52 protein-coding genes and 5 tRNA genes (1 of these 57 running past the window's edge) are annotated in these 57671 nt (G+C 52.8%); 20 read left to right on the top strand and 37 right to left on the bottom strand.

Going from position 1 to position 57671, the window contains the following annotated elements; all coding sequences use genetic code 11:
- The 9 genes from purF to pdxB all read right to left on the bottom strand — a co-directional run.
- Positions 1–1495, bottom strand: the 5' portion of a protein-coding gene (gene purF, locus ACLJRE_RS17135) for an amidophosphoribosyltransferase (protein ID WP_000334205.1). It extends 23 nt beyond the left edge of the window; only the first 1495 of its 1518 coding nucleotides appear in the window; the start codon lies at positions 1493–1495; the stop codon falls past the left edge of the window.
- Between the two features lie 37 nt (positions 1496–1532).
- Positions 1533–2021, bottom strand: a complete 489-nt coding sequence (cvpA, locus tag ACLJRE_RS17130; protein WP_000262102.1) for a colicin V production protein — start codon at positions 2019–2021, stop codon at positions 1533–1535.
- Positions 2022–2331: 310 nt separating this feature from the next.
- Entirely contained in the window at positions 2332–3006 is a 675-nt protein-coding gene (gene dedD / locus ACLJRE_RS17125) for a cell division protein DedD (protein ID WP_000157041.1), read from the bottom strand.
- Complete coding sequence (gene folC / locus ACLJRE_RS17120; RefSeq protein WP_000792285.1) at positions 2996–4264, bottom strand: bifunctional tetrahydrofolate synthase/dihydrofolate synthase; 1269 nt, start codon at positions 4262–4264, stop codon at positions 2996–2998. Before folC ends, dedD begins: the two co-directional genes overlap by 11 nt.
- Before the next feature lie 67 nt (positions 4265–4331).
- Positions 4332–5246 (bottom strand): acetyl-CoA carboxylase, carboxyltransferase subunit beta, encoded by a 915-nt coding sequence (gene accD / locus ACLJRE_RS17115; RefSeq protein ID WP_000118383.1) that lies wholly within the window; start codon positions 5244–5246, stop codon positions 4332–4334.
- A gap of 149 nt (positions 5247–5395) precedes the next feature.
- Positions 5396–6055, bottom strand: coding sequence for a DedA family protein (locus ACLJRE_RS17110; RefSeq protein ID WP_023212348.1), 660 nt, complete (start codon positions 6053–6055; stop codon positions 5396–5398).
- 48 nt (positions 6056–6103) lie between these two features.
- The gene (gene truA, locus ACLJRE_RS17105; protein WP_000016631.1) at positions 6104–6916 is read right to left on the bottom strand and encodes a tRNA pseudouridine(38-40) synthase TruA; all 813 of its coding nucleotides are present in this window, start codon (positions 6914–6916) and stop codon (positions 6104–6106) included.
- On the bottom strand, positions 6916–7929 hold the full coding sequence (locus tag ACLJRE_RS17100; protein WP_001289141.1) for an aspartate-semialdehyde dehydrogenase: 1014 nt from the start codon (positions 7927–7929) through the stop codon (positions 6916–6918). Before ACLJRE_RS17100 ends, truA begins: the two co-directional genes overlap by 1 nt.
- Positions 7930–7996: 67 nt before the next feature.
- On the bottom strand, positions 7997–9133 hold the full coding sequence (gene pdxB / locus ACLJRE_RS17095; RefSeq protein WP_023212347.1) for a 4-phosphoerythronate dehydrogenase PdxB: 1137 nt from the start codon (positions 9131–9133) through the stop codon (positions 7997–7999).
- A 103-nt stretch (positions 9134–9236) separates the two neighbouring features.
- On the opposite strand from pdxB, the gene flk reads away from it, so the two are divergent.
- Positions 9237–10238 (top strand): flagella biosynthesis regulator Flk, encoded by a 1002-nt coding sequence (gene flk / locus ACLJRE_RS17090; RefSeq protein WP_000553396.1) that lies wholly within the window; start codon positions 9237–9239, stop codon positions 10236–10238.
- Here flk and ACLJRE_RS17085 read toward each other — a convergent pair.
- Both ACLJRE_RS17085 and ACLJRE_RS17080 read right to left on the bottom strand, forming a co-directional pair.
- The gene (locus tag ACLJRE_RS17085) at positions 10235–11413 is read right to left on the bottom strand and encodes an MFS transporter (RefSeq protein WP_000127731.1); all 1179 of its coding nucleotides are present in this window, start codon (positions 11411–11413) and stop codon (positions 10235–10237) included. The genes flk and ACLJRE_RS17085 overlap by 4 nt on opposite strands.
- Before the next feature lie 179 nt (positions 11414–11592).
- Positions 11593–11967 carry a hypothetical protein gene (locus ACLJRE_RS17080; RefSeq protein ID WP_001051266.1) on the bottom strand — a complete coding sequence of 125 codons (375 nt, stop codon included), beginning with the start codon at positions 11965–11967 and terminating at the stop codon, positions 11593–11595.
- A gap of 172 nt (positions 11968–12139) precedes the next feature.
- Here ACLJRE_RS17080 and ACLJRE_RS17075 point away from each other — a divergent pair, with 172 nt between their 5' ends.
- From ACLJRE_RS17075 to ACLJRE_RS17065, 3 genes are all read left to right on the top strand, one after another.
- Positions 12140–12388, top strand: coding sequence for a transcriptional regulator (locus ACLJRE_RS17075; protein ID WP_000433429.1), 249 nt, complete (start codon positions 12140–12142; stop codon positions 12386–12388).
- 168 nt (positions 12389–12556) lie between these two features.
- Positions 12557–12925, top strand: a complete 369-nt coding sequence (locus tag ACLJRE_RS17070; protein WP_000118256.1) for an NlpC/P60 family protein — start codon at positions 12557–12559, stop codon at positions 12923–12925.
- Positions 12925–13443 (top strand): YbjP/YqhG family protein, encoded by a 519-nt coding sequence (locus ACLJRE_RS17065; RefSeq protein ID WP_023212346.1) that lies wholly within the window; start codon positions 12925–12927, stop codon positions 13441–13443. Before ACLJRE_RS17070 ends, ACLJRE_RS17065 begins: the two co-directional genes overlap by 1 nt.
- Positions 13444–13509: 66 nt before the next feature.
- Here the strand turns inward: ACLJRE_RS17065 and ACLJRE_RS17060 are convergent, their stop codons facing one another.
- Together ACLJRE_RS17060 and fabB are read right to left on the bottom strand one after the other, a co-directional pair.
- On the bottom strand, positions 13510–14166 hold the full coding sequence (locus ACLJRE_RS17060; RefSeq protein WP_001142909.1) for a CPBP family intramembrane glutamic endopeptidase: 657 nt from the start codon (positions 14164–14166) through the stop codon (positions 13510–13512).
- A gap of 97 nt (positions 14167–14263) precedes the next feature.
- Positions 14264–15478 carry a beta-ketoacyl-ACP synthase I gene (gene fabB / locus ACLJRE_RS17055; RefSeq protein ID WP_000817161.1) on the bottom strand — a complete coding sequence of 405 codons (1215 nt, stop codon included), beginning with the start codon at positions 15476–15478 and terminating at the stop codon, positions 14264–14266.
- Positions 15479–15637: 159 nt separating this feature from the next.
- Here fabB and mnmC point away from each other — a divergent pair, with 159 nt between their 5' ends.
- Entirely contained in the window at positions 15638–17638 is a 2001-nt protein-coding gene (mnmC, locus tag ACLJRE_RS17050; RefSeq protein WP_000816078.1) for a bifunctional tRNA (5-methylaminomethyl-2-thiouridine)(34)-methyltransferase MnmD/FAD-dependent 5-carboxymethylaminomethyl-2-thiouridine(34) oxidoreductase MnmC, read from the top strand.
- A gap of 51 nt (positions 17639–17689) precedes the next feature.
- Here mnmC and ACLJRE_RS17045 read toward each other — a convergent pair whose 3' ends face one another.
- The 6 genes from ACLJRE_RS17045 to prmB are packed head-to-tail and all read right to left on the bottom strand — an operon-like array spanning position 17690 to position 22236.
- Complete coding sequence (locus tag ACLJRE_RS17045) at positions 17690–17965, bottom strand: YfcL family protein (protein ID WP_000559749.1); 276 nt, start codon at positions 17963–17965, stop codon at positions 17690–17692.
- A gap of 32 nt (positions 17966–17997) precedes the next feature.
- Positions 17998–18546, bottom strand: coding sequence for an elongation factor P hydroxylase (locus ACLJRE_RS17040; protein WP_001089211.1), 549 nt, complete (start codon positions 18544–18546; stop codon positions 17998–18000).
- Positions 18546–19355 carry a sulfite exporter TauE/SafE family protein gene (locus ACLJRE_RS17035; RefSeq protein WP_000368599.1) on the bottom strand — a complete coding sequence of 270 codons (810 nt, stop codon included), beginning with the start codon at positions 19353–19355 and terminating at the stop codon, positions 18546–18548. Before ACLJRE_RS17035 ends, ACLJRE_RS17040 begins: the two co-directional genes overlap by 1 nt.
- A complete protein-coding gene (gene mepA, locus ACLJRE_RS17030) occupies positions 19355–20179 on the bottom strand; it encodes a penicillin-insensitive murein endopeptidase (RefSeq protein WP_000750429.1) in 825 nt (274 codons plus the stop codon). Before mepA ends, ACLJRE_RS17035 begins: the two co-directional genes overlap by 1 nt.
- 3 nt (positions 20180–20182) lie before the next feature.
- A complete protein-coding gene (gene aroC, locus ACLJRE_RS17025; RefSeq protein ID WP_000918457.1) occupies positions 20183–21268 on the bottom strand; it encodes a chorismate synthase in 1086 nt (361 codons plus the stop codon).
- A gap of 35 nt (positions 21269–21303) precedes the next feature.
- Complete coding sequence (gene prmB, locus ACLJRE_RS17020; protein WP_001542329.1) at positions 21304–22236, bottom strand: 50S ribosomal protein L3 N(5)-glutamine methyltransferase; 933 nt, start codon at positions 22234–22236, stop codon at positions 21304–21306.
- 165 nt (positions 22237–22401) lie between these two features.
- Here prmB and smrB point away from each other — a divergent pair, with 165 nt between their 5' ends.
- Positions 22402–22953 (top strand): endonuclease SmrB, encoded by a 552-nt coding sequence (smrB, locus tag ACLJRE_RS17015; protein ID WP_000730794.1) that lies wholly within the window; start codon positions 22402–22404, stop codon positions 22951–22953.
- A 99-nt stretch (positions 22954–23052) separates the two neighbouring features.
- Here the strand turns inward: smrB and sixA are convergent, their stop codons facing one another.
- The 4 genes from sixA to ACLJRE_RS16995 form a co-directional block, all read right to left on the bottom strand.
- Complete coding sequence (gene sixA / locus ACLJRE_RS17010; RefSeq protein WP_001195801.1) at positions 23053–23538, bottom strand: phosphohistidine phosphatase SixA; 486 nt, start codon at positions 23536–23538, stop codon at positions 23053–23055.
- 208 nt (positions 23539–23746) lie between these two features.
- A complete protein-coding gene (gene fadJ, locus ACLJRE_RS17005) occupies positions 23747–25894 on the bottom strand; it encodes a fatty acid oxidation complex subunit alpha FadJ (protein WP_023136741.1) in 2148 nt (715 codons plus the stop codon).
- On the bottom strand, positions 25894–27204 hold the full coding sequence (fadI, locus tag ACLJRE_RS17000) for an acetyl-CoA C-acyltransferase FadI (protein ID WP_023136740.1): 1311 nt from the start codon (positions 27202–27204) through the stop codon (positions 25894–25896). The genes fadJ and fadI overlap by 1 nt, the downstream gene beginning before the upstream one ends.
- A gap of 177 nt (positions 27205–27381) precedes the next feature.
- A complete protein-coding gene (locus ACLJRE_RS16995) occupies positions 27382–27666 on the bottom strand; it encodes a YfcZ/YiiS family protein (RefSeq protein ID WP_023136739.1) in 285 nt (94 codons plus the stop codon).
- Between the two features lie 370 nt (positions 27667–28036).
- On the opposite strand from ACLJRE_RS16995, the gene fadL reads away from it, so the two are divergent.
- On the top strand, positions 28037–29344 hold the full coding sequence (fadL, locus tag ACLJRE_RS16990) for a long-chain fatty acid transporter FadL (RefSeq protein WP_001518618.1): 1308 nt from the start codon (positions 28037–28039) through the stop codon (positions 29342–29344).
- 60 nt (positions 29345–29404) lie between these two features.
- Here the strand turns inward: fadL and mlaA are convergent, their stop codons facing one another.
- Complete coding sequence (gene mlaA / locus ACLJRE_RS16985; RefSeq protein ID WP_000776787.1) at positions 29405–30160, bottom strand: phospholipid-binding lipoprotein MlaA; 756 nt, start codon at positions 30158–30160, stop codon at positions 29405–29407.
- A gap of 288 nt (positions 30161–30448) precedes the next feature.
- Between mlaA and ACLJRE_RS16980 the strand changes: the two genes are divergently transcribed.
- Together ACLJRE_RS16980 and ACLJRE_RS16975 are read left to right on the top strand one after the other, a co-directional pair.
- Positions 30449–31390, top strand: coding sequence for a formate/nitrite transporter family protein (locus tag ACLJRE_RS16980; RefSeq protein ID WP_000377772.1), 942 nt, complete (start codon positions 30449–30451; stop codon positions 31388–31390).
- A 75-nt stretch (positions 31391–31465) separates the two neighbouring features.
- Positions 31466–31540: transfer RNA gene (locus ACLJRE_RS16975), tRNA-Arg, on the top strand.
- A gap of 156 nt (positions 31541–31696) precedes the next feature.
- Here ACLJRE_RS16975 and pgtE read toward each other — a convergent pair.
- The 4 genes from pgtE to pgtC all read right to left on the bottom strand — a co-directional run bounded on the left by pgtE (position 31697) and on the right by pgtC (position 37336).
- A complete protein-coding gene (gene pgtE, locus ACLJRE_RS16970; protein WP_000716003.1) occupies positions 31697–32635 on the bottom strand; it encodes an omptin family outer membrane protease PgtE in 939 nt (312 codons plus the stop codon).
- A 267-nt stretch (positions 32636–32902) separates the two neighbouring features.
- The gene (pgtA, locus tag ACLJRE_RS16965; protein ID WP_000930843.1) at positions 32903–34150 is read right to left on the bottom strand and encodes a two-component system response regulator PgtA; all 1248 of its coding nucleotides are present in this window, start codon (positions 34148–34150) and stop codon (positions 32903–32905) included.
- Entirely contained in the window at positions 34140–36146 is a 2007-nt protein-coding gene (gene pgtB / locus ACLJRE_RS16960; protein ID WP_000678493.1) for a two-component system sensor histidine kinase PgtB, read from the bottom strand. The genes pgtA and pgtB overlap by 11 nt, the downstream gene beginning before the upstream one ends.
- Positions 36143–37336, bottom strand: coding sequence for a phosphoglycerate transport regulator PgtC (gene pgtC / locus ACLJRE_RS16955; protein ID WP_000467983.1), 1194 nt, complete (start codon positions 37334–37336; stop codon positions 36143–36145). Before pgtC ends, pgtB begins: the two co-directional genes overlap by 4 nt.
- A gap of 435 nt (positions 37337–37771) precedes the next feature.
- Here pgtC and pgtP point away from each other — a divergent pair, with 435 nt between their 5' ends.
- The gene (gene pgtP / locus ACLJRE_RS16950) at positions 37772–39163 is read left to right on the top strand and encodes a phosphoglycerate transporter PgtP (protein ID WP_000955747.1); all 1392 of its coding nucleotides are present in this window, start codon (positions 37772–37774) and stop codon (positions 39161–39163) included.
- 275 nt (positions 39164–39438) lie between these two features.
- Here pgtP and ACLJRE_RS16945 read toward each other — a convergent pair whose 3' ends face one another.
- The gene (locus ACLJRE_RS16945) at positions 39439–39681 is read right to left on the bottom strand and encodes a YfdY family protein (protein WP_000639889.1); all 243 of its coding nucleotides are present in this window, start codon (positions 39679–39681) and stop codon (positions 39439–39441) included.
- 521 nt (positions 39682–40202) lie between these two features.
- Between ACLJRE_RS16945 and lpxP the strand changes: the two genes are divergently transcribed.
- Both lpxP and ypdK read left to right on the top strand, forming a co-directional pair.
- A complete protein-coding gene (gene lpxP, locus ACLJRE_RS16940) occupies positions 40203–41123 on the top strand; it encodes a kdo(2)-lipid IV(A) palmitoleoyltransferase (protein WP_000484431.1) in 921 nt (306 codons plus the stop codon).
- 402 nt (positions 41124–41525) lie between these two features.
- A complete protein-coding gene (gene ypdK / locus ACLJRE_RS16935; RefSeq protein WP_010723117.1) occupies positions 41526–41597 on the top strand; it encodes a membrane protein YpdK in 72 nt (23 codons plus the stop codon).
- 49 nt (positions 41598–41646) lie between these two features.
- On the opposite strand, the gene alaC is transcribed toward ypdK, so the two are convergent.
- Positions 41647–42885 (bottom strand): alanine transaminase, encoded by a 1239-nt coding sequence (gene alaC / locus ACLJRE_RS16930; RefSeq protein ID WP_000763118.1) that lies wholly within the window; start codon positions 42883–42885, stop codon positions 41647–41649.
- A 720-nt stretch (positions 42886–43605) separates the two neighbouring features.
- Positions 43606–44571 carry a glucokinase gene (gene glk / locus ACLJRE_RS16925; RefSeq protein WP_023212344.1) on the bottom strand — a complete coding sequence of 322 codons (966 nt, stop codon included), beginning with the start codon at positions 44569–44571 and terminating at the stop codon, positions 43606–43608.
- 203 nt (positions 44572–44774) lie between these two features.
- On the opposite strand from glk, the gene ACLJRE_RS16920 reads away from it, so the two are divergent.
- Positions 44775–46010, top strand: coding sequence for an ion channel protein (locus tag ACLJRE_RS16920; RefSeq protein ID WP_000468932.1), 1236 nt, complete (start codon positions 44775–44777; stop codon positions 46008–46010).
- A 19-nt stretch (positions 46011–46029) separates the two neighbouring features.
- Here the strand turns inward: ACLJRE_RS16920 and ACLJRE_RS16915 are convergent, their stop codons facing one another.
- A complete protein-coding gene (locus tag ACLJRE_RS16915) occupies positions 46030–47682 on the bottom strand; it encodes an alpha-keto acid decarboxylase family protein (protein ID WP_023212343.1) in 1653 nt (550 codons plus the stop codon).
- Between the two features lie 179 nt (positions 47683–47861).
- On the opposite strand from ACLJRE_RS16915, the gene mgrA reads away from it, so the two are divergent.
- On the top strand, positions 47862–48860 hold the full coding sequence (gene mgrA, locus ACLJRE_RS16910; protein ID WP_000640283.1) for an L-glyceraldehyde 3-phosphate reductase: 999 nt from the start codon (positions 47862–47864) through the stop codon (positions 48858–48860).
- A 113-nt stretch (positions 48861–48973) separates the two neighbouring features.
- On the top strand, positions 48974–49300 hold the full coding sequence (gene ypeC / locus ACLJRE_RS16905; protein ID WP_000490091.1) for a DUF2502 domain-containing protein YpeC: 327 nt from the start codon (positions 48974–48976) through the stop codon (positions 49298–49300).
- 60 nt (positions 49301–49360) lie between these two features.
- Here the strand turns inward: ypeC and ACLJRE_RS16900 are convergent, their stop codons facing one another.
- Positions 49361–50602: an Nramp family divalent metal transporter gene (locus tag ACLJRE_RS16900; protein ID WP_023212342.1), complete on the bottom strand. Its 1242-nt coding sequence runs from the start codon at positions 50600–50602 to the stop codon at positions 49361–49363.
- Between the two features lie 342 nt (positions 50603–50944).
- On the opposite strand from ACLJRE_RS16900, the gene nupC reads away from it, so the two are divergent.
- Positions 50945–52147, top strand: coding sequence for a nucleoside permease NupC (gene nupC, locus ACLJRE_RS16895; RefSeq protein WP_000376343.1), 1203 nt, complete (start codon positions 50945–50947; stop codon positions 52145–52147).
- Positions 52148–52199: 52 nt separating this feature from the next.
- On the opposite strand, the gene ACLJRE_RS16890 is transcribed toward nupC, so the two are convergent.
- The 3 genes from ACLJRE_RS16890 to ACLJRE_RS16880 all read right to left on the bottom strand — a co-directional run bounded on the left by ACLJRE_RS16890 (position 52200) and on the right by ACLJRE_RS16880 (position 54773).
- Positions 52200–54389 carry a sensor domain-containing phosphodiesterase gene (locus ACLJRE_RS16890; protein ID WP_001112936.1) on the bottom strand — a complete coding sequence of 730 codons (2190 nt, stop codon included), beginning with the start codon at positions 54387–54389 and terminating at the stop codon, positions 52200–52202.
- Between the two features lie 190 nt (positions 54390–54579).
- Positions 54580–54655: transfer RNA gene (locus ACLJRE_RS16885), tRNA-Ala, on the bottom strand.
- A 42-nt stretch (positions 54656–54697) separates the two neighbouring features.
- Positions 54698–54773, bottom strand: a tRNA-Ala gene (locus tag ACLJRE_RS16880).
- Positions 54774–54994: 221 nt separating this feature from the next.
- On the opposite strand from ACLJRE_RS16880, the gene ACLJRE_RS16875 reads away from it, so the two are divergent.
- Entirely contained in the window at positions 54995–55357 is a 363-nt protein-coding gene (locus ACLJRE_RS16875; RefSeq protein ID WP_000472034.1) for a MerR family transcriptional regulator, read from the top strand.
- A gap of 1 nt (position 55358) precedes the next feature.
- Positions 55359–55751 (top strand): MerR family transcriptional regulator, encoded by a 393-nt coding sequence (locus tag ACLJRE_RS16870; RefSeq protein ID WP_000826514.1) that lies wholly within the window; start codon positions 55359–55361, stop codon positions 55749–55751.
- A gap of 53 nt (positions 55752–55804) precedes the next feature.
- Here the strand turns inward: ACLJRE_RS16870 and gltX are convergent, their stop codons facing one another.
- Positions 55805–57220, bottom strand: a complete 1416-nt coding sequence (gene gltX, locus ACLJRE_RS16865; RefSeq protein ID WP_000695623.1) for a glutamate--tRNA ligase — start codon at positions 57218–57220, stop codon at positions 55805–55807.
- Between the two features lie 258 nt (positions 57221–57478).
- Between gltX and ACLJRE_RS16860 the strand changes: the two genes are divergently transcribed.
- Both ACLJRE_RS16860 and ACLJRE_RS16855 read left to right on the top strand, forming a co-directional pair.
- Positions 57479–57554: transfer RNA gene (locus ACLJRE_RS16860), tRNA-Val, on the top strand.
- A 45-nt stretch (positions 57555–57599) separates the two neighbouring features.
- Positions 57600–57671, top strand: a tRNA-Val gene (locus ACLJRE_RS16855).

Here is a 57671-nt window from a genome sequence, read left to right as displayed (position 1 = left end):
GGTTTTCCATTTCGTTCTGGAACAGCACCGCTTTGGCGTCGTCATTACGTAATGAATCCAGGAAGTCGAGGTATTGCTGGTCTACGTCTTTGGTGACATATACCCCGTTAAATACCGAACATTCAAACTGCTGGATATCCGGGTTTTCCGCGCGTACGGCTTCGATCAGATCGTTTAGATCCTGGAAGATAAGCCCGTCTGCGCCGATGATCTGACGAATCTCATCCACCTCGCGACCATGCGCGATCAGCTCATTGGCGGTCGGCATATCAATGCCATAGACGTTAGGGAAACGAATTTCCGGCGCGGCGGACGCCAGATAAACCTTCTTCGCGCCGGCTTCCCGGGCCATCTCGATGATCTGCTCTGATGTGGTGCCACGCACGATGGAATCATCCACCAGCAGGACGTTCTTATCGCGGAATTCCGCGCGATTAGCATTGAGCTTACGGCGCACGGATTTACGGCGTAGCTGTTGGCCCGGCATGATAAAGGTACGTCCCACGTAACGATTTTTGACAAATCCCTGGCGGTACGGCTTGCCGAGAATACGGGCAATTTCCAGTGCGATATCGCAGGAGGTTTCCGGGATAGGGATCACGACGTCGATGTCCAGATCTTCCCATTCACGAGCGATTTTTTCGCCAAGTTTGGTGCCCATATTCACACGAGCGCTGTAGACGGAGATCTTGTCGATAAAGGAGTCCGGGCGAGCAAAATAAACGTACTCAAACAGACAGGGGTTACTGACCGGGTTATCCGCGCACTGGCGCGTGAACAGTTGCCCCTTTTCGGTAATATAGATAGCTTCGCCCGGCGCGACATCGCGCAGGAATTCAAAGCCCAGCGTATCCAGCGCCACGCTTTCAGAAGCGACCATATACTCCGTACGACCATCGCCAACGTCACGCTTGCCCAGCACTAATGGGCGAATGCCGTGCGGATCGCGAAAAGCCACCATACCGTGACCGATAATCATCGCCACGCAGGCATAGGCGCCGCGAATTTGACGGTTGGTCGCGGCAATCGCGGCAAAAATATTGTCGGCTTCCAGCGGATAGTGACGGAAGTTGTCGAGCTCGCTGGCGAAAATATTGAGCAGGATTTCGGAATCGGAGGTGGTGTTGATATGACGGCGCTTTTCTTCAAACAGCTTTTTACGTAGCTCATGCGCGTTAGTCAGGTTGCCATTATGGGCCAACGTGATGCCATACGGCGAGTTAACGTAAAAAGGTTGCGCTTCCGAAGCGCTGGAGCTGCCTGCGGTAGGGTAGCGTACATGGCCAATCCCCATGTTGCCCTGCAAACGCTGCATGTGGCGAGCTTCAAAAATATCGTTCACCAGTCCGTTTGCCTTACGCAAGCGGAAGCAGTTATTCGCATCAATGGTGATGATACCGGCAGCATCCTGACCTCGATGCTGGAGCACTGTTAACGCGTCATAAATCGACTGGTTGACCGGCATAACACCGGCGATACCGACAATACCGCACATACGTCATTTTCCTCGTTAAGCCACATCTCAGAACCTGTTACGTCCTGGGCAAGAAACTCGACGAGCTTTGCAGATAGTCAAAGAACCATCTGATGATGAAGCTGAACTGCGGGATGAGCTGCGATTTGCTCCAGTCTTCGCTTTTCGACAAGCCGGTAAAGGTATCAAGGAAGAACAGAATGGCGGCGACAATCAGCGCCCCTCGCAGTGCGCCGAAACAGATCCCCAACACCCGGTCAGTTCCCGACAGGCCGGTCTTTTCTACTAGCTGACCTATCACAAAATTCACGATAGCGCCGACGATAAGCGTCGCGATAAACAGTACCGCGATAGCAATCCCATTACGAACCAGTTCGTCTTCAAAGCCCGTAAACCAGACAGACAGGTAAGTGTAGTAGTGACTGGCGACAAAGAAAGCACAACCCCACGTCACCAGCGATAACGCTTCACGAACAAAGCCGCGGATTAGGCTAACCAGACAGGAAAAAGCAATCACCGCGATAATGGCGTAATCAATCCAGACCATAGATGTCCCACGATTTTACGCCCTGTCGTCCTGTTCGGGGCGCATTCTAACAGAAAAAGAAAACGTTTGCGTAGGGATTTCCTTCCCACGCGTAAATAAAAATGGCGCTGAAAAAATATTCAACGCCATCACACTTTTTATCTCTTCGGGCACGACCAGAAGAGCTGCCATCGGCCTGATAAGCGCAGGATACCAGGTTTATTCCTTCTGCCGGATGGCGGCGTAAACGCCTTATCCAGCCTACAGAACTTCGGCTATTACCAGATGAACACCGTAGGCTTTAACGCTGCACGCTCAGGCAAAACGCGCCTTAGTTCGGGCTATATCCCATCACCACGCCGCTTAACCCGGAAATCTGCTTGAGCTCGCCAAGCGATCCTTTCATCTTATCTTTCGACGCATCCGGCCCGACGAGAATACGGGTTATTTTACCCTGTACCGGCGTTGAGGGGGAAGTATAAACCCGGAACCCGGCGGAACGAAGCTTGCCGACTATCTCGTTGACTTTATCCGCGTTTTTCAGCGCGCCCAACTGTACGACATAAGCTTTGCCGGTCGGCGCAGGTTTATCGTCGGCGGCCGGTTTCGGCGCGGGCGTCGGCGTGGAAGCGACGACAACCGGCTGTTGCGGTTTAGGCTGCGGCTTCGGTTTTTCAACCGGCTTCGGTTTAGGCGTCTCCACCGGTATCGGATCAAGCTCGACATTGTTAGACGCCATGCGCGACGGGTCCAGAGACGGCGCTGCCGCATCTCCCGCCCGCACCTCTTCAGCCGCCCCTTCCGGCGGCTGTGTCGGCAGCGCCTGCGTTGCGGCAGGCATCATATCCGGCTCATCGCGGTCGCCAGGCTTCGGTACCAGTGGAATCGCAGCAAATTCATCCTGATAATGCTTTTTCTGTCCGTCCAGCAGACCGGGAAGCACAATAACCCCCAGCGCGACTAACACAATCGTGCCGACTAAACGATTCTGAAACTTACTCGCCACCGATTCTCCCCGCGTCTATCACTTCCATAACATGTGCGACGGTGTGGAACGATCCGCACACCAGCACGGTATCTTCTGGCTGCGCCGCGTCGATAGCGGCCTGCCATGCCTGCGCGACGCTATCATAGACATTCCCTTTCCCCAGATGTTCCAGAAGTTGTTCCGCCGTCGCGCCGCGCGGCCCCTCTAACGGAGCACAATACCAGTCGTCAACCACGCTTTTCAACCAGGCTAACGTGCCGGCGATATCTTTATCATGCAGCATACCAATCACCGCAAGCACGCGCCCGCGTTTCGGCAACATTTTCAGACGACCCGTCAGGTATTCCGCCGCGTGGGGATTATGGGCGACATCAAAGATAACGCGCGGCGACTCACTCACGATTTGAAAACGTCCCGGCAAGGTAGCCTGCGCAATACCGTCGCGAATCGCCTGCTCGTCAATGTTCAACCTGCTGGCGCGCAGCGCGGCCAGAGCGGTGGCGGCATTCGGCAGGGGAACCTGCGGCAACGGCAGTCCGGCAAGCGTGCCGTCGCCATCGGTAAACGCCCACTGGGTCGCTGTCACCTCATAACGCCAGTCAACGCCGCGACGCCGCAACAGCGCGCCGGTCTCCTGCGCGACATCCGCGATGGTTGCCGGCATTTCCGGTTCGCCGACAATAGCGGTTTTTTCCGCGCGAAAAATCCCGGCCTTCTCGCGGCCGATACTTTCGCGATCCGGCCCCAGCCAGTCAGTATGGTCAAGCGCGATGCTGGTAATTACCGCTACATCGGCATCCACAATGTTCGTGGCGTCCAGGCGCCCGCCCAACCCGACCTCCAGAATCACCACGTCAAGGTTAGCCTGTTTAAACAGCCACAATGCCGACAACGTGCCATATTCAAAATAGGTCAATGAAATATCGCCGCGCGCCGCTTCTATTTCCGCAAAGGACGCGGTATGCGCGGATTCCGCTAATTCTTTCCCCTGCACGCGCACGCGCTCGGTGTAACGTACCAGATGAGGCGAACTATAGACGCCCACACGGTATCCCGCCGCGATTAACACCGACTCCAGCGTTCGACAGGTCGTACCTTTACCGTTGGTTCCCGCCACGGTAAAAACGAACGGCGCAGGCTTGAGGATGTCCAGACGCGCTGCCACCTGGCTTACGCGCTCAAGGCCTAAATCGATACTCTTGCTGTGCAGGTTTTCCAGATAAGAAAGCCACGAGGCCAGGGGCGACGCAGCTTGAGGTATAGATTTGTTTTTCATTGATTCCGCTGCTTCTTTACGGTGAAAAGCAAAAGGGCAGAGCCTGCGGCCCTGCCCTTTTCAGTTATCAGGCCTCAGACTCCTGATCCGGCGCCGGAGGCACCACCACGCCTTCACGCGGGGCGTCCGGGTTCGGCGCGGGCAGATTCATCAGCTTCGCCAGAATGCTCGCCAGCTTCAGGCGCATTTCCGGGCGGCGGACGATCATATCAATAGCGCCTTTTTCGATCAGGAACTCACTGCGCTGGAATCCCGGCGGCAGTTTTTCGCGAACGGTTTGTTCGATAACGCGCGGGCCGGCGAAGCCAATCAGGGCTTTTGGCTCGGCGATGTTGAGATCGCCCAGCATCGCAAAACTGGCGGAAACGCCGCCCATTGTCGGATCGGTCAATACCGAGATGTAGGGCAGACCACGTTCCTGCATTTTAGCCAGCGCCGCCGAGGTTTTCGCCATCTGCATCAGCGACATCAGCGCTTCTTGCATACGCGCGCCGCCGGAAGCAGAGAAACACACTAACGGACAGTTGTCTTCCAGCGCCTGTTCAACGGCACGAACGAAGCGTGCGCCAACGACAGACCCCATTGAGCCGCCCATGAACGCGAATTCAAACGCGGCGGCGACAACCGGCATACCGTGAAGCGTCCCTTTCATGACCACCAGCGCGTCTTTCTCGCCGGTTTCTTTCTGCGCGGACGCCAGTCTGTCTTTATATTTTTTGGAGTCGCGGAACTTGAGCACGTCTTTTGGCTCCAGCTCGCTACCCAACTCCACAAGGGAACCTTCATCTAACAGGCTATGCAGGCGATTGCGCGCCGACATGCGCATATGATGGTCACACTTAGGACAGACCTCAAGATTACGTTCCAGCTCAGCGCGGTATAAAACCTGACCGCAGCTATCACACTTGGTCCACACCCCTTCAGGAATGCTTGCCTTGCGGGTGGGAGTAATGTTGCTTTTAATTCGTTCAATCCAGCTCATTGGTGACCTTTCTGCCTGAACCTTAGTCAGCTTTATTATAAGGGGCGCATAATGCCATTTTTGCCCCCAACAGACCATGAATGTTGCACATTAAAACATAACAGCCCGAAACTTTGGATAAAAAAGTGGTCGAACCGCTGAGTTACTTTCTATTTTTCGGCACGCGACGCAGCGCGCTTATGCCGGACAATCTCAATGACGCCAGGTAATATCGAAACCACGATAATCCCCACAATCAGCAGCTTAAGGTTATCCTGAATCAACGGTATCGTACCGAAGAAATAACCGGCGTAGGTAAAGAGCAGCACCCACAGCAGCGCGCCGATGACGTTATAAGCGGCAAAATGCCGATAGGACATGTGCCCCATCCCTGCCACAAACGGCGCAAAGGTTCTGACGATCGGCACGAAGCGAGCGAGAATGATAGTTTTACCGCCGTGTTTTTCATAAAACTGGTGGGTTTTATCCAGATAACTGCGGCGGAAAATTTTCGAATTCGGATTACTGAACAGTTTTTCGCCGAACAGTCGACCAATCGTGTAATTTACCGCATCGCCGACAATTGCGGCGATCAGCATTAACGCCACCATGACATGCACATTGAGATCGTTGGTTTCCAGCGAAGCCAGCGCCCCGGCGACAAACAGCAGCGAGTCGCCCGGCAGGAACGGCGTGACGACCAGGCCGGTTTCACAAAACAGAATCAAAAACAAAATAGCGTACACCCAGACGCCGTACTCCGCGACCAGCTCCGCCAGATGCACATCGATGTGCAGAATAAAATCAATAATAAAGTAGATCAGGTCCATATTTGTCTTTGCCTTTCTACCCGACACGTTTCGGGTGTGCGATTCGGATTAGTCCGCAAGAAATAGCGGGCCCATTGGCGGTTTTGGAAGGTCAAACCGGTCAGGGTAATCTACCGCAACCAAATATAGCCCTTCCGCCTTCGCCGTTGCCGCCGCCAGCGTTCTGTCCCTGGCCGCTAACAGCTCTGCGATCCAGCTCTCCGGCTGGTTGTGAGCGCCTACTTCCAGCAGGCTGCCGACAATATTCCTGACCATATGATGAACAAAGGCATTCGCTTTGATATCGACCACCACATAAGGGCCGTGGCGGGTAACGTTGATGTGCATCACATTACGCCACGGCGTGCGCGACTGGCACTGCACCGCACGAAACGAGGTAAAATCATTTTCGCCAAGCAGACACTGCGCCGCGCGATGCATCCGCTCTGCATCCAGCGGCTCATAGTAATGCGTCACGCCTTTTGCTAATACCGCGGGACGCAGTCGATGATTGTAGATGATATAGCGATAACGGCGAGCCGTAGCGCTAAATCGCGCGTGAAAATCATCCGGTACAGTTTTCACCCAGCGCACGGCAATGTCACCAGGCAAATTCGCATTTACCCCCAGCGTCCATGCCGCATCTTTGCGCAATGCGGTCGTTTCGAAATGGACAACCTGCCCGGTGCCGTGAACGCCGGCATCGGTACGCCCGGCGCAGAACACGTTAATAGGTTCATTTGCCACCTGCGAGAGCGCTTTTTCCAGCTTTTCCTGCACGCTGCGCACTTCATTCTGACGCTGCCAGCCATAATACTTGCTGCCGTCGTACTCAATACCCAGCGCAATTTTATAGACCGGCGATGATTGCTGTCCGGACATCAGTACAGATACTCCTGCACCAGCTTCTCCGCAATTTTAACGGCCATCAGCGCGCCGCCGAAACGCACGTTGTCCGCCACTGACCAGAACTGAATTTGTTCCGGCATACCGTAATCATTATGCACACAGCCAATAGAAAGCTGTGGATTGCCGGAAGCGTCGCCCACCTGCGTCGGGTAATCCGTCTCTTCTGACAGTACGATATCTTCACCGCGGGAAAACGCCTCGCGCGCCTCTTCCGCCGCCAGCGGACGGAGCGCTTCAAAGCTCACCATCTGCGCATGGCCATAGAACACCGGCGACTGCACGACACTGGCGGAGATCATCACGCCATCGTCCTGCAAAATTTTACGCACTTCATCGACGATACGACGTTCCTGGCGCACGCTGCCTTCACGATCCGGCAGCAGCGGCAGCATATTGAACGCCAACTGGCGGCCAAAGAAATCATCTTCATCAATCGGTATGCCGTTAAGCAGCTTCGCACTCTGTCCGGCCAGCGCATCGACCGCTTTTTTCCCCTGTGCGGACGCTGATAACATACTGGTGACGGCGATGCGCGACAGTCCCCCCTGATCGATTAACGGCTTGAGCGCCGCGAGCAGTTGACTGGTCAGACTATCGGCGACCGCAATCACGTTACGGTTACGGTAATCCGCCAGTACATACGGGTTAACTTCCGGCACGACCAGCGGCACATCAGGCTCCAGCGCGAACAGACCGCTGGAATCTATCACCAGGCAGCCTGCATTGGTCGCGTCGTCTATCCAGGCAGCCGATGCCTCTGCGCCGGCAACGAAAAACGCCAACTGCGCCTGCGTCCAGTCAAAGTCCGCCGCATCCTGGACAATGACCGACTTGCCACCAAAACGGAGGTGCTCGCCCGCGCTTTCATGACGCGCCAACGCATAAATTTCACCGACCGGGAACTGGCGTTCAGCCAGTGTTTCAAGCAGGGCTTCGCCTACGGCGCCCGTTGCGCCCAGAATGGCAATGTTCCAGCCTTCAGACATGGTGATTTACTCCAGAAATACATAAGCGTCCCTGTCGCATTATTCGACAGGGAGCATTAAGAAGACATTAATGTGCCGGGTGATGAACAGCGTTAAAACCTAGCTTACACAGCAAGGCGGCTGCCGTTTCGTCGTCACACATCACGTATAAAGACGACCATTCACGGCGCTCAAGATAATTTTTACGCAATTTATCAAATTCACCCGGAATTCCAGCGACTTTACGCAGTGGCGCATCGTCGCGGCGCACATCATACACCAAATGCGCCAGTCTTTTCAGCGTCGGTTGATCCAGCGGGCCGTGAAGCGTAATACGACCAAACTCAGGCGCAGGCAGTAATGTCTCCAGCGCGACATGCTGCTCGCGACCGATAAACGCGCTATACGCCTCAAAGACCTGGGTGGTGCCGCGCGCTTTGCCTTCCAGCGTATAGCCGGCAATATGCGACGTGCCGATATCCACGGCTTCCAGTAGCGCGACGTTAAGATCCGGTTCGCCCTCCCACACATCAAGCACCACGCTCAGCGGCTGCTCGGCATTAAGTCGCGCCAACAACGCGGCGTTATCCACCACCGGACCGCGGCAGGCGTTAATGAGAATGGCGCCGGGTTTCAGTCGACGGATCAGCGTCTCATCGGCCAGATGCAGCGTTTTGTACGGTCCGTCTTTATAAAGCGGCGTATGGAAAGTCAGGACATCCGCTTCCTGCACCAGCTCATCCAGCGTACGAAAATCACCCTCGTCCCCGCGTGCGGCGCGTGGCGGATCGCACAGCAACGTGCGGATACCCAACGCTTCAAGCCTGGTCTGTAGCCGGCTTCCGACGTTACCCACGCCGACAATCCCTATAGTGCGATCGCGTAACGAAAAGCCGTCACGTTCGGCCAGCATCAACAGCGCGGAAAACACATACTCCACCACGGCGATAGCATTACAGCCGGGCGCGGCTGAAAAACCGATGCCCGCCTGCTTCAGCCATGCCTCATCCACATGATCGGTGCCTGCCGTAGCAGTACCAACGAAGTTAATCGGCGTGCCGCTCAGCAGCGATTCATTCACTTTCGTGACCGAACGCACCATTAACGCATCGGCATGGTTCAATTCTTCAACGGGGATCGGGCGACCCGGCACTGCCTTTACCTCACCCAGGCGGCTAAATAATTCGCGGGCGTAAGGCATATTTTCATCAACGAGAATTTTCACGACTGTCGTACCTGTTTGAGAACGAGAGTTAACCGAACAAGTGTGCCATAATCTGGCCGCCAGGCATATATTGCTCAGATTTATGGTTAAAGGATAATTAATTATGCATCCCATCTCCGGTGCCCCTGCACAGCCTCCAGGCGAAGGGCGTAATCCTCTTTCCGCTGCGAGCGAGCAGCCGCTTTCCATGCAACAGCGTACGGTACTGGAAAGGCTGATCACGCGCCTGATTTCACTGACCCAGCAGCAAAGCGCGGAAGTATGGGCCGGAATGAAACACGATCTGGGGATAAAAAATGACGCGCCGCTACTGTCGCGCCACTTCCCCGCCGCTGAACAGAATCTTACCCAGCGTCTGGGCGTAGCGCAGCAAAATCACGCCAATCGTCAGGTACTTTCACAGCTAACAGAGCTGCTTGGCGTCGGGAATAATCGTCAGGCCGTCAGCGATTTTATCCGTCAGCAATACGGTCAAACCGCGCTTAGCCAGCTTACGCCCGATCAACTCAAAAACGTACTGACGCTCCTGCAACAGGGGCAGCTTTCCATTCCGCAGCCGCAGCAACGTCCGGCAACGGATCGGCCATTATTGCCTGCTGAACATAATACGTTGAATCAGTTGGTGACGAAGCTGGCGGCCGCGACCGGCGAGTCAAACAAACTTATCTGGCAATCAATGCTGGAACTCTCCGGCGTGAAAAGCGGCGAGCTCATTCCGGCAAAGCAGTTTACCCATCTGGCGACATGGCTACAGGCGCGGCAGACGCTGTCACTACAACACGCGCCTACGCTACATACGCTGCAGGCTGCGTTAAAACAACCGCTTGAGCCAGACGAGCTCACAGCGATCAAAGAGTATGCCCAACACACTTATCAAATTCAGCCGCAAACGGTGCTGACCACCGCCCAGGTGCAGGACTTACTTAACCATATTTTCCTGCGTCGCGTAGAGCGGGAGGCGAATGAGCTGGAACCGCTCTCTATTCAACCCATCTACCGCCCGTTCGCGCCGATGATTGAAACCGTGAAAAATCTGTCTGCGCGACCAGGCCTGTTGTTTATCGCGCTAATAATTGTACTGGCGCTTTTCTGGCTGGTTTCTTAACCACGCCGGAACGATAATATCGTCACCAGGATGCCAACCACCGCGGAGATCGCTCCCGCGAGGAATACGGAAGGATAGCCGCATGACGTGGCCAGCATGCCCGCCAGCGGGCCGGTAACGCCGTAGGAGATATCCTGAAACGCGGCGTAGCCGCCGAGCGCCGTACCGCGTACCTGTGCAGGTACGCGTTTCACAACCTCCACGCCCAGCGCCGGGAAAATCAGTGAACACCCTGCCCCGGTGAGCGCCGCGCCTACCAGCGCTATCCAGGCCGTCGGCGCCAGCCACAAGAGCAGCAGTCCTGCCGTCTCAACCAGCAATGAGACAACGGCGACCTTCACGCCGCCAAAGCGGTCCGGCATCCAACCGAACAACATGCGCATCAGTACAAACGCACCGCCAAACGCGGTCAGGGTGAATCCCGCCATCGTCCAGCCATTGCTGACAAAATAAAGTGAAATAAACGTACCGATGACGGCAAAGCCCACGCCCTGCAATGCCAGGCCCAGGCCCGGTTTCCAGATAAGCCCGACCACGCTCCACAGTGAAGGTCGCTCCCCCGTATACGCAGGCACTTTACGCACGGTGCCGTTGAATGCCCAGGCCAGCAGCGGTAAAACCATCGTCGTTCCCGCCAGCGCCGCGAAGCCAAAGTGGCTATGGATCAGCAAGCCCAACGGCGCACCGGCCGCCAGCGCGCCGTAAATCGCCATTCCGTTCCACGACATCACCTTACCGGAACGCGTTGGGCCAACCAGCCCCAGTCCCCAGGTCAGGGTTCCGGTCAGCAGCTGGCTTTCGCCGAAACCGAGAATTAAGCGCCCGACAATAAGCAGCGCGAATTTTACCGGCGCGGAAACCGGCAACAGCGCGGCCAGGAGCCAGGCGGCGCCCGCCAGCCCGCAGGCAAACATCCCCTGTAACGCCGATCGTTTAGCGCCATATTGATCCGCCAGCCGTCCGGCATAGCCGCGCGTCAGTACCGTCGCAAAAAACTGAATGCCCACGGCGATCCCAACCATCGTATTGCTATAGCCCAGTTCGTGATGGACAAAAAGCGGGATGACGGGTAACGGCAGGCCGACCGTCATATAGGTCAGGAAAACCGCAAAGGCGATGCGGAACAGCGAAAAATTCGCAGACGGGGTCGTTGTTTTTTGGCTAACTGCTGTCATGCATTACTCCAGAATGCAGAGTAAGGCGGGGAAAGGCCACGCCCCCCTCTACCTGAACGTCAGGATTAAGGTGCGTTGGATAACGTTAAACGCTTACGCATTATCGGAAGGATAATGTAGAGAGTGAAGTCTGCCTGTGAGACGCGAAACTTGTCAACCTTGAAATTGCAGCCAGGGTATCAACGCGGCGGCGTGTCATCAAACAGAAAGGGAAAGACCGCTTTCATCCCTCTCACCTTAAACCGTCCGGTCACCTGCTTGCGCTGTTCTGGCGTCAGTAACCTGAACATCATCTCCCAGATATCTTCAGGCTCCGCTTCCTGTAAGGAAATGGGTTCTGGCGTCGGTTCCTCTCCGCTGTCGTCCAGATAACGATGAACATAAAGAGGGAAAACAGATATATGAAACTCCTCGGCCTTTGATTTAACACGCTTACGCCTGACACCCTCTTTCCCTTCGCTGTACTTATACAAACGTTCGCGAACCGCAGGCTCGCTTCCCGGAAACCCCGGTAAGCCAAGACATTCCTTAACCGTGAACCATTCCTTTGCCATCGGTTTCTTTCCTTTCCTCTGATGAAATAAAAATATTTCTTCTTTTGCGCGAAATTTTGCTTTCTTTCTGGCACTATTCTTAGAGTGAAAAAGAAAGTAACTTTCTTTTTCTCACGCTAATTTTCACTTTAAAAATATCGGTGCCGATAACACATCTTCTTAGGATTACAGAATGGAACCAAAAAGCCAAGACTGGCATCGTGCAGATATTAAAAGTGCACTGGAAAAAAGAGGTATTACGCTCAGAGATCTTTCTCGTCAGGCCGGTTTATCACCTGATTCACTGCGCAATGTCTTTACCCGCTCCTGGCCGAGAGCCGAACGGATTATTGCGGACGCGCTTGGCATCACGCCGCAGGAGATCTGGCCGTCGCGCTATGGCGATATGCAAATAAAAAATGATGCCAATACCGCAGAATAATAATTAATGTTGAATAAATTGGCCCTAACTTATCAATCTCAACAATTAATAAATATTTAAACTTATTCTATTGAAAATAGTAATAGCACTATTTGTCATGCTTCCCGAATTAAATACTGTTAAAGCATTACGTCATTGCTATTATGTATTTTATTAACAGGAATCATTATGAGTTGGGATAAAAGAATGGCGGTTAATTATGCCAAAACGCATGCAGGTTCTCATTCTCAAGGCCGGTGTGCGGAATTTACCCGAAAGGCAATTCAGGCGGGCGGTATCACGCTGGGGCATACATATCATGCGAAAGATTATGGCCCAATGTTAAGAAGCGCCGGATTCACCGCTATTGGTACCTATGAAATGCCGCGCGAGGGTGACGTCATCATTATTCAACCTTACGCTGGCGGAAACCCGAGTGGTCACATGGCGATATATGATGGCACAGAGTGGTATTCAGATTTTAAACAACGCGATATGTGGGCCGGCCCGGGCTACCGGGCAGCCAGGCCCTCATATACCATCTACAGGAAGAATTAATGAAAACGTTCTCCCTTGTCGCGCTTATCCTGTTGCTTTGTAGTTGCTCTGCGCCTCATCACGACAGTACGCAGGCCGTGAAGCAGTTCTATACCTCATGGATGACGACGTTCACGAACGATGTGAATCCCCCTGACGACACCACCGCCTTAATGCAACGTTACGTCGCTAAAGAGGTTATTCATCGCCTGGCGCTAATACAGTCCCTTTATGAACAGGAGATTGTGGGGGCTGATTATTTTATGTATGCGCAGGACTATGCGCCAGAGTGGATTCCACAGTTACGGGTTGGGAAGGCACACCCTTTCCTCGGCGGAGAAAAAGTGGATGTTCTGTTGGCTACAGAGTCAACGCCCATCCACCTGGAAGTTTATACCCGTTGGGAAGAGGGACGCTGGAAAATTTACCGCGTTCGGGATGCTGATAAAGGTTATGAACAGCCGATTTATGACGCAGGCGCCATCACCCAGGCTGAGGCCTGGTCAGCGAAAGTCGCGCCGGAATATAAGAGGCATTAAAAAAGGGAACCGCCATCGGTCTCTTGTTCGTACCGGAGAGGTTAAAGCGCCTATTGCATCAGGCGCTTATTCCGTCGCTGAAAACAGTAAGCCGAAAATAACCCAGGCATTATTTAAAATATGAAGTATTATCGGTATCATTAGCCCACGGCTTCTCATTCGAACAACGCATAATATCGATGAAAAAACAAACAGATAAACAAAAGTCACCGCAAAGAGATATTGTGTATGCATAAATGCAAAAGCGAGTGAGGTAATAATAATACCGGAAACTCTTGAGTACCGACCCCAACCGATACTGCTGTTTAATAAAAACCCTCTGAATATAATTTCCTCCGCCACAGGAGCCAGAAAGCACATCGCCAGCGTGTTAAGAAATTTATGAAGAAAAAATTGCCTTGATAACTCGGCCATCCAGGGTTCCGGGCCACTAAAAGCATTGTAGAGAACGGTAAGGCACACCAGGGCCAACGCCGGAAAAAAACATTCCACAAATGATAAGCGGCCCAATGATAAAAACGGATAATACTTTGAATAAATACTCCAGGCGGCAATCGCATAGACAAAAACAATACTATATATAAAAGGCGCAGCCAGACCTGCCAAATAAAGCCAGGCATAGGAAGGCGAAAATGAGGCAAAAACAAAAATGCCAAGCAAACCAAATAAAACAGCCACACAACTCAAACTATGCCTAATTTTATCTAATGTATTAGTTGGCATTTATAGAATATCCATATAATTTGTTGTTCCCTGAATGAAAAAACAGGTCGCATTAGCGACCTGTTTCATTATTGATACTACAACGTAATAGTCAGGCTTACAACTTACGCATCACCAGCGTGGCGTTGGTGCCGCCAAAACCGAAGCTGTTAGACATTACAGTAGTCAGTTCACGCTCGGTCGTTTCGGTCACGATGTTCAGGCCCGCGGCCTGCTCATCCAGCTCTTCGATGTTGATACTCGGCGCGATAAAACCGTGCTCCAGCATCAGCAGAGAGTAGATAGCTTCCTGCACGCCTGCGGCACCCAGCGAGTGGCCGGTCATCGCTTTGGTCGCGGAGATAGCCGGGCTGTTATCGCCAAACACTTCACGGATTGCACCGAGTTCTTTCACGTCGCCTACCGGAGTAGAGGTACCGTGAGAGTTCAGGTAGTCGATCGGCGTGTCTACGCCGTGCATCGCCATCTGCATGCAACGTACTGCGCCTTCACCAGACGGAGCAACCATGTCTGCGCCATCGGATGTTGCGCCGTAACCGACGATTTCCGCATAGATATGCGCGCCGCGCGCCAGAGCGTGTTCCAGCTCTTCGACAACAACCATACCGCCACCGCCTGCGATGACAAACCCATCACGGTGCGCATCATAGGTACGGGACGCTTTTTCAGGCGTATCGTTATATTTGGTGGACAATGCCCCCATCGCGTCGAACTCACAGGCCATTTCCCAGCACAGCTCTTCGCCGCCGCCAGCAAAAACGATGTCCTGTTTGCCCAGTTGGATCTGTTCAACCGCATTGCCGATACAGTGTGCGGAGGTCGCGCAAGCGGAGCTAATGGAGTAGTTCACACCATAAATTTTAAACGGCGTAGCGAGGCAGGCGGAAACGCCGGATGCCATTGCTTTCGTCACCACATACGGGCCCACGGCTTTCAGACCACGCGGGCTACGCATGGCGTCTGCGCCAAAGACCTGGAATTTCGGGGAGCCGCCGCCGGAACCTGCAATCAGGCCGACACGCGGGTTATTCTGATAGACTTCCGGCGCCAGACCGGCGTCGGCCACTGCCTGCTCCATAGACAGATAAGCATAGATGGAGGCGTCGCTCATAAAGCGCACGACTTTGCGGTCAATGAGGCCAGTGGTATCCAGTTTTACGTTGCCCCATACCTGGCTACGCATGCCGGCGTCCTTCAGCTCCTGAGAGAAAGTGATCCCTGAACGTCCTTCACGCAGAGATGCCAGGACTTCCTGCTGGTTATTACCGATGCTGGAAACGATGCCCAGGCCAGTAATCACTGCACGTTTCATTCAATACCTCTGTAATTCGCACTATTTTTAAGTTTCGATTGGCACAATAGCGTACACTTGTACGCCGAACAAGTCCGATCAGCCATTTAGTACGGAAATTTGCGCCTTCAGGCACACATCGTTAAGATCGCGATACCGCCCGTCAGACGAGTAACTTACGTGAAACAATACGCCATACAACCCGCCACACTCGAATTTAACGCTGAGGGTACACCTGTTTCCCGAGATTTTGATGATGTCTATTTTTCTAATGACAATGGACTCGAAGAGACACGCTACGTTTTTCTTGGCGGCAATCGTCTTGCGGAGCGATTTCCCGTACATTCACATCCATTATTTATAGTCGCGGAAAGCGGTTTTGGCACCGGACTCAACTTCCTGACGCTGTGGCAGGCGTTTGACAGCTTTCGTTCTGCGCACCCACAAGCGACGCTGAAAAGGCTACATTTCATCAGTTTTGAGAAATTCCCGTTAACGCGCGGCGATCTGGCGCTGGCGCACCAACACTGGCCGGAGCTCGCGCCCTGGGCAGAGCAGCTGCAGGCGCAATGGCCGCTGCCGCTCCCGGGATGCCACCGCCTATTGCTGGATCGGGGCCGGGTGACGCTGGATTTGTGGTTTGGCGATATTAATGAACTGACCGACCAACTGGACGCCACGCTGAATCAAACAGTCGACGCCTGGTTCCTCGACGGTTTTGCCCCGGCGAAAAATCCGGATATGTGGACGCCAAACCTGTTTAACGCGATGGCGCGGCTGGCGCGGCCCGGTGCAACGCTGGCGACGTTTACCTCGGCGGGTTTCGTTCGTCGGGGATTACAGGAAGCCGGTTTTACCATGCAAAAACGCAAAGGCTTCGGACGTAAACGCGAGATGCTTTGCGGAGTGATGGAACAACACCTCATGCCGACCCTTTCCGCGCCCTGGTTTTACCGCAGCGGAAGCGAAAAACGTGAAACGGCAATCATTGGCGGCGGCATCGCCAGCGCGCTGTTATCACTGGCGTTACTGCGTCGCGGCTGGCAGGTGACGCTCTATTGCGCGGACGACCAGCCCGCCCAGGGCGCCTCCGGTAATCGACAGGGCGCGCTTTATCCGCTCCTTAGCAAACATGACGCCGCCATTAATCGCTTTTTCCCGACCGCATTCACCTTTGCCCGTCGCCTGTATGATGCCCTGCCCGTCTCTTTTGATCATGACTGGTGCGGCGTGACGCAGCTCGGATGGGATGAGAAAAGCCAGCAGAAAATTGCCCAGATGCTGTCCCTGGCGCTGCCCGCCGGACTGGCCTCGGCGCTCGATGCCGAAGAGGCGGAACAGGCGGTTGGCGTGACGACACGCTGCGGAGGAATTACCTATCCGGCAGGCGGCTGGCTGTGCCCGGAACAATTAACTCGCGCAGTCATCGCACTGGCGACCGAACAGGGTTTACAAACGCGCTTTCGCCATACGCTCACGTCGCTCGTTGCGCAGGAGTCGCGCTGGCAACTGCGCTTTACGTCAGGTGAAACCGCCAGCCATGAGACCGTCGTCCTGGCGAACGGCCATCAGATTAACCGTTTTGATCAGACCCGGCCGCTACCGGTGTATGCCGTCGGGGGGCAGGTCAGTCATATTCCCACCACCCCCGCCCTCTCGGCGTTGCGTCAGGTGTTATGCTACGACGGCTATCTGACGCCGCAAAATCCGCATAATCAGCAGCACTGTATTGGCGCCAGCTATCACCGGGGCGATGAAAGCACCGTCTGGCGCGAAGAAGATCAGCGTCAGAACCGACAGCGTCTGCTTGACTGTTTTCCGGATGCGAAATGGGCCACAGAGGTTGACGTTAGCGGCAACAGCGCCCGTTGCGGCGTGCGTTGCGCCACCCGCGACCATCTGCCGATGGTGGGCAATGTCCCGGATTACCACGCCACGCTGACGCATTATGCCGATTTAGCCGATAATAAAACGTCGGCGGCGCCTGCGCCTGTGTATCCGGGTTTATTTATGCTCGGCGCGCTGGGATCGCGTGGTTTGTGCTCAGCGCCATTATGCGCAGAAATTCTGGCGGCGCAGATGAGTAACGAGCCGATTCCACTGGATGCCGGTACGCTGGCGGCGTTAAATCCGAATCGGTTATGGGTGAGAAAGTTATTGAAGGGAAAAGCGGTGAAGTAATGGGCCAGTCAATAGCGGAAGGCGGCAAGCGTCGCCTTCCGGCCCTCGGCGTTATTGTTTTGCCTTGTCGAACAAATTGTCCCACATCGCTTTGACTAACGCCTGATCGCGTGGCGACAGTTCGCCAGCGCCGATCGCTTTTTCCAGACTTTGGCTAACGTTGGCATAGACCGCCTCAACGGAGTGGTCATCACCGCTCTCCAGCTCGGCAATGGCTAACGTCAGGTGGCCACGCAGGTATCCACTGGCAAAAAGCTCATCGTCGCTGGCGTGCTCTACCATATCGTCAATTAATGCCAGAATGCGTGATTCAAACTCCGCGATCATCTTCTTTCCTCATTGTAAACGTGGCGCTGGCTTTAATTAAGCGCTTCCGGCCACGGGAACTGTTCCGCCTTAAGTTCGGGCGTGTGATAGTAATTCTGTAGCGCTTTGATGAAGCGGGCCGGACGTTCAGGAATGCCCTGCTCCAGATACGCCATTACCTGCGCATGAACCCGGCGCTGAAACGCCACGCGATCCGGCTCAATATCGCCTTCCAGATTGTCGCAACTGACGTTAAAGGGATACCCCGCCGCCACGCAAAACAACCAGTCGAAAGCCTGTGGCTTCACCTCAACGTCTTCGAATTGACTTTGGGTCTGCGCGTCGCGTCCGTCCGGGCAGTACCAGTAACCAAAGTCAACCAGTTCGCGGCGCGCCTTACCGGCGATACACCAGTGAGAAATCTCATGCAGCGCGCTGGCGTAAAACCCATGCGCAAAGACGATGCGGTGGTACGGTACCTGCGCGTCAGCAGGAAGATAGATCGGTTCGTCGTCGCCTTTAATCAGACGGGTATTAAATTCTTCGGCAAAGCAGCCGTTAAAAATCTCAATTAACTGTTCGTAATGGTGCGTACTGTTCATTAATTCATCCCCAACCAGTGGAGGATCTCCTGTCCGTGGCTATCATAAAGTAACCTGGCGCTCATCACCGCCGAGACAATAACGATCATCGGTCTGATAAGTTTTTGGCCTTTGCTCAACACCAGACGCGACCCCATTCGCGCCCCTAAAAACTGACCAACCAGCATCACGAAGCCCGTCGCCCAGATCACTTTGCCGCCGATGATAAATAACAGCAGGCCGCCAACGTTGGAGGTAGCGTTAAGCACTTTGGCATGTGCCGTGGATTTCGCCAGGTTATAGCCACATAAGGTGACAAACGCCAGAGCGTAAAACGACCCGGCGGCAGGCCCGAAAAAACCGTCGTAAAACCCGACGCATCCCCCGGCTATCAGCGCGAACGGTAATCCATACAGGCGGCGCTGGCGATCTTCCTCGCCCAGCTTCGGCATCAATAAAAAATAGAGGCCGATGAAAATCACCAGGATAGGCAAGATCTGGCGCAAAATATCCGCCTGCACGTGCTGCACCAGCAGCGCACCGCTCATCGAGCCAATGAACGTCATCAGAATATTGAGCTTTTGCTCCGCCAGGTTTACCACTTTACGGCGAATAAAATAGAGCGAAGATGAGAGGGAGCCGCCACACGCCTGTAATTTATTGGTCGCCAGCGCATTTGCCGGCGACATCCCGGCGGCCATCAGCGCAGGGATAGTGAGCAGCCCTCCGCCCCCGGCGATAGAATCAATAAATCCTGCCAGTACGGCGACAAAAAACAGTACCACCAGCAGCAGCGGGGAGACCATAAACAGATCATAAAAATTGTCCATCAGAGTACATGCTCATCCAGTAGCGCCTGGCAGGAAGGCGGCAACGGCGGCGGTGTCTTCTTCTCAGGCTTTGTGGTGCCAGGTTTTGGCGGTTCGAACCAGCTTTGCAGTTCAGCGCCGCATCCATCGCCCGGCGGGGGTAAAGGTTGATCTTCGCACTCCAGGCTGTCGGCAGGGCAGCGTAAACGCACGTGCATATGCGCGCGATGCTGGAACCAGGGGCGTACTTTACGTAGCCAGTCACGATCGCTTCCGGCATCGAGGCAAAGCTGTTGTTTAATGGCCGGATTGACGAAAATACGGGTGACGTCATTGTCTTGTGCCGCCAGTTTGATCAGACTGGCGATATCCGACGACCAGCGCGACGGCACGACATGTTTACCGTCGCGGGACACCAGATCTAACGCCTGCGGGCGCAATAGCTGCGCCTGGCTCCAGCGCGTTTTCGGCAACTGCAAGAAAATATCCACATCAAGCCCGGTCTGATGACTGGCGTGTCCGCCATTAAAGCGGCCTCCGGCAGGCATCCCCATGTCGCCTATCAGGACGGTTCCGAGCCCCCGTTGCTGCGCCTGATGACTCAACCGCTGGATAAACATGACCAGATCCGGGTGGCCGAAATAACGGCGCTGATCGGTGCGCATCACCTGATAATTATCGGACTGTACCGGCAACGTGTCGGCGCCAATGATGCATCCGTTGGCAAAGCTACCGATAGACTGGGCTGCGCCGGGGACAGGATGAGTTATTTTCTGCCACGGCGTCGCCGCCAGGCTGGCGCTACTGACAAACCATGCCAGCAGCGCAATCGCGGTTTTTTTCATTTCTTACCAGCGTGGAATCTCTGTCTTTACATCCGCATTCTGTGCCCGATGGCGCAGCAGGTGATCCATCAGCACGATCGCCAGCATGGCTTCTGCGATCGGCACTGCGCGAATCCCCACACACGGATCGTGGCGCCCTTTGGTGATCATCTCGACTTCTTCACCCATCCGGTTGATCGTACGTCCCGGCACGGTAATGCTGGAGGTAGGTTTCAGCGCCATATGCGCCACAATGTGTTGCCCGCTACTGATGCCACCGAGGATGCCGCCAGCGTGGTTGCTCTGAAAACCCTGCGCCGTGATTTCATCGCGATTCTGGCTGCCGCGCAGCGCCACCACGTTAAATCCTTCGCCGATCTCCACGCCTTTCACCGCATTGATGCTCATCAGCGCATGGGCGATGTCCGCATCCAGTCGGTCAAACACCGGTTCGCCAAGCCCTGCCGGCACGCCGCTCGCCATCACCGTCACTTTCGCGCCGATGGAGTCGCCCTCTTTTTTCAGCGCGCGCATCAGTTCGTCCAGCGCGTCAAGTTTGTCCGCATCGGGACAAAAGAACGGATTAAGCTCAACCTGACGCCAGTCTTTAATCTCCAGCGGAATGTCGCCCATCTGGGTCAGGCAGCCGCGGATTTCGATGCCGAACTTTTCCGCCAGGTATTTCTTGGCAATCGCCCCTGCCGCTACGCGCATCGCTGTTTCACGCGCGGAAGAACGTCCACCGCCACGGTAATCGCGCAGGCCGTATTTCTGCTCATAGGTGTAATCCGCGTGTCCCGGACGAAAAACATCTTTAATCGCGCTGTAGTCCTGCGAGCGCTGATCTGTGTTTTCAATCAGCAGGCCAATGCTGGTGCCGGTCGTCACGCCATCAAACACGCCGGAGAGAATTTTTACCTGATCCGGTTCGCGGCGCTGAGTAGTATAGCGCGAGGTGCCTGGGCGGCGTCTGTCGAGATCGTGCTGCAGATCGGCCTCCGTCAACGGGATGCCGGGCGGCACGCCATCGACGATACACCCAAGCGCCAGCCCGTGTGATTCGCCGAAAGTGGTTACGCGAAAGAGTTGTCCAATTGTGTTTCCTGCCATCACGGCTCCGTTATCGTTGTTGTCGTTTGCGTGTTTTAATCTTTATAAATATTGAAATGTTCACGGGCCGCGAGCAACTGCGCTTTGGTCAACATAAAGACGCCATCGCCGCCGTTGTCAAACTCCAGCCAGGTGAACGGCACATCCGGATACTGCTCCATCAGATGTACCATGCTGTTTCCGACTTCACAAATCAGAACGCCATCATCGGACAGATAATCCGGCGCATTCCCCAGGATACGGCGGGTCAATTTTAGGCCGTCAGTGCCGGACGCCAGCCCCAGCTCAGGTTCGTGGCGATATTCGTTCGGCAGATCGGACATATCTTCCGCATCGACATAAGGCGGGTTAGTGACAATCAGATCGTACTGAACTTTCGGCAGATCGCGGAACAGATCGGAACGGATTGGCGTCACGTGATGGATAAGACCGTGTTCTTCAATGTTATGCTCGGCGACAGCCAGCGCATCCGGCGAAATATCGACCGCATCAACCTCTGCGTCCGGGAAAGCATAAGCACAGGCGATGGCGATGCAGCCGCTACCGGTACACATATCCAGAATATATTTCGGCTGTTGGCTAATAAGGCCGGCGAAGTGGTTATTAATCAGCTCGCCAATGGGCGAACGCGGCACCAGCACGCGCTCATCGACATAAAATTCGTGGCCGCAGAACCAGGCTTTATTGGTCAGGTAGGCGACCGGGATACGTTCGTTAATGCGACGAATCACTCGCTCGACAATGCGGTGTTTTTCGCTGGACGTCAGCCGCGCGGTTCGCATATCTTCCGGAATATCCAGCGGCAGATAAAGAGACGGCAACACCAGTTGTACCGCTTCATCCCACGGGTTATCGGTACCGTGTCCATACCAGATATTCGCCGCGCTAAAGCGGCTTACCGCCCAGCGCAACATGTCCTGAATGGTATGCAGTTCACTTACTGCTTCATCGACGAAAATTTTATCCACGTATTCCTCCAGGGCATGCTCGCATTAAATTCGGCGGCTAGTTTGCCACGAAGACAGGGATAAATCAGCATTGACGCGGCGGGAGAATACGAAAAATCCGTTTTGACCGTTCGGATATCCTCCGGGTCGGGTAAACTAAGGCAAAAGATCAGACGAGACCCACGAATGAAAAAGAAAACATCGCTCAGCGAGGAGGACCAGGCGCTGTTCCGTCAGCTGATGGTCGGCACCCGAAAGATTAAACAGGATACTATCGTCCATCGGCCACTGCGCAAGAAAATCACGGAAGTCCCTACCCGAAGGTTAATTCAGGAACAGGCGGACGCCAGCCACTATTTTTCTGATGAGTTCCAGCCGCTGCTCAATACGGAAGGGCCGGTAAAGTATGTCCGTGAAGATGTCAGCCATTTCGAGCTAAAAAAAATGCGCCGCGGCGACTATTCGCCAGAACTGTTTCTGGATTTACACGGCTTAACGCAGCTTCAGGCCAAGCAGGAATTGGGAGCGCTAATTGCCGCCTGCCGTCGGGAACATATTTTTTGCGCCTGCGTCATGCATGGACACGGTAAACATATTCTGAAACAGCAAACGCCGTTATGGCTGGCGCAGCATCCGCATGTGATGGCCTTTCATCAGGCACCAAAAGAGTACGGCGGCGACGCCGCGCTGCTGGTGTTGATTGAAGTGGAAGAGTGGCAACCGCCCGAATTACCCTGATGCGGAATTGCCGGATGGCGGCGCAAGCGGCTTATCCAGCCTACGAACAGCCAGCGCTGTCGTAGGCCTGATAAGCGAAGCGCCATCAGGCAGCAAAGATTAAATCGCTTTCGCCATTTTCAGATTGCAGGGACTCATTTGCCAGTTGAATGTCCCCTTGCCGCTTACATCAAGCGTAACGTTGGCAATTGCGGACGTCGTGAACATCGGCGGCGTTTCGCCCGGACAAAGCTCAGATACCAGGTATCCGACCAGAGGTAAGTGAGAGATCACCAGCACCGATCCGATCTCTTCATTGGCCAGCGCCTGGAGGTAGGCGCTGACCAGACCGACATCGCCACAGGGCGTTAGCTCCGGCAGGACATCCACCTGAGCCGGCAGATTCATACAATCGCCGACCACATCTAACGTCTGTTCGGCCCGAAGAAACGGACTCACCAGAACACGTTCGATATCCACTTTTTGACCTTTCAGCCAGTTCGCCATCAGGCGAGACTCGTCACACCCACAAGGGGTCAAGGGACGAACCGAATCACTGGCGGCATCGAGGGCTGCGTCGCCGTGACGCATGATAAAAACTTGCATATTGCACCGCTTTTGTTAACCAGTTTCACCAACACGCTTACCACATGCCCCTATTGGCTGCGGCAAAAATGCGGTGGCCGGCATTGTGCCTTATCCATTCACCGAATGAAACGCTGTTTTTTACCTCAATGGCGTAAGTATAGTCAATCCTTGATTATTATTTCGCCATTAAGGAGGCATTCAGTGCGGATTCATATTCTCTTTGACCTCAATTTCCCTGGTCAGTTTCCCCATTCGTCCAGAAATGCTCCCTGCGCTCCGCCATGCGCACTAATTGTTCACAAGGCGCGTAACGAGGACCGTAAAGTGCGGCCAGGCGCTGTAATGTCGCCACCATTTCACCCGGCCCGAGAGCATCCATATAGCGGAACGGGCCACCGAGGAACGGCGGAAAACCGATACCAAACACGGCGCCAATATCGCCATCGCGCGCGCTGCGAATCACTTTTTCGTCGAAACAGCGCGCCGCTTCGTTAAGCATTAACATGACACAGCGCTCTGCCACCTGCTGCGCAGATAGTCGACTCTGCCCTTGCACGCCAATAAGCTTATAAATAGCAGGGTCAACCTGTTTTTTGCTTTTACGCCCTTTTTCGCCATAAAGATAGAAACCGCGGCCATTTTTTCTACCTTTGCGATCGTCATTCAAAATTGAAGCGACAACATTTGCAGGCGCGCTAAAACGTTCTCCATACGCCGCCTCAAGCACAGGAATAATTTTAGTGCCCGTGTCGATTCCTACCTCATCCAAAAGTTGGATTGGCCCCACCGGAAAACCAAATTTTACCAGGGCGGCGTCAATATGTTCGACACGTTCGCCTTCAGTCAGCATCCGAATCGCCTCATTGATATATGGCGCAAGAATTCGGTTAACATAAAACCCGGCTTTATCGCTGACGACTATCGGGGTTTTACCCTGTTTTTTCGCCAGCTTAACGGTCGTGGCGATGGTCTGCGCGGAAGTAGACGCGTGAGGAATGACCTCAACCAGCGGCATTTTCTCGACCGGGCTAAAAAAGTGCAATCCAATCACCTGTTCCGGTCTGGCCGCATTCGCCGCAATATCGCCAATCGGCAGGGAAGAAGTATTGGAGGCAAAAATGGTGTGAGCAGCGCAATTTTGTTCCACTTCCGCCACCATCTGTTGTTTTAACGGCAGATCTTCAAACACCGCTTCAATGACCAGATCACGATGACTGAAACCACGATAATCTGTCGAACCTGATATCAACGCCAATTGTTTATCGCGTTCGCTGGCTTTGATATGGCGGCGGCGTACTTTTGTTTCAAGCAGATCCCAGCTGTACTTCAGAGCATGATTGATCCCCTGAGTATTTATATCCTTAATTCGTACTGGCAATCCGCCTTTACAGGCCGTAACCCAGGCGATACCGCCACCCATTAACCCGCCGCCTAAGATGCCCACGCTGTTCAGCGGGCCGGGCGGCGCATCGCTACCGGGATCTTTTTTCACCTCGGTACTGGCAAAGAAAATAGCGCGCAGCGCCTGCGATTGAGGCGTCATCGCCAGCTCGCCGAAAGCGCGCGCTTCCGCGTCATAGCCGCTACTGCTGCCCTGCGCCAGTCCCGTTTCAATCACATCAATGATCCGCTCCGTCGCCGGATAATTACCCTGCGTTTTTTGCGCCGTCTTTTTACGCACCAGGCGAAATAACAGCGCGCGCCCCAGCGGCCCCGCCAGGATACGTTCCCGGACCGGTAATGTCCGTTGCGCCAGGCGTTCTTTTTTAGCCAGCTCGACAGCCGCTTCCAGTAAAATAGTTTGCGGCACCACATCATCAACCAGCCCGGCTTTAAGCGCCTGTCTGGCGCGAAGCTGTTTACCTGTCAGGATCATATCCAGCGCGGTACTGACCCCCACCAGCCGCGGAAGACGCTGCGTTCCGCCCGATCCCGGTAAAAGCCCTAACTGTACCTCCGGCAGTCCGAGAATAGTTTTAACGTCATCGGTACAGATACGTCGATGGCAGGCCAGCGCCATTTCAAGGCCGCCCCCCAGACAGGCGCCATGAATGGCGGCGATAACCGGAACAGGCAACGCCTGGATCTCCGCCATCAGTTGTTGCCCCTGACGCGCCAGCGTTTCCGCTTCCTGCGCATTTTGGCAGTGACCTATCATGTTGATATCAGCGCCAGCAATAAAGTTATCTGCTTTGGCTGAGATAAAAACAACGCCCTGCAACGCTTTATTTTCCCGGATCTGCTTCAGGATGGCGCGTACCTGCGCGGCAAACTCCGCTTTCAGGGTGTTCACCTTTTCTCCAGGGACATCAATAGCGACAACCGCGACATTATCCAGACGCACGTTAAGCATAAAAGCTGATGTGGTAGTCATTATTCCGCCTCCAGAACCATCGCCGCGCCAAGACCGCCAGCCGCGCAGGCTGTGACCAGGCCAAAACCTCCGCCCCGACGCCGTAATTCATGCAACGTTTGGGTTATCATCCGCGCGCCCGTTGCGGCAAAAGGATGCCCGTAGGCGATTGAGCCGCCAAGCACGTTGAATTTAGCGTCATCCACCTCCCCTGTCGCCTGCGCACGACCAAGCACCTCACGGGCAAATCGTTCGCTGCCCAGCAGTTGTAAGTTCGCCAGAGTCTGGGCGGCAAACGCTTCATGCATGTCAAAAAGCGTCAGATCGGCCATCGTCAACCCGGCCCGCTCCAGCGCCAGCGGCGTTGACCAGGCCGGCCCCAATAGCATGTCCTGCCAGACATCAATAGCGGTAAAGGCGTAGCTGCGCAGATAACCAAGCGGGTGCAGCCCCAGCTCTTTAGCGCGGGATTCGGTCATCAGAATAACGGCGGCAGCGCCGTCGGTCAGCGGTGTACTATTGGCGGCGGTCACGGAGCCATGTTTTCTGTCAAAAGCGGGACGCAGTTTAGCGTAGTCCGCCAGCGTGGAGGTGCCGCGAATGTTGTTGTCTTCTGCAAAGGGGTTTTTATACGGCGGCACATAGGTCGTCATCACTTCTTCCGCCAGTGTGCCCTCCGCCCATGCCTGCGCGGCGCGCTGATGTGAACGATGCGCCAGCGCGTCCTGCTGTTCACGCGTAATACCATACGTTTTCGCCATCTGTTCGGCGGTATCGCCCATGCGCAGACCGGTGGAATACTCAGCGACGGCGGGAGGAACGGGCAGCAGGTCGCGTAAGCGCAGACGAGAAAAAAGCGTCAGCCGTTGGCGGGTCGTCCGGGCTTTATTGACATCAACCAGTACCCGCGCCAGGGCTTTACTCACGCCTATTGGGAGTACCGACGACGAATCTGCGCCGCCAGCGATACCCGCGCGTATCGTGCCGGCCATCAGGCTTTCCGCCACATTCGCTACCGCCTGAAAACTGGTGGCGCAGGCGCGGCTTACGCTATAGGCATCGGTATGAACATTCATCCCCGTACCCAGCACAATTTCGCGCGCAATGTTGGGCGCTTCCGGCATTTGTACTACCTGACCAAAAACCAGTTGCTCAATGGCATCGGCTGGAATTTCACTGCGCGCCAGCAGCTCGCCTACCACCATCTTGCCGAGATCAACAGCGGGAATACCATGAAATGCAGTGGCCTGACGAGCGAAGGGGGTTCGTAACCCACTGACAATTGCAATGCGATCGCCCTGGCGGGTGACCAACGGTAAAGCCTGACGCATAGTACTCCCCTGTAAAAAAATAAATTAGTGGTCTGACCTGATCACAGTCTTAACCAATTTTTTACATTTAGCCAAGCAGAGAGAAAAGAAAGTGGGAGCTAAGGCACAGTGAAGGGAAGCGACAAAAAAAGAAAACGCCTCCGCCAGATGATGACGGAGGCGTCGTGAATGAACGGATTAACGCAGGCCGAGCTGGAAGATCAGCGTTTCTGCTTCGCAGGCGAAAACAAAATCAATATCCAGACGAACGCCTTCGGATTCCTCGGTAAAGATTGGCGTAATTTGGCAAGGTTCAGACTCCACGCTACGCGCTTTTTCGGTTAACGCCGCCAGCGTCTCTTCAGCCTCTGCGCGGGTAGCGAATACGCGGCTGTATGACGCGGTGCAATCGGAGTTGTCCATGATGGTTCCAACGTCCATACAGCAGCAAACCGGGGTTTCATCAGCACTGCATTTACTCATTGTAGATTTCCTCTGTATTTGCACCCAGGGTGCCAGATAAACGATGGGGATATTTTACGCTCCCGGCATTCGCCTCTCCAGTCGTTAATGGTGGGAAACGCGTTAAGTGACCGAAATCACACTTAAAAATGATCTAAAACAAAAATCGCGCGATCGGGTGACCGTTAAGCCCGCCGATTTTGCCAGCCAGATCTCGTTTCTAAGATCACAATTGAAAAAACTTATAAACATACTTGCAACATTCTAGCTGGTCAGACCTATACTCTCGCCACTGGTCTGATTTCTAAGTCGTACCGCAGACCCTACACTTCGCGCTCCTGTTACAGCATGTAACATAGTTTGTATAAAAATAATCAATGAGGTTATGGTCATGAGCCAGAAAACCCTGTTTACAAAGTCTGCTCTCGCAGTCGCAGTGGCAATCATCTCCACCCAGGCCTGGTCTGCAGGCTTTCAGTTAAACGAATTTTCTTCCTCTGGCCTTGGCCGGGCCTATTCGGGTGAAGGCGCAATCGCAGATGATGCAGGTAACGTTAGCCGCAACCCGGCGTTAATTACCATGTTTGACCGCCCGACGTTTTCAGCGGGCGCGGTTTATATTGATCCTGATGTTAATATTAGCGGGACATCGCCATCTCGTCGGACGTTAGATGCGGATAACATCGCGCCGACGGCCTGGGTGCCGAACGTCCATTTTGTCGCCCCGATTAACGATCAGTTTGGCTGGGGGGCTTCTATTACCTCTAACTATGGTCTGGCGACAGAGTTTAACGACACATACGCCGGCGGCTCGGTTGGCGGTACGACCGATCTTGAAACCATGAACCTGAATTTAAGCGGCGCTTATCGCTTAAATGAGGCTTGGAGCTTCGGCCTTGGCTTTGATGCGGTATACGCGCGCGCGAAAATCGAACGTTTTGCGGGCGATTTAGGCCAGTTGGTCGCGGCACAGAATCCGGCGCTGGCGCCGGTCGCGGGTCAGATTCCCAGCGACACCAAGATTGCCCACCTGAACGGTAATCAGTGGGGCTTTGGCTGGAATGCCGGTATCCTTTATGAACTGGATAAAAATAACCGCTACGCGCTGACCTACCGCTCGGAAGTCAAAATTGACTTTAAAGGCAACTACAGTAGCGATCTTCCCATCGCTATAAACCGATTTAACCTGCCTATCCCAACGGCAACCGGTGGCGCGACGCAGTCAGGCTACCTGACGCTGAATCTGCCGGAAATGTGGGAAGTGTCCGGTTATAACCGTGTGGCGCCACAGTGGGCCATCCACTATAGCCTGGCCTATACCAGCTGGAGCCAGTTCCAGGAATTGAAGGCAAAATCGACCGCTGGCGATACGCTCTTTGAGAAGCATGAAGGCTTTAAAGACGCTTACCGCATTGCGTTGGGTACCACCTATTACTACGATGACAACTGGACGTTCCGTACCGGTATCGCCTTCGATGACAGCCCGGTACCAGCGCAAAACCGTTCTATCTCTATTCCGGACCAGGACCGTTTCTGGCTGAGCGCCGGTACGACTTACGCCTTTAATAAAGATGCGTCTGTCGACGTTGGCGTCTCTTATATGCATGGTCAGAGCGTGAAAATTAATGAAGGCCCTTATCAGTTTGAATCTGAAGGGAAAGCCTGGCTGTTCGGTACTAACTTTAACTACGCGTTCTAATCTCTTTCTGAAACGGATCAAAAAGGTGAGCATTGCGCTCACCTTTTTATTTACTGCCGTTTATTCCGAGTCGATCTCTTTGAGTTCGTCCTGAATCGCCTGCGCGTTCGGGTTTTCCTGCGGCTTGAGTTTTCCGCCATTGGCGATAAAGTCATGACGCTGGAAGTACGCCTCGCGCACCATAATATAAGGATCGGAAGACTGGCGCAGCAAACCATCGGAGTCCAGCAACTGCGCGCGGGTTTCTATCCCTTCGATAGTCCATTTTCCTATGGACATTGGCCAGGTCAACCACGAAAGCACCGGATACAAGGTATCCGCCATATCCCCGCCATCTTCACGCAGCGTGAAGCTGCCGTAGAACGGAAGTTGCATATAAGGCCCATACCCCACGCCATAATGGCCCAGCGTACTGCCAAAGCGATGCGGTTCAACGCGCTGCAGCTTAGGATTCGCCATTCCCGCGACGTCAATAAAGCCGCCCATCCCTAATAAGGTGTTCAGGAAGAAACGGGTGAAATGCACCATACCCTGATAAGGATCGCCCTGCAGGAAATAGTTCACCATGATCGCCGGTTCTTCGAGGTTGCCGGTGAAATTACTTAAACCGTTACGCGCAGGCTGTGGAACATAATCACGCCAGGCGACCGCGACCGGCCGAACAACATACGGGTCCAGCACATTAAAGTTGAAGTTGTACATGGTGCGGTTAAACCCTTCAAATGGGTCTGAACGCCCCTGCTGTTCTGTACCGGAACTCGCACACCCGACCAGCAGTGTGGTTCCCAGCGCCAGCGCCGACAGGCGAAGCTTCATAGATGTCTCCCTGTGAATTATGGCTATCGCTGATTGCCATCCATGACGGAACGCTACCGTATCCGCCTGTTTAGGTGTGAGCGATTTTAACAGCACGTCAAACGATGTCTATATGCGCGATCTCATTGCTCTGAGCATAGCCTGGTAACGCAACAACGTGACGGCCCCATTCTAACGAAACAGATAAAAACGAGCGTGATCATTTTTATTTTTTCGGAGAATGCCCCGGCCTGGGTAAATGAAAAACCGCTACGCTTTATTAATATGTGTTAATCAGCAGGGATCATCATGGATAGCCTTAACGACGATAAAATTAACCGGCACAGCAGTGACCTGGAAGTTGAAAGCGAAGAAAAACAAAGCGGTAAAGAGATTGAGGTGGATGAAGATCGTCTTCCTTCCCGCGCCATGGCGATTCATGAACATATTCGCCAGGATGGTGAAAAAGAGATGGAACGCGATGCGATGGCTTTGCTCTGGTCAGCCATTGCCGCAGGACTTTCTATGGGGGCATCACTCCTGGCGAAAGGAATTTTCCACGTGCAGCTTGAAGGCGTTCCCGGCGGCTTTTTACTGGAAAATCTCGGCTATACCTTTGGTTTTATCATTGTCATCATGGCCCGCCAGCAATTATTTACTGAAAATACCGTTACTGCCGTATTGCCGGTAATGCAAAATCCCACTCTGAGTAACGTTGGCCTGCTGATGCGCTTATGGGGCGTAGTCTTATTGGGCAACCTTATTGGCACCGGGGTTGCGGCGTGGGCATTTGAATATATGCCTATATTTGATGAAGAGACCCGCGACGCCTTTGTCAAAATTGGTATGGAGGTCATGAAAAATAGCCCAACGGAGATGTTTGCCAACGCGATTATCTCTGGCTGGATCATCGCCACAATGGTATGGATGTTTCCTGCTGCAGGCGGGGCAAAAATTGTGGTCATTATTTTGATGACCTGGCTTATCGCGCTGGGCGATACCACCCATATTGTCGTCGGTTCCGTTGAAATTTTGTATTTGGTTTTCAACGGCACGCTGCCCTGGAGCGACTTTCTCTGGCCCTTCGCCCTTCCCACACTTGCCGGAAATATCTGCGGCGGCACCTTTATTTTCGCATTGATGAGCCACGCGCAGATCCGCAACGATATGAGCAATAAGCGTAAGGAAGAAGCGAGGCTACGCGGCGAGCGCCTGGAACGGGAGCGGAAAAAAGCGGAAAAACAGCGCTGAGTGGCGACGGTTTAACCAGTCAGGCGGCGCTACACTTACTCCGGCGAATAAAAAACGCTATACTGGCGGCGCGTTGTCCCCTTAGTTAAATGGATATAACGAGCCCCTCCTAAGGGCTAGTTGCAGGTTCGATTCCTGCAGGGGACACCATTGATACCCAGGACATTCTCTTCTTGCTGCATAACCTTTCGAGCGGTTCCCCTTTCATGTTGCTTTTATTGCCCCTATGCAATATCACCGGACATGCCATACGTTCAGCAAAAAGTCGTCATCGGCCGGTTATGACCGATGACATCCTGATGTGGTCTAGAAGCGGTACTGCAACCCCGCGGTAACCGTATAGTTATTATTAGCTATACCTGCGGCATCGCCACCAAAATAAGCCGTATCACCGCTGGTTTTATCTATGATTTGCGTACCGCCCTTACCTTCTTCATATTTACTGTAAGCAAACTCAGCAAAGATTTTTGCATTACTGGTAATATAATATCCGGCGTCAATAGAAGCGCCATAATATCGTGAATTTTCCGTTTTTTCACGGAAGGTAAGTTTGCGCATGTAGTGTTCGTCATTATCATGCGCATTTACCCAGTCGCTGTATTTTAACAGTACATTACACTCAAAGTCATTAATACGATAATCACCCGCCAGCCCGATATAGGGCATTTCGAAACGCTGGCTATAACCTATGCCGCGCACGCCATGAGGAAAATTACCAATATACCGACCATTATCATAAATATAAGACCCGCCTCTTGCCGTCCAGCTAAAACGGGTTTCCTGATAGCCCGCTGTTACGCCCGCCTTGTAGTTATCGCCCTGCAATAACCAACCTTTCACGTTCAAATCGTATTCATTAGCATAGTTGGCGCTGGTGTCCGGATGAATTGAACGATCGGTCCAGCCAGGCTGCTCACTGCTCATCCAGTCATGGTCAACCATATGACCCGATCCCGACGCCAAAGACGTCCAGCCGCGGGCGTCCAGCGTCATGAACGAATAGGGTTCCCATGATAAATCCCCCTGCAACGTGGCGACATTTTTTATTTTCCAGTCCAGTTGACTCAGCTTCCGCCCGGTGTCGGTATCATAAACCAGCTCCCTGGATTTACCATTTAACACCCCCACAGAAAGGGATGTCGTGACGCTCTCAGGAGAGACGTCCGGAATAAATAAGGTAGACTCCGCATAAGCCGACTCAGAAAATACGGCGATCATCATTACTGCAATAGCATGTTTTTTCATTTCTCTTGTCCTCATATTCAGATGTAATCTGGAGAGGTAATGAAGTTTTCATCTTGTCAAATCGTCGGACAAGAGTACATTTATTATGCCAGAGAAATTGACGCATTTTTACTTTATATTGAAGTTAAGAAATAGAATTCGATGCTCAGGAGAATAATAAGCAAGCTATAATCATGATGGAATGATTTACCATTACGGTGATGCGGCGTTATCTGGCTAACGACATCGTTGCTGATGTTGTCAGCCAGATTGAAAGTAACTGTAATATCAGAATTTATAATGCTCTTTACTTAAACCATATTTTTTCATGCGCAGATAAAGTTTTTTACGGGGAATTTGCAGGTACTCCGCCACTTCATTAATTCGTCCCTGATGAATATTTAATGCTTCGGTAATAATTTGTCGCTCATACTCTTCAACGCGCCGGTCAAGCGGGGTCGGCTCCTGAAGAAGCAACTGCGGGTTGACCGTTTCCGCCAGCGGCAGCACGCCAACAGCAAAAAGCTCTGCCGCATTAGCCAGTTCGCGCACATTGCTTGGCCAGGCGCGTCGCATTATTCCTTTCAGTAATTCCCCCGCTATTTCCGGCACGGGATGATTGAGTCGCAGGCAGGCTTTTCGAAGATAATGGCGAAATAACGGCTCGATATCATCCGGTCGCTGAGAAAGAGACTGGCAGGCGATTTGGGTCATGGCGAAACAGTAGTAAAGCTCGGCCGCAATCTGGTTAGCTGCCGCCTGCTCCACCAGCGAAGCGCTGCCAACGCCCACCAAACGAAAAGGCCGATGCTCCAGGCTTTGTAAACGCGCCAGATGGTGCTGCTGTTCGCGTGTCAGATATTCGGGATGACTCAACACCAGCGTACCTCCTTGCGCCTGGTCGATGAATGTCTCCAACTGCCCGGCATTCTCCGGCGTGAGTTCATAGCGTACAAACGGCCCTTTCGCGTTACGCCCCAGTTGATGGAGATAACGGGCGCCAGTCATACGTCCAGTGCCATGCTCACCGTAAAACCATACGGCAATGTCCGTTTCCGCCAGTTGTTGTAACCGTTGTCGAAACTGATTCATCCACTCGCTGCGCCCAATCAGTTCAACCTGTAACGTCTGCTGGCAATATTGCCGCCGTGCAATGACCGACCGGCGCTGGCGTAGCGCGTCTTCAATTAATATCAACAGCTTGCCCGGATCGACGGGTTTTTGCAGAAAATCCCAGGCGCCCTTTTTCACCGCATCAACCGCCATCGGTACATCGCCATGTCCGGTAATCAATAAGATTGGCAGTTGATCGTCATCCTGATGAAACAGCGTCATAAGATCGATACCGGAACACCCCGGCATACATACATCGCTCAAAACGATCCCCTCCCAATCCGCTTTTACCCACTCTTTGGCCTCGAAAGGATGGGTAAAGCCACGCACGCGGTAGCCTGCCTGCTCAAGCATTTGGGTATAGGCGTCAAGTACATCAACGTCATCATCAATCAGCAAAATAGAACATTCATCATTCAACATCATCGACATCCGTTACCGAGAATTGCAGCACCACGCAAGCGTTACGCGTCAGCGTCGACGCCAGACGCAGGTCGCCCTTCATTTGCGCCATCAGCGACACGCTAATCGACAGCCCAATACCCAATCCGACAGCTTTACTGGTAGTAAATGGCTTGAGTAAAGAGGGCAACAGCGCCACAGGCCAGCCAGGGCCGTTATCTGCAATATAAACCTCCAGCGCCTCTCCCTGCGTCTGCCACGTCACCGCGATCGCCGCATCATGCGAACAGGCGTCAAGCGCATTCGCCAGTACATTCACCAGAACCTGCTGAATACGCACTTCATCGCCGCTAACCCATACGGTGTCGGTTGGCAGTGAAAGCGCTCCCTGCCGGGATTGGTGGCGCATGGCCAATAACTCCCATGCCGCCACGAAAGTTTGGCGCAGATCAACGGGATACAATGGCGTTTCCAGCTCCGCCCGGCGGGTAAACTGCCGCAGCGAACGGATGATGGCGTCAATCCGGTTAATGAGCCCTTCCGCTTTGGTGAGAGTATTTCTCGCCTGTCCGCTCTGACCTTGTTCAATCGCGCGTCCCGCCGTAAATAAATACATTGAAAGCGCATTCAGCGGCTGGTTAATTTCATGCGCCAGCGTGGTCATGGTCTGGCCGACTACCGCCAGTTTCGCCGTCTGAATCAACTCATCCTGCATGGCGCGCAGGTCGGCTTCTATCTCTTTGCGCTCGGCGACCTCTTGTTCAAGCTGCCTGCGTTGCATATTGAGCTGGCCCAGCGTATGACGTAGCAAACGGGCTATCCGTCCTAGCTCATCGCGCCCGTAAACCGGGATAGTCGAGTCGGTTCTCCCCAGCCCTATCTGTACCACAGCCTGATTAAGCGCGGTAAAACGCTTTACCAGCCGGGAACGGATAAAATAGTGGTTGAGTCCCCAGGCCAGCAACAACGCCAGGAGCGTCGCCACTAAAATAAGCCCGCCGCTAACGCGGACAATCTGTTCCAGGCGTTGATTGAACGTCTGCATTTGCTGGTGACTACTACCTAACTGCGCCTCAAGCAGCGTGCGAAAGCGCCCTAGCGTAGCCTCTCTGGCGCGGCTGGCGTCCAGTAAGGCTTTTTGCGCCGCAACATAATCGCGCATGGTATCGGGCATCTTATTTTTTACCATCCCGATTTCCAATAGTTCGTCGATGGTTTGCCGCAGCGTGATCGTACTGGGCCAGTCATCGAGCGCACGAATATTCTCATCCGCCGTTTTTTTTAGGTTTTCCAGATAGCGAATATGGGTCTCCACCAGCATCCCGTCATTATTGCCGGACTTGAGCTCATTCAATCTGTCGCGCAGGTCGTCAACAATCTGATTTTCAATTCGCGCCAGGGTATATACCTGTTGCTGCTCGTTCTGCACCTCGCGCGAACGTTGCAAGTACTGCGCTGCATCGCCCTGATTCGCCTCAATTTGATCGAGCAGCGTCCCCTGCTGCCAGGTAAAATCCTGTACCAGCGAATTTAGCTCCGTGGTGAAATCATCATGGAGCCAGTCAATGCGAGCGGAAAGCTCGCTAACTTTCTCCCGCACCAAAAACATGTTGTAGAGGGCGTTGTCCAGCTCCGCCAGCAAGGTCCGGCTATCCTGTAAAATGACGGCCAGTTGCCGGCGCTCAGCAAGCTGAAGCCCCTGACTGAGACGCTCAATCTTATCCAGATGCTGAATAATCTGCGTACGTAACTGCAAACGTACCGTCGTGTTCGGCGCCAACAAAAATTCATTGAGTTGATCCACGGCCAGATTCAGGTTCCCCTCAATTAAAAAAGCGGAATGGATGCGAGGGAAATATTCATCAAGCGAATAGCGAACCTGCGAACTTTGCTCATGCCAGGAATAAAGGCTGACCATACTGACAATCAGCGTCAGTAATGCGCCCGTTAAAAATGCACCCCGTAAACTGTTGCTGATACTGAGCTGACGAAGCCGTTGCAATAATCTCCCCTTCATTTCAGCTCTTCCAGTTTGTGAATCGCCAGCCGCTGATTGTTCAGAAACCAGATCTGCCACTCCATCATTTTTTGTTCGGCAAAGCTTTTATTATCAAACTGCGCCAGCCAGGTTTCATCTTCGCTGCTTGCCGCATCCACCGGGACGCTGGTCAATAAGGCTCTGATTTCAGGTAAGGGGCGTTTAAGCCGCGTTTCTGCGCTGTGCAACGCTCGCCATGCATCTTTAAGCTGCGCGAGACGAAAACTGATCGCGGTATCAAACATGCGTTGTACCAGTTGCTGACGCTTCAGGATCAGACGATAGTTCAACGGCGGCTGTGCCATCAAACGCTGTTGTTGCGCGGCGCGAGGATTATCGGCACTAAGCGGTGCGACGGGATACTTACCGGTATTCGCGTCAGCCAGTATCCTTTGCCCTTTCGGACTTAATAAGTAATGAATAAAAGCACGCGCTTCGTCTGCATGACGGCTGTTTTTCAACACCGCGACGTAAGTGGGCGACACCGCAGAATACGGGAAATAGGTAAAAGCAAGATTAGGATCGTTAAGTAGCAAATTAGCATAGTTATCAATGACCGGCCCGGCAACGCCAAGCCCGCTTTTGATTTTATCCGCTACGCCGAAACTGCGAGAGGAAATCGTGACCAAATTACCCGAGATTGCCAGCAGCGTCGCCCACCCTGCCGTCCAGCCTTTTTGCTGCAACAGCGACTCCACCATCAAATGATTGGTGTCTGAGCGTGACGGACTGCTCATTAATAGAGCGCCCTGGTAACTGGGCAGGCCCATATCCTGCCAGTCGGCAGGCGGCGGAAGATGGCGCGCAGCGAGCGCTGAACGATTGATCAATAGCCCAAATCCGGATACCGCTACCGCCACTGAAGTTGAGCGGATAGAACGCGGCACCAGCTTCTGGCTGGCGGCAGGCGCGCTATCCAATAGCGCCAGCTTTTGGTGCTCCTGAAGGTGTTGCAACAGCATGGGGGATGACGTCAGGATCAGATCGACATTTTCCGCATTTGCCGTATCAAGTAATTGCTCTAAAGAACCGCTGGTACGGTTGAGCGTACGAATCATGACGGAACCCGGCTCCGTCTGCCAGCGCTGGATAATCCAGGCGGTCGCGCTGGGTGAAAAGGTCGTTGCCATCACCAGCTCGCGGCTGTACGCCTGGCAAGAACCGAACATTGCCGCCAGCCATAGCGTAAAAGCGCCCACTCTGGCGAAACGACTACAGCATGAGAAAAGTCGATTTGTGATCCCGTTCATAAATATCGATATCACATAAAGAAAATATTGAGACAAAACTTACCCTTTTATTTCTGTTAGCATCCAGAACAACGTTATTTGAATAATAACGGGTCCGTCGCCCGAAAACATCAATAAAGCGTATCAGATCACTGGCAGCAAATTTGTTAATATCCGCACATGCTAACGATAAAACGGCCATGCCAATAATTAAAGTTTCACCACACCCTTCAGGATGGGTCAAAAATAACCTTTAAATTCACCCAATTGAGTCAATTTTGACACATTTCTTCGACTTGAATTTTATTGTCACTCCTTTCACTCTACCGACAAAACCTCCTGATGTTCATCTCACTATAAAATACAGGTGACTCCATGTTAACAATATTAAAAACAGGGCAATCGGCGCATAAAGTCCCACCGGAAAAAGTCCAGGCTACGTATGGTCGATATCGTATACAGGCATTGTTAAGCGTATTTCTGGGATATCTCGCTTACTATATAGTCAGAAACAACTTCACATTATCGACGCCTTATTTAAAAGAGCAATTGGATCTCAGCGCTACGCAAATCGGCCTGCTGAGTAGCTGTATGCTTATTGCTTACGGAATCAGTAAAGGCGTAATGAGCAGTCTGGCGGATAAAGCCAGCCCAAAAGTCTTCATGGCGTGCGGTCTGGTACTCTGCGCGATTGTTAACGTTGGGCTGGGATTCAGTAGCGCATTCTGGATATTTGCCGCTCTGGTGGTCTTCAATGGCCTTTTTCAGGGCATGGGCGTCGGCCCCTCGTTTATTACCATTGCAAACTGGTTCCCTCGCCGGGAACGCGGACGCGTAGGCGCCTTCTGGAATATCTCGCATAACGTTGGCGGCGGGATCGTCGCGCCTATCGTCGGTGCGGCTTTTGCGATATTGGGCAGCGAACACTGGCAAAGCGCCAGTTATATCGTTCCGGCCTGCGTCGCCGTCATTTTTGCCTTAATTGTTCTGGTATTGGGAAAAGGTTCGCCGCGCGAAGAAGGTCTTCCCTCCCTGGAACAGATGATGCCGGAAGAAAAAGTCGTACTGAAAACGAAGAATACGGCAAAAGCGCCGGAAAATATGAGCGCATGGCAAATCTTCTGTACTTATGTGCTGCGCAATAAAAATGCCTGGTATATTTCGCTGGTGGATGTCTTCGTCTATATGGTGCGGTTTGGCATGATTAGCTGGTTGCCTATCTATCTGTTGACAGTAAAACACTTTTCAAAAGAACAGATGAGCGTCGCGTTTCTCTTTTTCGAATGGGCGGCGATTCCCTCTACGCTACTGGCAGGCTGGCTGTCAGATAAACTGTTTAAGGGCCGCAGAATGCCGTTAGCCATGATTTGCATGGCGCTGATTTTTGTCTGTCTGATCGGATACTGGAAAAGTGAATCTTTGCTGATGGTAACGATTTTCGCCGCCATTGTAGGTTGTCTGATTTACGTCCCGCAATTCCTCGCGTCCGTACAGACAATGGAGATAGTCCCCAGCTTTGCCGTAGGTTCCGCCGTCGGATTACGTGGGTTCATGAGCTATATTTTCGGCGCCTCGTTGGGCACCAGCCTGTTTGGCGTAATGGTGGATAAACTGGGCTGGTACGGCGGATTTTATCTTCTGATGGGCGGTATCGTATGCTGCATTCTATTCTGTTACCTCTCCCATCGCGGCGCGCTGGAACTAGAACGTCAGCGCCAGAATGCGTTACATAATCAGGACTCGCTGCAGCTTGCGGACGCGCAATAAACGATTAGCCTTCCCGGGGAACAGAAGCGCCGACATTGTCGGCGCTATCTATTCGCTGACATCGTATATACCCAAAATAATTCGAGTTGCTTAAAGGCGGCAAGGGAGTGAGTCCCCAGGAGCATAGATAACGATGTGACTGGGGTGAGCGACAAATCTGCCGGGAGCAGATTTGAACGTCGCGTGCGACGGCCCGTCAGGGCGAGGCCCATGGATGGGTCGAGTAATCCGTAGCCAACACATAAGCAACTTGAAGTATGAAGGGTATGTACTGACTAACGCTTACCGTATCCCACCATAAAGCGAATAATTAACCCACATGCCGGTGCGAGAAAAAGCAATAATCCGCTAACGATGTCATCGCCATCCTGCAGCCATACATTGAGTAAATAAATCAGCGCGGCAAGGATAACCATTCCCGTAAAAGAAGAAACCGCAGAAAAAGCCCCCATCACCTGACCGATATAGCCACTCACGGCAAGTATACTTATTGCAAGAAATGTCCATAAATAGATCATCTATAATACCTCCTGTCTATGGCAAGGCTTCCATATAGCCTTACGGTCCCTCTCACTTCTCCTTTAAGATAAACCTTATCAGCACGTCATTTCCATAACATTTATCTCACATTTTATTTTTCTAATCATTTTTCAATGACCTTCGTCTGAAATAAAATTATTACTGTAAAAACAATGCATTAAAAATAATGATTAGCTTATTTTTGCTACGGAAGAAATATTTACGCTTCTTGATAAAGAATTTCTGGGCGCGAGTAAATAACTGGTGGTACATTAGCCTGCCTGGCGTTCATGCCCTCGTGGTTTAGTACTGACTTAGTTTTACACTCCTTACGGGAACCATTGTCGTACATGATGGCCTAACTATACGCAAATCATTCAAGTTACCCTGATGGGCTTACTCAAGTAAGTGCTTCGGATAAGCGAACGCAACTTGAAGGATGATGCGTATTTCAGAGTGTACCGCTGCGGATAATGACTCTTCTGCGATACATTATTTTCGTATCTACAGAAGGTATTTTATGTTTCCTCAAAGCAAATTTTCACGCGCGTTTTTGCACCCGCGCTACTGGCTGACGTGGTTTGGCGTTGGCGTCCTCTGGTTACTGGTGCAGCTTCCCTACCCGGTTTTGCGTTTTCTGGGCACCCGCACCGGTAAGCTGGCGCGCCCCTTCCTGAAGCGACGTGAGTCGATCGCCCAGAAAAATATTGAACTCTGTTTTCCGACCCTCTCCCGGGAAGAAAGGGAAAAACTGATCGCCGAGAATTTCCACTCTCTTGGCATGGCGCTGCTTGAAACGGGCATGGCCTGGTTCTGGCCTGATAGCCGGGTTCGCAAATGGTTTGATGTGGACGGGCTGGACAACCTCACCCGTGCGCAGGCGCAAAATCGCGGCGTAATGGTCGTTGGCGTGCATTTTATGTCGCTGGAATTGGGAGGCCGGGTAATGGGTCTCTGCCAGCCAATGATGGCGACCTATCGTCCGCATAACAATCCGCTCATGGAGTGGGTTCAGACGCGCGGTCGTATGCGCTCAAATAAAGCGATGATCGGCAGAAACAATCTGCGCGGCATTGTGGGCGCGCTAAAAAAAGGGGAAGCCGTTTGGTTTGCTCCCGACCAGGACTACGGTCCTAAAGGCAGCTCCTTTGCGCCATTTTTCGCGGTTGAAAACGTCGCCACCACCAACGGTACCTATGTACTGTCCAGGCTGTCTGGCGCCGCCATGTTGACCGTTACAATGGTAAGGAAATCCGATAACTCGGGTTATCGTCTGTATATTACCCCTGAAATGGAAGGTTACCCGGCAGATGAAAATCAAGCCGCTGCCTATATGAATAAAATTATTGAGAAAGAGATCATGCGCGCCCCGGAGCAATATCTCTGGATTCATCGCCGTTTCAAGACTCGCCCGTTGGGAGAAGCGTCACTCTACATCTGAAAAAGGCCGCAAGGCCTTTTATTTTGTCATTCCGCATTGCCATAATATTCATATCGTAAATTACTCATTCCTGCTTTTAGCGATAAGTCTCCTGTTTACAGGCGATTTTTTACTGTGTCGGCGGCGTCGCTCAATAGCGATTCATCACTGTCAGAAATTAAACTGTCGCCGATTCCCGACACTTGTAAGTTACTAAAAGTAAATAAGAAAATGCCTCTTGTTTCACCTCATTTTTAGGCGTACATTAGCGCCGTCTGGAGCGATGACGCGCAGAATTCTGAGGTGATGCAGGCGGTCGAAACACGAATAATTCTCAATTTCGTATTGTCCGGCATCAACTCTCTATAATCAGGTAAGTGTAAGTTCATTTAGGCGTACGACAGGTACGCGGAGAGATGAAACGTGAAATATTTCTTTATGGGCATTTCATTTATGGTCATCGTTTGGGCCGGTACTTTCGCCCTGATGATTTAAAAGTACAATGCAAAGAAAAACAGGAGCCATGGGGCTCCTGTTTGCTTTTCTACTCCGTGCTCGCTTCAACGGGTTTTGGATGTGACGGCAGCACGCCATCAGCGCGGAACATCGCTTTAATCCCTCTGACGGCCTGGCGAATGCGGTCGCGATTCTCTATTAATGCAAAGCGTACATGGGTGTCGCCATAATCACCAAAGCCTATCCCTGGAGAAACGCAAACCTTCGCCTCATTCAGCAGCTTCTTGGCAAACTCAAGCGATCCCATCGCCGCATATTGCTCCGGGATTTTCGCCCAGACGTACATTGAGGCTTTCGGCATTTCAACCATCCAGCCCGCCTCATGCAGCCCCTTCACCAGCACATCGCGACGACGTTTATACTGCTCGGCGATATCGCGCACGCACTGCTGATCGCCTTCCAGAGCGGCGATAGCCGCCACCTGAAGCGGGGTAAAGGTGCCATAATCGTGATAACTTTTAATGCGCGCTAGCGCGCTGACCAGGGTTTTATTGCCCACCATAAACCCAATACGCCAGCCCGCCATATTATAGCTTTTCGACAGTGTGAAAAATTCGACCGCCACGTCGCGCGCGCCAGGCACCTGCATAATGGATGGCGCTTTCCAGCCGTCGTACACGATATCGGCATACGCCAGATCGTGCACTACCAGCACATCATAACGTTTAGCCAGAGCGACCACTTTTTCAAAAAATTCCAGTTCGACGCACTGGGCCGTAGGGTTAGACGGAAAACCCAAAATCATCATTTTCGGTTTCGGATAACTTTCGCGAATAGCGCGCTCCAGCTCGTTGAAGAAATCCACCCCCTCTACCAATGGAACCGAACGCACCTGCGCCCCGGCGATAACGGCGCCATAGATATGAATCGGGTAACTGGGGTTCGGCACCAGTACCGTATCACCATGATCCAGCGTCGCCAGCATTAAATGCGCCAGTCCCTCTTTGGAACCGATGGTCACAATCGCTTCGGTTTCCGGATCGATATCGACATCATAACGTTCCTGATACCAGTGAGAAATCGCGCGGCGTAAGCGCGGTATGCCGCGAGACGTGGAATAACCGTGCGTATCCGGACGCTGCGCGACGGTGCAAAGTTTTTCGACAATGTGGGGAGGGGTTGCGCCATCAGGATTACCCATACTGAAATCAATAATATCTTCGCCGCGCCGACGCGCAGCCATTTTGAGTTCAGCGGTGATGTTAAAAACATAGGGCGGAAGGCGATCGATACGCGTAAAGCGACGTTCAGGGCGGAAGTCAGCCATAATATCCTCAGATTAACGTTAGCGCCCGGACCGTCCGAGCGACGCTGCCACGATGGTGGCTCCTTTAGAAAATAGCCTGAAAATTTTCTTCCTGTCGAGAGGCTAATGAAAATATTTTTAGCGACAAAAAAGAGGAGCAAGCGTAAAAACTTACTTTTTAAGCGTGTCAGTTATAACATCAAATAAATTATATTATTAACAAATTGATATCATTGAATTTACGTAACGTGGCGCAGCCGACGATAATTTCCTGTCAATAAACCTTATCTCAAATAATCCCCTTTTGATTTTGTGGTTTTTCCTCTTTAATCAAAACCCTTACTAACGCTAACGGTATTCGATCATGTCATATTGCGGTATTTTTCAGAGACATTTCCCCGAAAATAAAGATCCTTTCCGGCAAGCTGCCGCGATGAAACCGTAAATAAGGCAGCGAACCGGATACGTATAGTAAAATAAATCCCTGTTTTCGCCTGACTAACCGCCATGACGTGATGACTCAACGCGCTGGTGTTTGACCTTTCGCTCAGCAAGAGTAAAGTGAAATAATTCAGACAGTTGAAGTATTCTTGCACAGGAAAGGCAATGAAAAAAACCGCGTGAGGCACGCGGTTTGAGACTGGCAAGAGAATGATTAATTGCCTGATGACGCTGCGCTTATCAGGCCTACAGATGACACACTTTTGTAGGCCGGATAAGGCGTTTATGCCACCATCTGGCTTATAGAATATGACCTAATGTCTGGCGCAGATGCGCGCCGGAACCTAACAAGCCGGGGTTATCATGGATAATCAGATAGACCGGAATACCGTGTACATAATCTTTAAAGCGGCCTTTATCTTCAAAGCCACCACGGAAGCCGGACGCTTTAAAAAATTCCAGGAAGCGCGGGACAATACCGCCAGCGATATAAACGCCGCCAAATGTCCCCATGGTTAACGCCAGGTCGCCGCCAAATCGCCCCATGATGACGCAAAAGAGCGACAACGCGCGGCGACAATCGATACAGCTATCCGCCAGGGCGCGTTCGGTAATATCTTTCGGGCGCAGATTTTCCGGCAGACGGTTGTCGGACTTAACTATCGCCCGGTAAAGATTCACCAGCCCGGGGCCAGACAGCACGCGCTCGGCGGAAACATGGCCAATTTCGGCGCGCAATATTTCCAGAATCATAGCTTCTTCTTCGCTATTAGGCGCAAAATCGACATGTCCGCCTTCGCCCGCAAGGCTAATCCAACGCTTATCCACATGCACCAGATGCGCCACGCCCAAGCCGGTTCCCGCGCCATACACCGCAATAGGTTTGCCGTCTACCGGTTCGCCGCCGCCGAACTGAATTAAATGCTCTTTTTTCAGCATCGGGATCGCCATCGACACGGCGGTGAAATCGTTGATGATTTCCAGATGGCTAAAGCCGAGATTTTTTTTCATTTCCGCAATAGAAAAAGCCCAGGTATGGTTAGTCATCGCTACCCAGTCACCGGTAATCGGGCAGGCTATGGCGATACAACCATCTTCCACGCTGACGCTATGCTCATCGAGATAAACGCGCACCACGGCCTCAAGACTGGGATAATCCAGGCCGGAATACGTTTTGGCCTGCGAGATTTCTCCACTGGCGATATCACACAGGGCAAGACGCGCATTCGTGCCGCCTACATCTCCTACTAAAGCATACTTTGTCATTCTTCTACTGCTCCGCTAAAGTCAAAATAAGTCTTTGTCACACTGTAAATTCATGGGGGCATAACAACAACGGCCATCAGGCTGACTGCCTATAAATATAGATCTTCATCACAGAATTACTTTCTTGTTTCAGCACCAATTGCAGCAATGCCGTCGGGCAGGCTGTGCAAAATAGGTATACGACCCCGTGTAAGGAAGAGATTATGTTCCACCCGCGTGCCCGAACGATGCTGCTGCTGTCGCTCCCCGCACTGATTATTGGCGTAGCGTCAAGCCTGGTTTTAATCGCCTCGATGAAAGTCGCGTCGGTTTTTCAGCAATTTCTTTGGCAACGACTGCCCGCCAGCATCGGAATCGCTTATGATTCGCCGTTCTGGATAGTGGGTATGCTCACGCTAACTGGGATCGTGGTGGGTTTGATTATCCGTTACAGTCCCGGACACGCTGGCCCCGATCCGGCCATCGAACCGTTAATCAGTATGCCGGTCTCGCCATCTGCGCTGCCCGGGCTGCTTCTCGCCTTAATCATCGGCCTTGCTGGTGGGGTAAGTTTGGGGCCAGAGCATCCGATAATGACAATAAATATCGCGCTGGCGGCGGCTTTCGGTTCCCGCCTGTTTCCGCGTATCACGGCGTTAGACTGGACGATTCTGGCCTCAGCGGGCACCATCGGCGCGCTATTCGGCACGCCCGTCGCCGCAGCGCTGATTTTTTCGCAAACCCTTAGCGGCTCTAACGATATTCCCATGTGGGATCGCCTGTTTGCGCCGTTAATGGCGGCAGCGGCGGGGTCACTCACCACCAGCCTGTTCTTTCATCCGCATTTTTCGTTACCCATCGCCCATTACACGCAGATGCGGCTGGTGGACATTGCCAGCGGAGCGATCGTCGCGGCGATCGCCATTGCCGCCGGGATGGTCGCCGTCTGGTGTCTTCCGCGTCTGCATGAGTTGCTGCACCGACTGAAAAATCCGGTCCTGATTCTCGGCATTGGCGGTTTTATACTGGGTATTCTGGGCGTCATTGGCGGGCCGCTTACCCTGTTTAAAGGACTGGACGAAATGCAACAAATGGCGTTTAGCCAGACGTTGGGCGCGGGAGATTATTTTACCTTAGCCGTCGTCAAACTCGCCGCGCTGGTCATCGCGGCGGCGAGCGGCTTTCGCGGCGGGCGCATTTTTCCGGCTGTGTTTATCGGCGCGGCGCTGGGGCTCATGCTCCATGCCCATGTTGAGGCCGTACCCGCGGCGATTACCGTCTCCTGCGCGATTCTTGGCTTAGTGCTGGTAGTGACGCGCGACGGCTGGCTCAGTCTGTTTATGGCGGCAGTCGTCGTACCGGATACCAATCTGCTGCCGCTGCTCTGCATTGTGATGCTCCCCGCCTGGCTATTGCTGGCGGGAAAACCGTTGCTGGCCGCCAACCGTCACGAACCCTAATCCGGCGCAGCGGGGGCCATTATCCCCCGTTGCGGGCTTCCAGCGCCCGGGTCACGGTACGCAGTAATTCCGGCAGATCGGCTTTTGGCAACATCACTTCAATAAATGACAGACGTTGTGGGCGCGCCAGCCGTTCGAGGACCTCCGCCAGTTGGATAGCCTGCGTCACCCGCCAGCACTCCGCCTGTTGCGCCGCGTTTAGCGCCGGTGGTATCTGCGTCCAGTTCCAGCTCGCGATGTCGTTATACCGCTGGGCCGCGCCGTGAATGGCGCGCTCTACGGTATAGCCGTCATTGTTGAGCAGCAGGATGACCAGCGCCTGCCCGTCGCGTAACATCGAGCCCATCTCCTGAATCGTGAGCTGCGCCGCGCCATCGCCGATAATCAGAATCACCCGCCGATCGGGGCAGGCGGTTTGCGCGCCAAACGCGGCGGGCAAGGAATAGCCGATAGATCCCCACAGCGGCTGTACCACAACCTCCGCGCCGTCAGGAAGCGACAGCGCGGCAGCGCCAAAAGCTGCGGTCCCCTGGTCGACAAGGAGAATATCGCCGGGTTTGAGATACTGCTGTAAAGTTTGCCAGAAACTTTCCTGGGTCAGTTCTCCCTTATCAATCCGCACTGGCTGTCCGGCGGAACGCGTCGGCGGCGGCGCAAAAGCGCATTCAAGGCACAGTTCGCGCAGCGTAGACACCGCCTGCGCCATCGGGAGGTTGAACCAAGTTTCGCCGATGCGCGACGCGTAAGGCTGAATCTCCAGCGTGCGTTCCGCCGGCAATTGTTGAGTAAATCCGGCCGTAAGGGTATCGACAAAACGGGTGCCGACGCAGATAACCCTATCGGCGTCCTCTATGGCCTGACGCACTTCTTTGCTGCTGGCGCCTGCGCTATAGGTGCCAACGAAGTTCGGGTGCTGCTCATCAAAAAGCCCCTTCCCCATCAGTAGTGTCGCATGAGCGATGGGCGTTTCCGCCATCCAGCGCTGCAACAGTGGTCGTAAACCAAAACGCCCGGCAAGAAAGTCGGCCAATAGCGCAATGCGCCGACTGTTCATCAGGCACTGACGGGCGTGGTAACGAAAAGCCGTCTCCACACCGCTTTGCGCTTCATGCACGGGCAACGCCAGCGCCTCCGTAGGCGGGATGGCCGTTTTTTTCGCCACGTCGGCGGGCAACATGATGTATCCTGGCCTGCGTGCGGCAAGCATTTCACCCAATACGCGGTCAATCTCGAAACAGGCGTTCTGTTCATCCAATATTGCGCTGGCAACAGATATCGCCTGACTCATGCGATAAAAATGACGAAAATCGCCGTCGCCGAGGGTATGGTGCATCAATTCGCCACGCTGCTGCGCAGCGCTACAGGGCGCGCCGACGATATGCAAGACCGGGACATATTCCGCGTAACTGCCCGCGATACCGTTAATAGCGCTAAGTTCTCCCACGCCAAAGGTGGTGAGTAGCGCTCCAGCGCCCGACATGCGCGCATAACCGTCCGCGGCATAAGCGGCGTTCAGCTCATTAGCGCATCCCACCCAACGCAAGGTCGGGTGGTCAATCACATGGTCAAGAAACTGCAAGTTATAATCGCCCGGTACGCCAAAAAGATGGCCAATGCCGCATCCTGCCAGTCTGTCCAGCAAATAGTCGGCCACGGTATAGGGGTTTTGCATGACAGCTTTCCTTCTGACGTTGACATTATGTTGAGTATTAAGAAATGGCGATGGCTGTCCAGCCACGGCGGGATGAAAGCCTGGAAAACAATGTTTACAGCGGTGAACAGTAAAATCCGGATACCGCCTGGCGAGTGTAACCGTATACACTATTTATTCACGCCACAGGGGGAAAGGTCATGATTTATCAGCCCGATGAAAATCGTTATCACACAATGGAGTATCGTCGCTGCGGGCGCAGCGGCGTCAAACTTCCCGCCATTTCGCTGGGGTTATGGCACAACTTCGGCGATGCGACACGGGTAGAAAATAGCCGGGCGCTGCTGCAACGCGCGTTCGATCTGGGCATTACCCACTTTGATCTCGCCAATAATTATGGGCCGCCGCCGGGCTCCGCAGAATGCAATTTTGGCCGCATTCTGCAGGAAGATTTTTTACCGTGGCGCGATGAGTTGATCATCTCCACCAAAGCGGGCTACACCATGTGGGATGGCCCTTATGGCGACTGGGGTTCACGGAAATACCTTATCGCCAGCCTCGATCAAAGCCTGAAACGTATGGGGCTGGAGTATGTCGACATCTTTTATCACCATCGTCCCGATCCCGAAACGCCGCTTAAAGAGACGATGAAAGCGTTAGATCACCTTGTGCGCCAGGGCAAAGCGTTGTACGTGGGGATCTCTAACTATCCTGCCGATCTGGCCAGACAAGCTATCGATATTCTGGAGGATCTCGGCACGCCTTGCCTGATTCATCAGCCTAAATATTCGCTTTTTGAGCGTTGGGTAGAGGACGGGCTGCTGGCGCTGTTGCAGGAAAAAGGCGTCGGTAGTATTGCCTTCTCGCCGCTGGCGGGCGGGCAGCTCACTGACCGTTATCTGAATGGCATTCCGGAAGATTCCCGCGCGGCGAGCGGAAGCCGTTTCCTTAAACCAGAACAGATTACCGCCGACAAACTGGAAAAAGTTCGCCAGTTGAATGAACTGGCTGCGCGACGGGGCCAAAAATTGTCTCAGATGGCGCTCGCCTGGGTGCTGCGTAACGATAACGTTACCTCGGTACTGATTGGCGCCAGCAAACCGTCGCAAATCGAAGACGCCGTGGGAATGCTGGCCAATCGCCGTTTTTCAGCGGCGGAATGTGCAGAAATTGACGCTATTCTGGAGGGCCGGTTTTAGCAAAAAATGCTCTCCTTCATGATTTAAGAGTTAAGGCGATGAAACAAATCTTTACTGCTTTGTAATATTGCATTAACAGGCCGGCGACGGCTCGATCGTGAAGGAGAGAAAGTATGTTCAGGTCACTGATTCTGGCGGCAGCCTTGCTGGCTTTTACACCGCTTGCCGCGAATGCGGGCGAAATCACCCTGTTGCCCTCAATTAAATTACAGATTGGCGATCGCGATGATTACGGTAACTACTGGGACGGTGGTCGCTGGCGCGACCGTGATTACTGGCACAACCATTATGAATGGCGTAAAAATCGCTGGTGGCGTCATGACAACGGCTATCATCGCGGCTGGGATAAGCGTAAAGCGTATGAACGCGGTTATCGGGAAGGCTGGCGCGATCGCGACGATCATCGTGGGCGAGGCCGGGGTCACAAACATCATCACTAAGCCTCCTGCTGAATAATAGCCCGATGACGCCCACGCATCGGGCCTGCTATCTTTCTGTCTTTATGACAATCCCATTACCGTTCCAACCAGCAACCAGATATTCAGGGCGACGACCAGCACGACAATTATCCAGCCAATCTGTTTTACCCGCCGCGTGTTCACCAGCTCGCCCATTAGCGTAGCGTTACTGGTGAAAATCAGGAGCGGCACCAGCGCCAGCGCAATACCAAAACTCAGCAGCACCTGGCTCATCACCAGAATTCGGGTAGGGTCCAGCCCCATCAAAATCACAATAAATGAGGGCAGCATGGTAATGGTGCGCCGTACCCACAGCGGAATGTGAAAACGGACAAACCCTTGCATCACCACCTGCCCCGCCAGAGTCCCTACCACGGTGGAGGAAAGCCCTGCCGCTACCAGACTAAGACCAAACACCGTTGCCGCCGCATGGCTTAGTAACGGTTCCAGCGTCAGGTATGCCTGATCGAGGTCGGCGATGCCAGTGTGGCCGCTAAAATGAAACGCCGCCGCGGCGGTCGCCATCATTGCCAGATTGACAAAACCGGCAATCGTCATGGCAATAGCGACATCCCATTTTGTTGCTGAGTACCGTTGTTGCCGCGTTCCGTCGTGCAGATGCTGCGTTAATGACGAGTGCAGATAAATCACGTGCGGCATAATCGTCGCGCCAAGCACGCCGGCGGCTAAGAATACGGCTTCCGGGTTCGGTAGCGCCAGGATAACCATTCCTTTTCCGAGCTGCGCCATATCAGGCTGAGAGAAAAACAGCTCCACAATGTAAGCAGCGGCGACAAAAAGCAGTAAACCGCCGATGACTTTTTCAAGCGGTTTTTGACCGCGGCGTTGTAACATTAAAATCAGAAACGTCGCGATACCGGTCAATACCGCGCCCTGTAATAAAGAGACGCCCAGGATCAGCTTAAAACCTATTGCCGCGCCGATAAATTCAGCTAAATCGGTGGCCATCGCGATGATTTCCGCCTGTACCCAGTAAAACCAGACTACCGGGCGCGGATAATGGTCGCGAATTTGCTCCGCCAGGTTTTTGCCCGTGGCGATTCCGAGTTTTGCCGAAAGGATTTGAATCAGCATCGCCATCAGGTTCGCCCAGACCACCACCCAGAGTAGCTGGTAGCCAAAGCTGGCGCCGGCCTGAATATTGGTCGCGAAGTTACCGGGATCGATATAACCAATCGCGGCAATGAACGCAGGTCCCATTAATGCGAGCCTTAGCTTGCGCGCCGCCCGTCCGCTGCTATTCTCTACGCGATTGTCAGTCATCTTTTGCCTCAAAAACATAGCCTTTGCTATGTTTTATGCTATGTTCATTGATAATGATTATCAAGTGCATTTCAATGGGTACGGGTGATTACTTTGATAGTGTGAAACGATAGACCGATACGATGGCGACCTGTATCAGAACAGTTTGGCTTAACATTACAAGATTAGCACACTGATATAACTTTTCATTTTCATATTCAGTACAGTAAAAGTGTATTACAGATCACTAATTTTGAATCTCGTCACAGGTCCTTATTATAGTGTGTGTTGGATCTCGTTTTCTTTACGGCTGTTGCATAGAATGTGCACGAAAATTAAACCTGCCTCATATTTGGAGCAAATATGGACCGCGTCCTTCATTTTGTCCTGGCGCTTGCCGTTGTTGCGGTACTCGCACTGCTGGTTAGCAGCGACCGTAAAAAAATTCGCATTCGTTACGTCATTCAGTTACTTGTTATCGAAGTATTACTGGCCTGGTTCTTCCTGAACTCGGATGTTGGCCTTGGCTTCGTAAAAGGTTTCTCCGAGATGTTTGAAAAACTGCTCGGATTTGCCAACGAAGGGACAAACTTCGTCTTCGGCAGTATGAACGATCAAGGTTTGGCGTTCTTCTTCCTGAAAGTATTGTGCCCGATCGTCTTTATTTCCGCGTTGATCGGTATTCTTCAGCATATCCGTGTTCTGCCAGTGGTCATCCGCGCTATTGGTTTCCTGCTGTCCAAAGTAAACGGTATGGGCAAACTGGAATCTTTTAACGCCGTCAGCTCGCTGATCCTCGGCCAGTCTGAGAACTTTATCGCTTATAAAGATATCCTCGGCAAAATGTCCCGTAACCGCATGTACACCATGGCTGCAACGGCGATGTCGACCGTTTCCATGTCTATTGTGGGCGCGTATATGACCATGCTGGACCCTAAATATGTGGTCGCAGCGCTGGTTCTGAACATGTTCAGCACCTTTATCGTACTGTCGCTGATCAACCCCTATACCGTTGATGCCAGCGAAGAAAATATTCAGATGTCGAACCTGCATGAAGGCCAAAGTTTCTTCGAAATGCTGGGCGAGTACATTCTGGCAGGTTTTAAAGTGGCGATTATCGTCGCGGCGATGCTGATCGGCTTCATCGCGCTGATCGCGGCGCTGAACGCGCTGTTCGCAACGGTTACCGGTTGGTTCGGTTACAGCATCTCCTTCCAGGGCATTCTGGGTTACATCTTCTACCCGGTCGCATGGGTAATGGGCGTACCGTCCAGTGAAGCGCTGCAGGTAGGAAGTATCATGGCGACCAAACTGGTTTCCAACGAATTCGTGGCGATGATGGATCTGCAGAAAATCGCCTCTACCCTCTCTCCACGCGCTGAAGGCATTATCTCCGTCTTCCTGGTGTCCTTCGCGAACTTCTCTTCCATCGGTATTATTGCGGGCGCGATTAAAGGCCTGAACGAAGAGCAAGGCAACGTGGTTTCCCGTTTTGGTCTGAAGCTGGTGTACGGTTCTACGCTGGTGAGCGTACTGTCCGCCTCTATCGCGGCGCTGGTACTGTAAGTCTGCGTTTAATGTAGAAACCGGGGAGCTATCCCCGGTTTTTTTATGCCGCTTATTTACCTAACGGGCGCGGGCGGCCAATCAGATATCCCTGCAAACTGTGTACGCCAAGCTGCAATAGCAGATCGCGCTGCGCAGGCGTTTCAACAAACTCAGCCACGACGCTCAACGATTTCGCTTTCGCTAAATCAGTGATGGATTTCACGATCATCGCATCCAGGGAGTCCGTCAGAATATCTTTTACGAAACAACCGTCGATTTTAATGATGTCCGCCTTGAGGCGTTTTAGCCGTTCATAGTTTGCATAACCAGTACCGAAATCATCAATGGCGATTTTTAGGCCAAACTTACGCAGCTGGTTGATATTGTGCATACTGATTTCGGAATGAGAGAAGGCCTGTTCTTCAGTAATTTCGATGATGACCGAAGCTGGCGGGACGCCATAGCGTTTAAAAAGCTGCATAATGCGCGACGCCGTCTCTTTTTGCAGCAGCGTCAGCGGCATCAAATTAACCGAGAAACGCGCCCCCTGCTCCGCCGAAGGATGCGCGGACAACCATTGCAGGAGCGCTTCCATCACCTGCATATCAAACCGTACACTCAGGTTAAACTGGGCGATAAGCGGAATGAACTGATTGGGCATCATGATACCGTCGTCGCACCGAAGCCGCGTCAGAATCTCGTCATACCCTTTTCCCTGCGCGTCGCGAATGGGTTGCGCATACAAAACCAGCGCACCACGCTCCAGCGCCTGACGGATTTTCTGCAACCGCAGCACCCGTTCCGTCGTCTGCCCGGAAGCGGCTTCAATACTCTGGGTCAGTGCAAGCACCCGACGATGCGAACAAGATTGCTCCGCCAGCCAGCTTAACTGCCCCAACAGCGGTTGCAAGGTTTCCTGGCGACCATCGAATGTTCCCCACGATGCGCCGTATTCCATGTCCAGACCGGTATTGTTCCAGTAAATTTTGCGGTTATTAAGCACATTGAGCATATATTGCAGGCGGGCTTCCGTCTCCGGTCCCGTCAATACCAGCAATAACTCACTGCCCGGCAGATGGAAAATTTTCTCCTTTTCCAGCAGCAGCGGCTGCAACACGCGAAACACCTCGCGTTCGCAATGCACGCGCATCTGCATACCGTAATGACGGCTCAGAAATTCCAAGTTTTCCATGCGTAAATAACACACGCTTTGCCCGGCATCCTGTAAAAGAAACTGCTCCAGCGCACGCAGGTTAGGCAGCTGCGTCAACGGATCGGTCAACGCCTGCGAGTGCCATTGTCGATTCAACCATTCGCTACGCTGATTAATCCGCGCCATGTACAACAAACAAATACTAAAAGAAATGAGAACTGAAAGGATAAATGCCAGCGAATATTCTGAGCCCACGCCCTGCAGAAAATTGCGGTTATAGCTAAGCAGGAATAGCGCAGTGAGAGCCCAACTAAAATTCAATAGCGGATAGCTGATTTTCCCCACGCCGATGGTAAATCCAATGAACAGGACTGGCACCAGATAGCCAGCAATATACTTTGTCTCGAAAGGCGTACACAGCACCGCTAATAGCGTCGCCAGAGTGGCAAACCAGAGAAGCGTAAACAGGCGTTTTTCTTTGGCGAGATAAGGAGCGATATCCCTCCGCCAGAAAATACGAATATAGTGCGGGCTGACTATCATCCGCAGCGGATAATAGAAAAAGAGGGTAAAAATAAGCGCGGCAGAAATCAGACTCAATAAATCAACAATCGAGAAAATAGCGGTGCCGGTGCCAAAGAAGGTAGAGATGGTCACCGGGAAAGCCAGGTAGTGCCCCGCCAGATGCATACTGATTTTTATGCCAAACGGCGTCATTAACCCTAACCAGAAAACGCGTAGCCAGATGCCTTGGTTGGGTATTCCGTAGCGCCAGCGCGCGCCCAGCTGCCAGCGTACGATAGCGCAAACCAGCAACACGGGAAACGTCTGGCAAAATAGCAGCACCATCGCCTGTGGCAGAGGTAAATGAAAATTCCATTCATTAGTCAACATCATTCCGCCTACCATCGGCGCGACGCCACGGCGGCCAAATAAGAACAGCACGGAAAACATGACGCAGAGCGGTAGCCAGGCCAGAAAGATATAGCTGGAATCAATTGTGGCGCGGGGAGAAATGAGACGAGATAGCAGAATAGCCGGAACGGTCAGGCAGAAAGCCAGTAAAAATATTTTTATATTTTTTAATACGTTACACTTATCCGGCATTGCTTTAATGCTCACATCATTATATAAGGCGCATGAATAATAAGTATATTCGCATTATGAAGCAATCTAACAAAAGCTCATATTGACCGCAAAAGCAGCGGCAAACAAACGCACCTGAAGAACAGATCAGACGCCATGAATTTCGTGACAAAAAGCAAAAACCCCCGCTTTTCAGCGAGGGTTTGAATATTGGTGGAGCTAAGCGGGATCGAACCGCTGACCTCTTGCATGCCATGCAAGCGCTCTCCCAGCTGAGCTATAGCCCCATAGTGCTTTTACGTATACGCCAAATTTATCGGGAGTAAATTTGGTGGAGCTAAGCGGGATCGAACCGCTGACCTCTTGCATGCCATGCAAGCGCTCTCCCAGCTGAGCTATAGCCCCACTACGTAAAGCTTGTCGAGTTGACGGGCGGCATCATATGAATTCCCTCGGCATGTGTCAACGGCAAAATGAACTTGCCGAATTCAATCGCTGAAAAAGCATTCAAATAAAGGACATTGCGGCACAACTCGCATTCAGTAGTTAAACACGTCACGGTTTCGACTAAAATGGTGCTATAAAATGAACCACTAATTAACCCCACGACTATTCAGGGAATCGTTATGTTCAAGGAACGGATGACGCCAGAAGAACTCGCTAATCTCACCGGTTACAGCCGACAAACCATCAATAAATGGGTACGGAAAGAAGGCTGGGCAACATCGCCCAAACCTGGCGTCCAGGGCGGTAAAGCCCGTCTGGTTCATGTAAACGAACAGGTTCGTGAATATATCCGCAGCGCTGAACGTTCAGTTGACCATCACGCAGACACATTCACGCCTGCCAGCAACGCATCGCTTGAAGCGCTGCTTATGACGCTCGCCAAAGAGATGACCTCATCCGAGCAGAAACAGTTTACCTCTCTCCTCGTGCGTGAAGGGATTACCGGTTTGTTACAACGCTTAGGGATACGCGATAGCAAATAATATGAAAAGATTACGCAGTAAAATGACCACTGAAGAGCTGGCTGAATGCCTCGGCGTGGCCAGACAAACCGTCAATCGCTGGATCAGAGAACAACACTGGAAAACCGAAAAATTTCCCGGCGTCAAAGGCGGACGCGCAAGACTCATCCATATTGATGCCAGCGTGCGGGAGTTTATTCTCAATATTCCGGCTTTTCGCAAACTGCCTGCGTTTTATCAGGCGGAAGAGGCTTTCGCAGAATATGCGAACGCGGCGCACAGTCACGCTTATCGACAAATTATTGATGCCGTTGAAAATATGTCTGCTCAGGAACAGGAAAAACTGGCGCTGTTTTTATCGCGGGAAGGTATTCGCGGATTTCTGACGCGTTTAGGTATCAATGAGGCGGACTAACAAATAATAAACGGCAGGCGTCTGCCCTGCCGTTTATTCTGTTTCAGCTGGCGTTACTGCTGGCTTTCACGCTCGGCGATAAAGCCCAGCGCTTTGTTGATGCGCTCAATGCTGCGGGTTTTGCCAATCGCATGTACGGTGACATCCAGCGCAGGCGACTGCCCGGCACCGGTCACAGCCACACGCAGCGGCATCCCTACTTTACCCATCCCCACTTCCAGCTCATCCGCCGTGGCCTGAATCGCGTGGTGGACGTTTTCTGCTGACCAGTCCGTAATCGCCGACAGCTTGTCGCGCACCACTTCCAGCGGCTGACGCGCCACCGGGCGGAGGTGTTTTTTCGCCGCATCGGCGTCAAACTCGCTGAAGTCTTCATAGAAGTAGCGGCAGCTCTGCGCCATCTCTTTCAGAGTTTTGCAGCGTTCGCCCAGCAACTTCACCAGTTCAGCAAGCTGCGGGCCGTTACGGGTGTCGATATTTTCCTGCTCGATATGCCACTGCAAATGCGTCGCCACATATTCCGGCGCCAGCGTATTGATATAGTGGTGGTTCAGCCACAGCAGTTTATCGGTGTTGAACGCGCTCGCAGACTTGCTCACCGCACCGAGGGAGAACAGCTTGATCATCTCTTCGCGGGTGAAGATTTCCTGATCGCCGCTGGACCAACCCAGACGCACCAGATAGTTCAGCAACGCTTCCGGCAGATAACCGTCATCGCGATACTGCATCACGCTCACCGCACCGTGACGTTTAGACAGCTTTTTACCGTCGTCGCCGTTAATCATCGACACATGCGCGTACATCGGCACCGGCGCGTTTAACGCTTTCAGAATGTTAATCTGGCGCGGAGTATTGTTGATATGGTCTTCGCCACGAATCACATGGGTAATTTCCATATCCCAGTCGTCCACCACCACACAGAAGTTGTAGGTCGGCGAACCGTCGGTACGACGAATGATCAGATCGTCCAGCTCCTGATTGCTGAATTCGATCGGCCCACGGATCTGATCATCAAAAATAACGGAACCGTCCTGCGGGTTAGCAAAGCGCACCACGCATGGCTCATCGTCGGCATGATGTTCGTGACTGTGGCGGCAGCGCCCGTCATAACGCGGCTTCTCGCCTTTCGCCATCTGATCTTCACGCAGTTGCTCCAGACGCTCTTTAGAGCAGTAGCATTTATAGGCCGTTCCCGCCTCCAGCATCTCGTCAATCACCGCGTTATAGCGATCAAAACGTTTGGTCTGGAAATATGGGCCTTCGTCCCATTCCAGGTTCAGCCAGTTCATACCATCCATGATGGCTTCAATGGCTTCCGGCGTGGAACGCTCAAGATCGGTGTCTTCAATACGCAGCACGAACTCACCGCCGTGGTGACGTGCGAAAAGCCAGGAATAAAGAGCAGTACGCGCGCCGCCGACGTGCAGATAACCTGTCGGGCTAGGCGCGAAGCGAGTTTTGATTTTCATGAAATGGCCTTACGTTTATAAAGATGCCGACAACCGGCAAATCCTGGAAAGATGAATAGCCTTGTATTCTATCACTGTGGCTTGATTCCTCAATGTTGATCCGGTCAGAACGCTACGCTTTGCTATTTCCGTATAGAAATCATGCAGCGCGGAGTAATTCACGATCGTTTTGTTTAATTTTACGACGAACAAACAAAAACTTTAGAAAATGCGTTGACTCATTTTCAACTCTCCCTATAATGCGACTCCACACAGCGGGGGTGATTAGCTCAGCTGGGAGAGCACCTCCCTTACAAGGAGGGGGTCGGCGGTTCGATCCCGTCATCACCCACCAACTACTTTATGTAGTCTCCGCCGTGTAGATAAGAAATTGAGAAGTGGGTGATTAGCTCAGCTGGGAGAGCACCTCCCTTACAAGGAGGGGGTCGGCGGTTCGATCCCGTCATCACCC

Source organism: Salmonella sp. SAL04157, assembly GCF_046551635.1.
Taxonomy (GTDB): Bacteria; Pseudomonadota; Gammaproteobacteria; order Enterobacterales; family Enterobacteriaceae; genus Salmonella; species Salmonella enterica.
This window is presented reverse-complemented; position numbering and strand designations above follow the sequence as displayed.

Coding starts and splice junctions, on each gene's coding strand:
- ACLJRE_RS16945 (WP_000639889.1), bottom strand. CDS start 39,681: ATGATCTATTTATGGACATTTCTTGCAATAAGTATACTTGCCGTGAGT.
- ACLJRE_RS16980 (WP_000377772.1), top strand. CDS start 30,449: ATGGATAGCCTTAACGACGATAAAATTAACCGGCACAGCAGTGACCTG.
- fadI (WP_023136740.1), bottom strand. CDS start 27,204: ATGCGTCAGGCTTTACCGTTGGTCACCCGCCAGGGCGATCGCATTGCA.
- ACLJRE_RS16900 (WP_023212342.1), bottom strand. CDS start 50,602: ATGACTGACAATCGCGTAGAGAATAGCAGCGGACGGGCGGCGCGCAAG.
- fadJ (WP_023136741.1), bottom strand. CDS start 25,894: ATGACTACCACATCAGCTTTTATGCTTAACGTGCGTCTGGATAATGTC.
- truA (WP_000016631.1), bottom strand. CDS start 6,916: ATGTCCGGACAGCAATCATCGCCGGTCTATAAAATTGCGCTGGGTATT.
- ACLJRE_RS17035 (WP_000368599.1), bottom strand. CDS start 19,355: ATGGACAATTTTTATGATCTGTTTATGGTCTCCCCGCTGCTGCTGGTG.
- ACLJRE_RS16890 (WP_001112936.1), bottom strand. CDS start 54,389: ATGCCGGATAAGTGTAACGTATTAAAAAATATAAAAATATTTTTACTG.
- smrB (WP_000730794.1), top strand. CDS start 22,402: ATGAAAAAGAAAACATCGCTCAGCGAGGAGGACCAGGCGCTGTTCCGT.
- ACLJRE_RS17085 (WP_000127731.1), bottom strand. CDS start 11,413: ATGACAGCAGTTAGCCAAAAAACAACGACCCCGTCTGCGAATTTTTCG.
- mepA (WP_000750429.1), bottom strand. CDS start 20,179: ATGAAAAAAACCGCGATTGCGCTGCTGGCATGGTTTGTCAGTAGCGCC.
- nupC (WP_000376343.1), top strand. CDS start 50,945: ATGGACCGCGTCCTTCATTTTGTCCTGGCGCTTGCCGTTGTTGCGGTA.
- folC (WP_000792285.1), bottom strand. CDS start 4,264: ATGAAAAACAAATCTATACCTCAAGCTGCGTCGCCCCTGGCCTCGTGG.
- pgtE (WP_000716003.1), bottom strand. CDS start 32,635: ATGAAAAAACATGCTATTGCAGTAATGATGATCGCCGTATTTTCTGAG.
- ACLJRE_RS16870 (WP_000826514.1), top strand. CDS start 55,359: ATGAAAAGATTACGCAGTAAAATGACCACTGAAGAGCTGGCTGAATGC.
- ACLJRE_RS17040 (WP_001089211.1), bottom strand. CDS start 18,546: ATGAACAGTACGCACCATTACGAACAGTTAATTGAGATTTTTAACGGC.
- ACLJRE_RS16920 (WP_000468932.1), top strand. CDS start 44,775: ATGTTCCACCCGCGTGCCCGAACGATGCTGCTGCTGTCGCTCCCCGCA.
- fabB (WP_000817161.1), bottom strand. CDS start 15,478: ATGAAACGTGCAGTGATTACTGGCCTGGGCATCGTTTCCAGCATCGGT.
- mgrA (WP_000640283.1), top strand. CDS start 47,862: ATGATTTATCAGCCCGATGAAAATCGTTATCACACAATGGAGTATCGT.
- accD (WP_000118383.1), bottom strand. CDS start 5,246: ATGAGCTGGATTGAACGAATTAAAAGCAACATTACTCCCACCCGCAAG.
- pgtA (WP_000930843.1), bottom strand. CDS start 34,150: ATGTTGAATGATGAATGTTCTATTTTGCTGATTGATGATGACGTTGAT.
- ACLJRE_RS17045 (WP_000559749.1), bottom strand. CDS start 17,965: ATGATCGCGGAGTTTGAATCACGCATTCTGGCATTAATTGACGATATG.
- ACLJRE_RS17060 (WP_001142909.1), bottom strand. CDS start 14,166: ATGCCAACTAATACATTAGATAAAATTAGGCATAGTTTGAGTTGTGTG.
- pgtC (WP_000467983.1), bottom strand. CDS start 37,336: ATGTTCGGTTCTTGCCAGGCGTACAGCCGCGAGCTGGTGATGGCAACG.
- sixA (WP_001195801.1), bottom strand. CDS start 23,538: ATGCAAGTTTTTATCATGCGTCACGGCGACGCAGCCCTCGATGCCGCC.
- ACLJRE_RS16995 (WP_023136739.1), bottom strand. CDS start 27,666: ATGAGTAAATGCAGTGCTGATGAAACCCCGGTTTGCTGCTGTATGGAC.
- ACLJRE_RS17080 (WP_001051266.1), bottom strand. CDS start 11,967: ATGGCAAAGGAATGGTTCACGGTTAAGGAATGTCTTGGCTTACCGGGG.
- mlaA (WP_000776787.1), bottom strand. CDS start 30,160: ATGAAGCTTCGCCTGTCGGCGCTGGCGCTGGGAACCACACTGCTGGTC.
- gltX (WP_000695623.1), bottom strand. CDS start 57,220: ATGAAAATCAAAACTCGCTTCGCGCCTAGCCCGACAGGTTATCTGCAC.
- ACLJRE_RS17065 (WP_023212346.1), top strand. CDS start 12,925: ATGAAAACGTTCTCCCTTGTCGCGCTTATCCTGTTGCTTTGTAGTTGC.
- fadL (WP_001518618.1), top strand. CDS start 28,037: ATGAGCCAGAAAACCCTGTTTACAAAGTCTGCTCTCGCAGTCGCAGTG.
- alaC (WP_000763118.1), bottom strand. CDS start 42,885: ATGGCTGACTTCCGCCCTGAACGTCGCTTTACGCGTATCGATCGCCTT.
- ACLJRE_RS16915 (WP_023212343.1), bottom strand. CDS start 47,682: ATGCAAAACCCCTATACCGTGGCCGACTATTTGCTGGACAGACTGGCA.
- ypeC (WP_000490091.1), top strand. CDS start 48,974: ATGTTCAGGTCACTGATTCTGGCGGCAGCCTTGCTGGCTTTTACACCG.
- flk (WP_000553396.1), top strand. CDS start 9,237: ATGCATCCCATCTCCGGTGCCCCTGCACAGCCTCCAGGCGAAGGGCGT.
- ACLJRE_RS17075 (WP_000433429.1), top strand. CDS start 12,140: ATGGAACCAAAAAGCCAAGACTGGCATCGTGCAGATATTAAAAGTGCA.
- ACLJRE_RS17100 (WP_001289141.1), bottom strand. CDS start 7,929: ATGTCTGAAGGCTGGAACATTGCCATTCTGGGCGCAACGGGCGCCGTA.
- ACLJRE_RS17110 (WP_023212348.1), bottom strand. CDS start 6,055: ATGGACCTGATCTACTTTATTATTGATTTTATTCTGCACATCGATGTG.
- aroC (WP_000918457.1), bottom strand. CDS start 21,268: ATGGCAGGAAACACAATTGGACAACTCTTTCGCGTAACCACTTTCGGC.
- pgtB (WP_000678493.1), bottom strand. CDS start 36,146: ATGAAGGGGAGATTATTGCAACGGCTTCGTCAGCTCAGTATCAGCAAC.
- cvpA (WP_000262102.1), bottom strand. CDS start 2,021: ATGGTCTGGATTGATTACGCCATTATCGCGGTGATTGCTTTTTCCTGT.
- glk (WP_023212344.1), bottom strand. CDS start 44,571: ATGACAAAGTATGCTTTAGTAGGAGATGTAGGCGGCACGAATGCGCGT.
- ACLJRE_RS16875 (WP_000472034.1), top strand. CDS start 54,995: ATGTTCAAGGAACGGATGACGCCAGAAGAACTCGCTAATCTCACCGGT.
- ACLJRE_RS17070 (WP_000118256.1), top strand. CDS start 12,557: ATGAGTTGGGATAAAAGAATGGCGGTTAATTATGCCAAAACGCATGCA.
- lpxP (WP_000484431.1), top strand. CDS start 40,203: ATGTTTCCTCAAAGCAAATTTTCACGCGCGTTTTTGCACCCGCGCTAC.
- pgtP (WP_000955747.1), top strand. CDS start 37,772: ATGTTAACAATATTAAAAACAGGGCAATCGGCGCATAAAGTCCCACCG.